Origin of the sequence: Symbiobacterium terraclitae, from assembly GCF_017874315.1 — a bacterium.
In the GTDB taxonomy this organism is placed as follows: domain Bacteria; phylum Bacillota; class Sulfobacillia; order Symbiobacteriales; family Symbiobacteriaceae; genus Symbiobacterium; species Symbiobacterium terraclitae.
This window is the reverse complement of sequence record NZ_JAGGLG010000036.1, coordinates 1-44,064: the sequence shown is the minus strand read 5'-3', so window position 1 is coordinate 44,064 and position 44,064 is coordinate 1. Positions and strand designations below refer to the sequence as shown.

Here is a 44,064-nt window from a genome sequence, read left to right as displayed (position 1 = left end):
ATCGACTCGGAGTGCTTGACGAAACGCCGGATGCGTGACCCGCATGTCCGGTGTTGTGAGAGGCCGTAGGGCGACCCTACGGTCTACTCGATCGCTTCTCGCGGCATCGTATCCCGCACGAAGGGCTCCCCGGGCAGATCGGCTGGCAGTGCGAACAGCGCATCGTCGAGCGGCACGGTCTCGATCTCCAGCACCACCATGGTGACCTGCGGCTCTCCGCCGGCCGCCTGGCGGACCCGCAGCGGGAAGCGCGTCTCGTCGTCGATCCAGTAGATGGTGGTCGCGAGTCCCTCGGTGAGTGCGTAGACGGTGGCCCTGCGATTGTCCACCGAAGTCTTCCCGGACACCTTCCCTCGCTGGATGACGCGCTGGGTGTGCAGTTCGGCGATGAACGGGGCGGGCGCGCAGGTGAGTGCGGGGTCCAGAGGCCCAACGGTCTCAAGGCCCTGATGTCTCGGATGTGCCAGGGTATGGTCAGCTTGATAATGAGAACCGTTCGCAAGTATAATCGATGAAGTGACACCCTGCGAGGGGAGATCAGCATGCGAGATGGCACCGGTCACGCCGGCCTGCAGTACCGGGGCGAGGAGCGGGTCCGGGTGGGCGCCCGGCGGGTCGTGGAGGTCCCTGCGTCCCGGCACGGCCGGCTCGTGTGGTCGGGCGGCGGCCTGGTCCTGATGGGCGAGGGGCTGCGCGGGCGGTGGGTCTGCCGGCTCGGCCTGGCGGAGATGCTCCTCATCTGCCCGGGTGAGCGGGTGCGGGTGCGGAGCGCAGGCGACCACGGGTGTGAGCTGCGCCTCGTGGAGTTCGCGGTGCACGGCGCGGGGCTCAGGCAGTGGATGTACGGCACGGGCGCGCCGGTGGCGGTGCGCGTTCCGGGGGCAGCGCGCATGCTCGACGCACTCTCCGGGGCCGAACCCGCACCGGGCTGGGCCCAACCGGCGTGGGCGGCGGCACTTGGCGAGGCCGACCTGGCGGAGGCTGCGGTGCACTTCCGCGCCCAGGCGCTGCTCTACGAGCTGATGGCCGCCTACCTGAGCGGCGTGCGCGCGCAGAAGACAGCCAGCCCGCTCCTGGCCTACGCGGAGCAGGTGCGCAGCCAGATGGCCGCACGCTGCGAGCAGGAGTACAACGTCGAGGAGATCGCCCGTGGGTCCGGCGTCAGCCCGCACCGGTTCTACCAGGTCTTCCGGGAGATGACCGGCCTGACGCCCCACAAGTACCTGACCGCGCTGCGGCTGCGGCGGGCGCTCCGCCTCCTGGCCGGCGAGCACCGTTCGGTGGCGGACGTGGCCCACGCGGTGGGGTACCAGGACGAGCTGTACTTCAGCCGGGTGTTCAAGCGGGAGCTGGGCGTGGCCCCCAGCGCCTTTGCACAGCTCGCCCGAACCCTGGACGTGGCCGGGGTGTCCGACGGCGACCTCGCCATCTTCGGCCTCGCCGCCCGTCCGGGCCGAGCCGGGACGAGGCAGGGTGGCGGCGTGAAGCAAGCAGACGTCAGCGAGGGCGACCTCACCTGGCGGCAGCGGGTGGAGCGGCTGGGGCGGCGGCTCGGCCTCGAGGGCGTGGCCGCCCACTGGCTCGGGCTCATGGAGCGGCGGCTGTGCCACCTCAGGGGCCTCGTGCGCAGCCGCCTGGGCGAGGCGCCGCTGATCGTGGCGGCGGTGGAAGAGGAGGGCCTCCTGGTCTTCGGGGGAAGGCATCCTGGCCTGGGCGACCTGCTCTACGGCTCCGCCGGATTCACGCCGAGCGCGGCGGTGCGCGGGCTGCGCGAGACGCGCCTCGCGTCGCCGGGCGACCTGGCGGCGCTCGGCTGCCGGTGGGCGCTTTTCCTGCTGCGGGAGGGCCGCCGGGCCGGCGACGCGGAGGAGGCCTGGCTGGCGACGACGGGCGGGGAGCCCGGCGTGCAGTTCCTCACGGTGCCCTGGACGGGAGGGGACGACGCGGACGCCTGTGAGCGGTTGGTGGAGCAGCTGACCCTGCGCCTCCTCGCGCAGGAAGCGGCAGACCATACGCGACAGCAAGGATGTTCCATACGCATCTGAGGAAAGTCCATTTCTCCCCACCGGCGGGTGCGATAGAATCAAGTTGATGAGAATGATTATCGCTCGCAGAACAGAGAGGACGACGCAGTGATGGGTGTGCGGCCGCAGTGAAGAGATCGCTCGTGATACCGGTACTCGCCGTTCTCCTCGTGCTCCTCACGGCTGTCTCGCTGTTCGTCGGGGTCTCCGACATCCGGCCGGCCGATCTCTTCCGCCTCAGCGAGGACCAGTGGACCGTGCTCGTGACCAGCCGGTTTCCCCGCACCGCGGCGATCGCCCTGGCCGGGATCGGCATGGGGGTCTCGGGGCTGATCATGCAGCAGCTCTCCCGCAACAAGTTCGTCTCACCCACCACGGCGGGGACGGACGACTCGGCCCGGCTCGGCATCCTGGTGGCGATGATCCTGTTCGGCTCGGCCTCGATGATGCAGAAGATGATGCTGGCGCTGGTCTTCGCCCTGGCCGGCACGCACCTGTTCATGCTGATTCTGGACCGGGTGAAGCTCAAGGACGCGATCTTTATCCCGCTCGTCGGCTTAATGTTCGGCAATATCGTGAGTTCAATCACAACGTTCTACGCCTATCGGTACGACCTGCTGCAGGCTGTCACCACCTGGCTTCAGGGCAACTTCGCCCTGGTGATCAAGGGGCGCTATGAGCTGCTCTACCTGGCGGTGCCCGCGGTGATCGCCGCCTATGTCTACGCAAACCGGTTCACCATCGCCGGCATGGGCGAGGACTTCGCCACCAACCTGGGGCTGAACTACCGGCGGGTCGTGAACGTGGGGCTCTCGCTGGTGGCGCTCATCTCGTCGCTGGTGATCCTCACCGTCGGCCTGCTGCCCTTCCTGGGGCTGATCATCCCCAACCTGGTCTCGCTCTTCCAGGGCGACCACCTGCGGCGGAACCTGCCGCTCACCGCGCTGGTGGGTGCGGTCTTCCTGCTGGCCTGCGACATCGTCGGGCGGGTGATCATCTACCCCTATGAGGTGCCCATCGGCCTGACGGTCGGCGTGATCGGAAGCGGGATGTTCCTCTACTTGCTATGGAAGGGACAGCGGACCAGTGAAGCATGAGCGTAAGACCTTCGTCATCCTGGGCATCGTCACGCTGCTGGCGCTCACCGTCGTCTGCCTCTACCTGTTCGTCCCGCTGAAGGGCAACATCCAGTACATCCTGCGGCTCCGCATGTTGAAGGTGCTGGCCATCACGCTGACCGGGGCCGCCATCGCCTACTCCACGATCATCTTCCAGACGATCACCAACAACCGGATCCTGACCCCGTCCATCATCGGCATGGACGCGGTCTACCAGCTCTTCCAGACCGCGCTGGTCTTCCTCTGGGGCACCACGACGCTCCAGTTCGTCGACCAGCAGGTGAACTTCGCCCTCACGCTGGCCCTGATGATCGGGTTCGCCCTGCTGCTGTACCAGGCGCTCTTCCGCAGGGACGGCACCAACCTCCACTTCCTGCTGCTGGTGGGCATCGTCATGGGCACGCTGTTCGGGAGCCTCACGACCTTCCTGCAGGTGCTGATCGACCCCAACGAGTACAGCGGCCTCCAGTCCCGGCTCTTCGCCACCGTGAGCAGGGTGAACACCAACCTGCTGGCCCTCGGCGCCGCCGTGATGATCCCCGTGATGCTGTACGGCCTGCGCCACGTGCGGGTGCTGGACGCCATCGCCCTGGGCCGGGACCACGCCATCAACCTCGGCGTGGACTACGGGCCGGTGGTCAGACGGATGCTGATCATCGTCGCCGTCCTGATGGCTGCCTCCACGGCGCTGGTGGGGCCCATCACCTTCCTGGGGCTGCTGGTGGCCAACGTCACCTACCACCTGGTGGACACCTACCGGCGGGGACCGATCATCGCAGCCGCCGTCGCCGTGAGCGTGATTTTCCTGGTCGGTGCACAGCTGATCATGGAGCGCGTGTTCGTCTACTCCACGCCGGTCAGCGTGATCGTCAACTTCGTCGGCGGCGTCTACTTCCTCTACTTGGTTCTGAAGGAGAGAGCGGCATGGTAAGGGTGAAGGGCGTCTCCAAGTCCTTCGGGTCAAAGCGGGTGCTGAGCAACGTCTCGCTGGATGTCAGAAAGGGAGCGGTCACCACGCTGATCGGCCCCAACGGCGCGGGCAAGAGCACCCTGCTCTCGCTGATGAGCCGTCTGCTCCCCAAGGACGAGGGGCAGATCCTGATTGACGGCCGGGAGATCGGCAGCTACCGCTCCGAGGAGCTGGCCCGGCGCCTCGCGATCCTGAAGCAGACGCACCACCTGAACATCCGCCTCACCGTGCGGGAGTTGGTCGAGTTCGGACGGTTCCCGTACTCCAAGGGGCGCCTCACCCGGGAGGACCGGGAGAAGGTCGACGCCGCCCTGGCCTGGATGGAGCTGGGCGACATCCAGCACAAGTACGTGGACCACCTGAGCGGCGGCCAGCGGCAGCGGGCGTTCATTGCCATGGTGCTGGCGCAGGACACCGAGTACGTCCTCCTGGACGAGCCGCTCAACAACCTCGACATGAAACACGCGGTGCAGATCATGCGGATCATGCGCCGCATGGTCGACGACCTGGGGAAGACGGTGGTGCTGGTGCTGCACGACGTCAACTTCGCCTCGGCCTACTCCGACTACATCGTCGCCCTGAAGGACGGCCAGGTGGCCGCCGCCGGGACGCCCGACCAGCTGATTCGCTCCGACGTGCTGGGCGAGATCTACGAGATGGAGATACCCATCGAGACCGTGAGTGGCTGCAGGGTCTGCATCTACTTCACCGGCCAGCAGGTCGCTGCCCTCTGAGGTATGCATGACCCAAATCTGAACCATGAGGTGGTTTCCGATGAAGCGCAAGGTTTCCCTGGTCAGCATGCTGCTCCTTCTGGCTCTCCTCGTCGCCGGCTGTGGCGGCGCCGCCTCCGGCCCGCAGTCCGGTTCCAGCACCGTCCCTGCCTCCAGCGGCAGCGAGTCAACCGGCCAGCAGCGTGCACAGGGGGCCTCGGAACAGGCTCCGGCCCCTGCGTCCCAGCAGCCGACTGAGATCATCGTGACCCATCAGCTCGGTGAGACCGTCGTCCCGGTGAACCCGGAGAAGGTCGTCGTCTTCGACTTCGGCATCCTGGATACCCTCGATCTGCTCGGCGTGGAGGTGGCGGCCGTTCCCAGGGCGAACCTGCCGCCGTACCTCTCCAAGTACGACGACGGCAAGTACGTCAACGCCGGCACCCTCTTCGAGCCCGACTTCGAGGCGCTGAGCGCCCTGGATCCCGACCTGATCATCATCTCGACCCGCACCGCACCGCAGTACGACGCCCTGAAGGAGCTGGCCCCCACGATCCACCTGGCCGTGGACACGGCCGACTACATGGGCTCCTTCAGGAAGAACATGGAGTACATCGGCGCCATCTTCCAGAAGGAAGAGCAGGTCGCGGCCGAGCTCAAGAAGATCGACGACATGGTGGCCGAGGTGAAGCGCAAGGTCGAGGGCTCCACTGAGAAGGCCCTGATCCTGCTCTCCAACGACAAGGCGATCAGCGCCTACGGCCCCGGCTCCCGCTTCGGCCTGATCCACGATGTGCTGGGCTTCCCGGCCGCCGATGACTCGATCCAGGCCAGCACCCATGGCGACAGCGTCTCCTTCGAGTATGTGAAGGAGAAGAACCCCGACTACATCTTCGTCATCGACCGGGCCGCGGTGGTCTCGGGCGGCGGCCAGCTGGCCAAGGACACCCTGGACAACGACCTGATCAAGCAGACCAACGCCTACAAGAACGGCAAGATCATCTACCTCGACCCGAACTACTGGTACCTCTCGGGCGGCGGGCTGGTATCGGTGGGCGAGATGGTGAAGGAGATCGCGGCGAGCGTAGACTAGCGCCTGGCGCGTCCGGCGGCCCCGCCATTCACGGCGGGGCCGCAGCGCGTGTGGCACCACTCGGCGCAGGCGCGCATAGGCTGGGCCGCCACGTAACAGGCTGAAGCCGAGAGGAGTGCCGAGCGCATGAGCCAGCGAGGGGCCACGAGCCACTTCTTCGCGGGGGCCAACACCCCGCAGGGTTTCTACTCACGCTACGATCAGATCGCCCCGTCCGCCCGGACCAAGGTGATCATCCTCAAGGGCGGACCCGGGACCGGCAAGTCCACGTTCCTGAAGGCGATCGCGGAGGCCGTGCTGGAGCGGGGCCACGACGTGGAGTACTTCCACTGCTCCGCCGACAACGCGGCCATCGACGCCATCTACATCCCCGCGGCGGACGCCGCCCTGATGGACGGCACCGCACCCCATGTGGTCGACCCCCAGTTCCCCGGGGCGGTGGACGAGATCATCAACCTGGGGCAGTACTGGGAGGAGCCGGCGCTGCGGGCGAAGGAGGTCCGGGAGCGGATCGTCCGGCTGACCCGCGGCTACAAGTTCTGGTTCAGGCGGGCGAACGACGCCCGCCGGGCCGCGCTGGCCTGGCTGGAGGAGTGGGCGGCCTACCACCGGGAGTGCCTGGACACGGCGCGGGTCTACGCCGCCAGCGAGGCGGTCATCGAGGCGGTGGCGCCGGCAGGCGGCCCGGGCCGCGCAGGCGACATTCCTGACGGGCAGCCGTTCGGGGGTCCGGCACCGGGCGCCCAGGAGCGGCCGTCCGCCGGGCGGGTGCGGCGGCTGTTCGCCTCGGCCATCACCTACGACGGCGAGCGCAGCTGGCTGGACTCGCTCTTCGACCGCCTCGACCGGCGCGTCGTGCTGGTGGGGCCGCCCGGGACGGGCAAGAAGACGATCCTCGGGCGGGTTGCGGACGCCGCCCTGGCCCGGGGCTACCGCCTGGACGCCTTCCACTGCACGATGTACCCGGAGCGGGTGGACCACGTGCGGGTGCACGACACGGCGGCAGGGGTGCTCACGTCGTTCTGGCCCCACGAGTACACACCGAAGCCGGGCGACGAGGTGATCGACACGGGCGAGTTCGTCGACCGGGACAGGCTGTCGGCCTTCGCGACGGAGATCGCCGCGGCCGAGGCGGCCTACCGGACCGCCATCCAGCGTGAGATGCACCACCTGGGCCAGGCCAAGGCGCTGCACGACGAGCTGGAGCGCTGCTACATCCCCCACATGGACTTCGCCGCCATCGCGCGGGTGAGGGAGGAGACCCTGGAGCGGATCCTGGCCATGATTGCAGAGCGGGAGAGGGAGTAGTGACCCCAAGCTGAACGAACGGGCGCAACGTTCCCTGGTTGACCGGGCTGTGGGTCCGGCAATCAGGGAACGTTGTACGTCAAAGTGCGAGAGTCTGCTCTCGCCATTGCACACAATTGCATAGCAAAATGAATTGTACGTCTTCGGGCTAGACGGTAACATGCAACTAGATAGTCGATAAGGACGTTACGTGAGTGGATCAACAAGCAACGCCTGGGTTTTCGGGCATACGTGCATGGATGGGGAGCCGTACTTCGACCAGCATGGGTCTGCGATTGGAGTTGGACCGACATGACATCCGTAGCCTGGAAGCAAGGGCCGTGTAGGGAGTGATCCAGTTGGGTTCGCCTCGCAAGCTCCTGGGCCTGCTGGCGCTGCTGCCCGCGCTCGGCGGGTGTGCCGCCCTGAGCCAGCCAAGCAGCCCTGAAGCGGTTGTGGACGCCTACTTTGCGGCAGTGAAGGACCTGGACTTCGAGCGCGCCCGGCAGTATGTGGCGGAGGACGCTCGAGTAGGCGACCTCCCGTCGCCGTGGCCGCAGGATGTCCCGGTGGAACCGCAGGTTGTCTGGATCGAGTGGGAAGCGGGCGAAGCGCTCGCCCGACTCGGGGAAGCCCAGTTTGCGCGGCTGGAAATCGCGCTCGATGGGTCGACCATCACGGGTGATGCAGCCACTGTAAACTACCACATCACCCAGAGAGTGCCTCACCCAAGCGAAGAGGACATGGCAGACCTGACACGGGCCCTCGCGGCCGCGGATCCCGCACGCTACCCCGAGGTCATCGTTGACTGGTAAATTGACCTGCTCGACGCTGCGGAGGCTGTGACCAGGAGTTACGACGGGGTGGCCCGCCTGATCAGGGTTGACGGGAAGTGGCGGATAGAGTCGACGTCTGTGTCGCTGAACGATGTTCTCCGTAACCCGGATGGGGGCTAGAATGCGGTGGATATGCCCCGGCCCCGGCTGCGCGGGTTCGATCGCGCACCAGCGCGCTCCGGCTCCCTCAGGGCGGCAGAGATTGGGGTCCCTCTGCGTCTGACCCACCGCCGGCCGCATCTTGCAGATGGCGCACCAGCGTGCGCTCCAGTTCCCTCAGGGCGCTGACCATCTCCTCCCGCAGCCAGTAGCGGGTGCGGGAGTGGGCAAAGTAGCGCAGCGCCAGCAGGACGGCCCGCGCCTGGGGGAGCGCCAGGTGCAGGTCCGCCGGCCGGACCGTGTGGGGGAGCGTCACCAGCAGGTCCCGGACGGCCTCGACCTCGGCGACGGCCAGGTCCATACGGGCGACCTCCAGCGCCACCTCCAGGGAGCCTTTGAGCAGGAACGGGTTCGCGACCCTGACGGAAAGCGTGGACATAGGACATACCCTCCTCTCGTCAGGAGGGTATGTCCACGCGTTTGGGCAACATACCAGGCGCCTGGCAGCAGGTTTCGACCGGGGAGACCGTGAAACTCCTTACACCTGGTGGCCACCGGCCTGGCCATCCAGACGGCGCAGCCCACTCGCCCGGGCTGCGTGGCGCAGCAGGTTGGTGAGGGCCGTGGCCTCCTCGCTGCGGGGCACCGCCCGCAGCAGCAGGGCGCGCAGTCTGGCCGCCGCCTGGGCGCGGCGGGTCTCGCTGCCGCCCGGGTAAAGGGCCTGCAGCAGCGCGTCGACGGAGGCGAAGAGCGCCTGGAGCTCCGCACCGGACGCCGGCGGGGACGCCTCGGCCCCCGCAGGCGCAGCGTCACGGGCATCGGCGGAGCCCGCCGCCATCCAGAGCTCGTAGGCGACCACCAGCGCCGCCTGGGCCAGGTTAAGCGAGCGGTTGAACGGGTGCGTCGGGATGCAGATGATCCCGTGGCAGCGGTCCAGGGCGGCGTTGGGCAGCCCGTCCTGCTCCGGGCCAAAGAGGATGGCCACCCGCCGCTGCCGGGCGCCCGCCAGCACCGCCGGCGCGGCATCGCGGGGTGCGTAGACCGGCCGGGCGACCTCCCGGGGGCGGCCCGTGGTGCCCAGCACCAGGCCGCAGTCGGCCAGCGCCGCGTCCAGCGTGGGGAAGCGGCGGGTGCGCTCGATGAGCGGCTCGGTGTGGTGCGCGATGCCCGCGATGCGGTACGGGTCGAAGGCCGCCGGCTCCACCAGGCGCAGGTCGGACAGCCCGAAGTTGGACATGGCGCGGATGATGGCCGCCACGTTCACCACGTCCTGCGGCTGGTAGAGCACCAGGGCCACCGCGTCGAGAGGGTGCGTGCCGTGTTCCATGTGTCCATCCCTTTCCTGCTTCGTCCTCTAGCATTGCCCATGTTCGCCGGGCTGCGCTCCCGGGCCTGCCGAACCTTTCAGCCTGCGGGAGAATCTATTCGAGTGGAGTGAAGCATAATGAACTACCTGGTCGTCATTGTGTTGGCAGTAACCGCAATCGTGGCCGTCCTCGTCATCCGTACCCGGCACGACCGGGCGCTGCTCACCGACGAGGTGCGGCGGCGGGGCGGGGAGGTGCTCCGCCTCCAGCGGGTCCGCAGGGGCAGCCCCTTCCCGGACACCGGACGCGGCTGGTGGGCCTGGAAGGTGGAGTGGCGCGACGCCGGGGGGGAGCGTGTCTCCTGGGCGCTGACGACCAGGGACGGCCTGGGGGAGTGGAGGGATTAGCTTGCTGCGGGCGACGGCGGTGACCCTGACCCTGAGCGTGACCGACCTCGAGGAGGCCCTGACCGGCTTCGCGGCGGGGTCGGTGCAGGACCTGCGGATCGAGTTGGAGACCGGTGCGCTGATCCTTCGGCTGCGGGTGCCGGTGGAGGCCGTCCGCATGGCGGTTCCGGTCGAGCTGCGCTTCAGCGTCCTCGCTGCGGCCGGCAGCCTGATCAAGCTGGGGGTGACGTGGACGAACATGGGCCTCCTGCCGGGGTTCGTGAAGGAGAAGGCCCTGCAGAAGGCCTTCGAGGCGCTGCCCGGCGAGTACCAGGACGGGGTCTGGCGGCTCGACCTGACCGAGGTGCTGGAGCACGTGCCGGTGAGCTTCCGGCTCAGGGGCGTGCAGATCGACCGCTCGGCCGTCACCGTGGAACTGGCCGACGTGATGGCCTTTCCCATCGACCCCTCCGGACTGGGCACCGTGGAGCCCGGAGCCCTGGTGCCGGTCCCCAGCCAGGAGGAGCAGTCGATTCCCGAACATCAGGGCTTCTACCAGAACCTGCGGGAGCAGGTTCGCCGCTACGCAAGCAGCATGGCGCCGAAGTGGGCGCAGCCGCTGATCCCGTGGCTCCTGGCGGTCCCGGACTTCTTCGTCATGCTGGTGCGGCTGGCCCGGGATCCGCGTGTGCCAGCGGGTGCCAAGGTAATCGCCGGGGCGACGGTGGCCTACTTCATCTCACCGATCGACCTCATCCCCGACCCGCTGCCGCTGATCGGCGAGATCGACGACCTGGGCCTGGCGCTGCTGGCGGTGGACCAGATGGCCAAACTGGTGCCGCGCGAGGTGCTGCAGGAGGCCTGGCCGGGCGAGGGCGACGTGCTGGAGCTTGTGCGCGAGGGCCTTGGCCTGATCACCCGGGTCCTGCCCAACCGGGTTCTGACCTCGCTGCAGAAGGTGCTGAACCGGTCGGCCTAGCTTGGTGGAGAGCCCTTGCGCCCATCCCTGCCGCACCAGCGTCACGGGGGTTACGCCGCAGCCGGGGCAGGGAATCGGTGGGTAGGATGTCGAAGAGGAACCCCGCCCCGAAGCGGGCAGAACCTGAAGCGGACGGCACGCAGATCGGGCACAACCTGAAGCGGAAGACACATAGATCGGGCAGAACCTGAAGCGGACGACGCGCAGACCGGGCACAACCTGCATCGGCACAAGTCAGAGCAGCAGCCATCGAGGTCAAGGAGCAGCAGCGCTCGATCCCTCGATGGCTGTTCTGTGTCTGCCCCACGACCGTGCCGCCGCTGTGGCTGTGGAGGTGGCACCCGTGCTCAGGCAAGTGTTCCTGCGACTCTTGCTTACCGCCTACGGCGTGACGGTACTGGGCTTCGCCGTGTTCGCCCTGACCACCGCTGCGCAGGGGCGGGAAAACCTTGGCGGAGTCTGGCTCGGCATCGGCGCCATGGCCCTCAGGGCCCTGCCTCCCGCCCTGGCCGGGGCAGCGGTCTTCACGCTGCTCCACCGGTTGGGTTCCCGCCTGTGGCGGCAGCCGGGCGGGCGGTTCCTTTTCACGTTCCTCTGCGCGGCCATCGGATACGCGTACGCGATGTACGTAGCCCTGCGCTGGCTGATGTTCTGGCCGATCGTCGTCATCGCCGTCGGCATTGCAGCCTGGACGGCCGCCCGCTCAAGCCGGGACGGGCGGCTGTGGCCGGCGGTCTGCCTCGCGGCGGGCTCGGCCGTTGCGGCTGGCCTGATTGAGGCCTACCTCATCAGCCTGCTCTGAACGCAGGGATCGCCAAATCACCCGGGTGCCCGCTTTTCAGCGCGGCCGTGGCAGGGAATCATTGGGCAAGAGGTCGAAGTAGAGTCCCAGGATTTGGCCCCCGAAGGAGGACATACATCACATGAACGCTCCACAGCGCGACCAGCTGCTCGCAGAAGGCGTCGTTGCCAAGTTCCTGCGCTATGTGCAGGTCGATTCCCCCTCGGGGCAGGGCGAGGGTGTCCCCAGCACCGAGGAGCAGTGGGCCATGGCCCGGCTGTTGGAGGCCGAACTGAAGGCCATGGGCCTCAGCGACGTCAAGGTGGATGATCACGCCATCGTGACCGCCAGGCTGCCCGGGAACCGGGAGGGCGCACCGACCATCGGGCTCCTGGCGCACTTCGACACGTTCCCCGGCACGCCGGGCCACGGCGTGAAGCCGCTGGTGCACCGGGCCTACGACGGCGGCGAGATCCGGCTGCCCGCCGGTCCCGTGCTGCGGCCCGAGGAACTCCCGGGCCTCCGGCGGTGCGTCGGCCACGACATCATCACCTCCGACGGCTCCACCCTGCTGGGCGCAGACGACAAGGCCGGTGTGGCAGAGATCATGGAGATCCTCTGCCGCCTGATCCGCCAGCCGGAGATCCCCCACGGGCCGATCCTGGTGGGGTTCACGCCCGACGAGGAGACCGGCAGGGGTGTGCGCAAGTTCGACGTGGCCTCCTTCCCGGCGGTGGCGGCCTACACCTTCGACGGCAGCGCCGCGGGCGAGGTGGAGAGTGAGAACTTCAACGCCCGTAACCTCAAGGTGACGATTGCGGGCCGGAGCGCCCACACCGGCACCGCCAGGGGCGTGATGATCAACGCCGTTCAGCTGGCGGCGGAGTTCATCTCCTCCATTCCGGCCACGATGCGGCCCGAGACCACCGACGGGTACGAGGGCTTCATCCACGCCGACGCGGTCTCCGGCAACGTGGAGGAAGTCACCGTGAAGCTGCTGCTCAGGGACTTCAGCGAGGAGGGCATCGCACGTCAGCAGGCGATCGTCGAGAGCCTGCTGGCCGGGCTCGAGCAGCGGTACCCCGGCGCCCGCACCAGCTGGGAGCAGACGGGCGGCTACAAGAACATGAAAGCGGGGGTCTCCCGTGACCCCCGGGTGGTGGAGCTTGCCCTCAAGGCGGTGCGGGAGGCCGGGCTGGAGCCGGTGCAGAAGCCGATCCGCGGCGGCACCGACGGTTCGGTGCTCACGGAGATGGGTCTGCCCTGCCCCAACCTCTTCACCGGCGGCATGAACTACCACAGCCGCACCGAGTGGGCCTCGGCCCAGTGGATGGAGAAGGCGGTGGAGGTCGGTCTGAACCTGGTGCAGCTCTGGGCGGCCGAACGGGCCTGAACGGCGGAGAAGGGGGCTCACGCCCCCTTCTTCTTCGGCTTCTCCCCGCCCACCAGCTGGGACGGGATGGACGCACCCGAGGCCAGGCGCAGGGTGACCTCCTCGCCCGGCACGATCTCGCCCCGGATGCCGAGCCACTGCAGCGCCTCGCGCACGGCCTGCTGGTCCTCGTCGCTCTCCACGTAGAAGGAGAGGACCTGGCCGGTGGCCTTGCTGGCGGCGAGCAGGAGGGTCCAGCCGTTGCCGGCGCGGCGCGCCAGCCGGTAGGTCTGCGGAGGGGCGTCCTGGTTGGGGTGGCGGAAGGCCCAGTAGCGGCCCTTGGGGCTCGACCCGGCGAACTGGGCGGCCTCCAGGGCCTTGCGGACGAGCGATGCCATCGGCGCATTCCTCCCATCGGGTTGGGTCCTGAGAGAACACATTGACATTCCCACTTTAACAAAAGAGGTCGGACAGGTGAAGACCTGGCCGGCGCGAAGGAGATGACCAGCTTGGGCGTTTACGAGCACAAACACGAGGCCGAGACCCATGTCCAGCAGCTGGCCGCAGGCGTCATAACAGTGAGCGACACCCGCACCGAGGCCACGGATGAGTCCGGCCGGCTCCTGCGGGAGCTGGTCGAGGCGGCCGGGCACCGGGTCGCGCGCTACCGCATCGTGCCGGATGAAATGGGGGCCATCCGGGGCGCCGTGGTGGAGTTCGCCCGGGCGGTGGACTTCGTCATCCTCACCGGGGGGACGGGCATGACCCCGCGCGACGTGACCATCGAGGCGTGCCGGCCGCTCTTCACCAAGGAGCTGGAGGGGTTCGGGGAGCTCTTCCGGCTGCTCTCCTTCCAGGAGATCGGCTCGGCGGCCGTCATGTCGCGGGCGGCCGCCGGGGCGATGGGCCGGGTGATGCTTTTCTGCCTGCCGGGCTCGAAGGCGGCGGTGCGCCTGGCGACGGAGCGGCTGATCCTGCCGGAGATCAAGCACCTGATCAGCCACATCCGCAAGGCCTGAGTCTTCGCTGGGTGCGCGCAAGAGGGGGAGGCAAGGAACATGGCAGAGGCTCCTGGTACCCTGGAGGGCTGGTTCGTCCTCCACGACTTCCGCCGCATCGACTGGGCCGCGTGGAACCGGCTCAGCGAAGGCCAGAAGGAGGAAGCCATCGCCGAGGCGGAGGCGTTCCTCAAGGCTGCGGAGGCGGTGAGCGACGCCCCGGAGGGCAGCAGCGCCGCCTACGCGATCATCGGCCACAAGTCGGACCTGCTGCTGCTGCACCTGCGCCCTGACCTGGAGGCGCTGCAGGCGCTGGAGAGCGGGTTCAGCCGGACCGCACTGGGGAGTCTGACGAACCAGCCCTACTCCTACTTCTCGGTCACCGAGCTCTCGCTGTACGAGGCGAGCGCCCGCGGCGGCTCCACCGACCCGGAGGAGCTGCTGAAGAACCCCGCCATCGTGCGGCGCCTCAAGCTGCAGGTCCCCGACCACCCGTACATCTGCTTCTACCCGATGAACAAGCGGCGGGGCGAGACGGTGAACTGGTACACCGCCCCCATCGAGGCGAGGCGGGCCATGATGCGGCAGCACGGCGAGACGGGCCGCAAGTACGCCGAGCAGATCACCCAGATGGTCACCGGTTCCACGGGGCTGGACGACTGGGAGTGGGGGGTGACCCTGTTCGCCCGGGAGGTGCTGCCCATCAAGAAGCTGGTCTACGAGATGCGGTTCGACGAGGTCTCGGCCAGGTACGCGGAGTTCGGCCCCTTCCAGGTCGGGCGGCGGGTCGCACCGGGCGATCTCGCCGGCGTGCTGCTGGGGCGGTAGGCGGAGCGGACGAACACGGGAAGCGCAACGCACCGGAGCCGATCACGGCCTCCGGTGCGTTCCGCTGTGTGCAGGTCCGTACCGCTGCGCCATCTCCTCCAGCCGCGCCACGGCGGCCCGGGCGCACGCCTCCAGCTCCCGCGTCTTCGAGAGCCACCGGTACGTCGAGCGGAAGATGTCGGGCTCGCCCGGTGGCACGCTGTCGATGGCGGCGTGCGGGTCGGCGGCGTGGTCCGCCTCGAGCTGCCGGAACATGTGGAGGATGGTCATCACGTTGTACCCGGCCCGCCTGAGGGCCCGGATCACCGCCAGGCGGCGCAGCTCGGCCGGGCCGTAGACGCGGTACCCGCTGGATGGGTGGCGGGGAACCGTCAGGAGCCGGTTGCGGTCCCAGTTGCGCAGGGTGTGGGGGGTGACGTTCAGGAAGGCGGCGGCCTCGCGGATGGTCATGCCGTCGGGTGGTTCGGCGCCGGGTGCTGGGTCTTCCCGGTCGCGGGAGGCCGCGCACCCCGGGGGGGTTCGGGCCGTTTCGCCAGGGTCGGTCTGGGAGGCTCCGCCTGCCGTGGCCCACTCGGCCAGCAGGTCGGCCGCACGCTCCGCCCGGCGTCGCTCCTCGGCGATGCGCGCCAGCATGTCCGCGGCGCACCGGCGGGCGGCCGGGAAGTCGCCCCGGGCCGCATGGCGTGCTGTATCCAGCGCGGCCTGGCGGATGACGCCCCCCGTCCACGAGCAGCGCATCAGCTCGACCACGAGCACGGCCTGGTCCACGTGCCGGGGGGTAAAGGCGCGGTAGCCGTTGGGCAGGCGGTCCGCCGGCGGCAGCAGCCCGTGTTCCTCGTACAGGCGCACGGTGTTCGGGTGAATCCCCGCTGCCCTGGCGACATCCGATGTGCGAAGCGGCTTCATGGGCATCCTCCATGTGCATGCCCCCAAACCCTCCACTTGGGCACGAAGGTTGGGGTGCAGTGGTAGAATCAGCGGTAGCCGATTCGAGAGGAGCGGAGACCAGATGCCAGGCGAGATCGTGATCCACGGCGCCCGAACCCACAACCTGAAGAACGTCACCGTGCGCATCCCGAAGGAGAAGCTGGTGGTGATCACCGGGCCTTCCGGGTCGGGCAAGTCCGCCCTGGTGCTCGACACCCTGGACAAGGAGGGGCAGCGCCAGTACATGGAGGCCCTGGGCTGGTTCTCCTACGGCCTGGCACGCCCCCCGGTCGACCGCATCGAGGGGCTGGCACCCACCGTCAGCGTCGACCAGCACCTCACCAACCGCACGCCGCGCTCCACGGTGGGCACCGAGACCGACATCTACACCTACCTGCGGGTACTGTTCGCCAAGATCGGGCACCGTCCCTGTCCCGGCTGCGGCCGGGACGTCGCGCCGCCCCACTGGACGGTCGTGGACGTGACCCACGACGCCGAAGACCCCGACGCGCCGGGCACGTTCCCCTGCCCGCACTGCGGCGCCGCGCTCCCCGAGCTGAGCATGGCCCACTTCTCCTTCAACAAGGTGGCGGGCGCATGCCCCACCTGTACGGGCCTGGGTGTGATCAACCAGGTGGACGTGAGCCACCTGATCGACGAGAGCCGGTCCGTCCGTGAAGGGGCGGTCCGCGGCTGGGTGCCGGCGATGGTCGAGTACCAGATCCCGAACCTGTTGCAGGCCGCCGCGCACTACGGCTTCACCTTTGACCCCGACCAGCCGGTGGCCGAGTTCGGCCCGGTGCAGCGCGACCTGCTGCTCCACGGCGTGCTGAGCCCCCAGTTCCGCCGCCACTTCCCCGGGGTGGAGCCGCCGGCCACCGCCAGGGCCGGCCGCTTCGAGGGCGTGGTCACCAACTTCATGCGCCGGTACGCCGAGCGCATCGGGGATGCCAGGTACCGCGAGAAGATGGAGCGGCACATGCACAGCGAGCCCTGCCCCGACTGCGGCGGGAGCAGGCTGCGCGCAGAGAGCCGCGCCGTCACGGTGGCCGGCCGCACCATCGTGGAGCTGGCGCACGAGCCGCTCACCGACCTCGCCGACTGGGTGGACGGGCTCACCGAGGCCCTGGAGCCCGCCGAGTGGCGGATGGCGCAGACGCTGGTAAACGAGCTGCGGGTGCGGATCCGGCGGGTCCTCAACGTGGGCGTGGGCTACCTCACCCTGGACCGGGCGGTTCCTTCACTCTCCGGCGGGGAGGCGCAGCGGCTCCGCCTGGCCGCGCTGCTGGGCTCCGAGCTCTCCGGCGTCATCTACGTGCTGGACGAGCCCACGGTGGGCCTGCACCAGCGGGACACGCACATGCTCGTAGAGATCCTGCGCCACCTGCGGGACCTGGGCAACACCGTGGTGGTGATCGAGCACGACCTGGACGTGATCCGCGCCGCCGACCACGTGATCGACATCGGGCCGGCGGCCGGGCGGGGCGGCGGCTCGGTGGTGGCCGCAGGGACGCCGGAGGAGGTGGCCCGGGTGGAGGGGTCGCCCACCGGCCGCTTCCTGGCCGGGGTGGACGAGGTCCCGCTGCCGCCGTCCAGGCGGACGGCCGGCGGGCCGGCCCTGCTGATCCGGGGCGCCCGGGCCCACAACCTGAAGGACGTGGCGGTGCGCCTGCCGCTGGGGGCCCTGGTGGCCGTCACCGGTGTCTCGGGCTCGGGCAAGTCGACGCTGGTCTTCGACGTTCTGGGTCGGGCGGCCCGGCGGCGGTTCACCGGCGCCGGAGACCCGCCGGGGCGGCACGATGGCATCGACGGGTGGGAGCACCTGGACCGGGTCGTCACCGTGGACCAGGAGCCCATCGCGCGGCGTGCGGGCTCCAACGTGGCCACCTACACGGACGTCTTCGCCGCCATCCGCAAGGTCTACGCCGGCCTGCCCTACGCGCGGGAGCATGGCCTCACCGAGAGGCACTTCTCCTTCAACGTGCCCGGCGGCCGGTGCGAGAAGTGCCAGGGGGCCGGCGTGCTGACGGTCTCCATGCACTTCCTGCCCGCCGCCGAGGTGCGCTGCCCGGCCTGCCGCGGGCGGCGGTTCAAGGAGGAGGTGCTGGGGGCCCAGTATCGGGGCTGCAGCATCGCCGACGTGCTGGAGATGACCGTGGCGGAGGCCCTCGAGGTGTTCGCCCGGGTGGCGCCTGTGCGCGACCGGCTGACCCTGCTGGCGGAGTGCGGTCTCGGCTACCTGACGCTGGGGCAGCCCGCCACGACCCTCTCGGGCGGCGAGGCGCAGCGGGTGAAGCTGGCCCGGGAGCTGGGCCGGCGTGGGGTGGGACGGACGCTCTTCCTGCTGGACGAGCCCTCGCAGGGGCTCCATCCCGCCGACACAGCCCGCCTGCTCGCCCTGCTGCAGCGCCTCGTGGACGCCGGACACAGCGTGGTGGTGGTGGAGCACAACCTGGACGTCGTGAAGGCGGCCGACTGGGTGATCGACTTGGGGCCGGAGGGCGGCGCGGCCGGCGGCCGCCTGGTGGCCGAGGGAACGCCGGAGCAGGTGGCGGCATGCGAGGACTCGCACACCGGCCGGCTCCTGCGCCCGCTGCTGACGCCGTGATGGTCTACGCCCGCCCGGCTGGGAGACCGGCGGGCCTCTGGCTGCACCCCGCACGCCCTTCGGGCTGCAACGCGGGCTGCCCGTTTTGCCAAGGCACTGACAACTCAGTCAGGCGGTGTGGGTTGTGGGATGAGTGACAGTCTAAACGAAATCCAGTAGAATATAGTGGTGTAGAATACCCCGGAGGCCAGAATCGGGGACCAACCCCGCGGTTGGTTGCTACAGAGGAGGATGGGAATGAACCACGGAGACTGGCTGATCGAGGAGCAGACTCCCAGTTACCGGACCCAGTGGCGCGTGCGGCGCGTGCTGCACGAGGAGCAGACCCCGTTCCAGCACCTTCAGCTGGTGGAGCTGGAGGACTTCGGGCGCGCCCTGGTGCTGGACGGCGCCGTGCAGACCACGGTGGGCGATGAGTACATCTACCACGAGATGATCGCCCACGTGCCGCTCTTCACCCACCCGAACCCTGAGCGGGTGCTGGTGATCGGCGGCGGGGACGGCGGCACCGCGCGCGAGGTGGCCCGCCATCCGTCGGTGAAGGGCATCGATATGGTGGAGATCGACCGGGCCGTCGTCGACGCGTGCCGGCGCCACCTGCCCGAGACGGCCTGCGGCCTTGATCATCCCAAGGTCAACCTCGTGATCGGCGACGGCCTGGCCTGGGTGGCCGGGCGGTCGGATGCGTACGATGTGATCCTCGTCGACTCCTCGGACCCTGTCGGGCCCGCGGAGGGGCTGTTCAACCGGACGTTCTACGAGAACGTCTACCGCGCACTCAAGCCCGGCGGCATCTTCGTCGCCCAGGTGCTGTCGCCGTTCTTCCACCAGAAGCTGATCCGCGACGTCTATCAGGTCGTCGCTTCCATCTTCCCCATCACGATGCCCTACCTGGCGGTGGTGCCCACCTATCCCAGCGGCCTGCACTGCTTTATGCTGGGCTCCAAGGAGCACAGCCCCCTGCGGCCGGGGATCGGGGCGCCCACCTGGCGCACCCGCTGGTACACGCCGGAGGTGCACCGGGCTGCGTTCCAGCTGCCGCCGGTGGTGGCAGAGCTACTGCAGCCGGCGGCCGCGCCGGAGGGCGCGCAGAGGCCCGTCCAGGCGGCGTCGACTCCCTGATGGAAACAACACACCCCCGCGCCGGCGGGGGTGTTGCTGTTGCCTGGCCTCCTTACCGTGCGGCGCGGAGGCGGGGGAAGAGGACGTTGTTCTCCAGGTGGACGTGCTGGAACATGTCGGCCTCCAGCTCCTGCAGCTTCTGGAACGTGAGGGCGTACGTGGTGCAGGCGTCGGCCGGAAGGGCGTAGCCCCCGGTGGTCTCCCGCATGGCGAGGAGCAGGTCGCCTGCGCCCTGGTGCTCCTGCTCGAGCTCGTCGAGGCAGGCCACGGCCGCCTCCAGGTCGGCTCGGGAGCCGCTCTGCGCGTAGGCCAGCACCAGCGGGAAGACCCGTGCCTCCTCGTCGTGCAGGTGCTGCTCCAGCTCCAGCTTCAGCTGGTGGAACTGCCGGTGAAGGGCCGCCAGTTCGGCGTGGTTCTGGCCGTGGACGTAGTAGATCTTGGTGACGTAGCCGCTGATCACGGGCAGCTCGGACTTGAGGTACTGGTGGTGAACGCCGACGATCTGGTCGATGATCTCGGCGTAGCTGGCCGTCCGCCAGTCGGTTCCGCGCTCCTGCCGCGCCTGCGCTGCGGCGTGAGCCGCCTGCAGCTCGGCGAGGAACGCCTCGGCGGCGATCCCCTTCTGCGCCAGGGCGTCCTTCAGCGGCCGGCTGCCCCCGCAGCAGAAGTCGACGCCGTGGCGCTGGAAGAGCTGGGCCGCCTCCGGAAACTCGGCGACGATCTCGCCGACCTTCTGGTCTATCCGAAACGTCATCATGCACCGCCTCCTTCCGCATCTGATCGTAGCCCCATGCGTGCCGGCCTGCGGTGATGCCAGTCACACAGGCTGCGCCGCCGCAGATGCGGCCCAGGCCCACGTTTGGCGGCGTCTGCGAACCGTTCTGCGATAGCCCCTTCGGGCTATCGCAAATCGGTCCGGTGGCGGGTGCGATTCCCACACTTTAGCCATTAGAATATGTGTATCGGGCACGATGGAGGGGTGTATGCATGACGGGACATCCGGGCGCAGGCTCGTGCGTTGCTCCGGCGAAGGATGCGGTGCGCCACCATGCGCACGGCGGCGGCGTGCCGCGGCTGATCTTCTGGGAGCTGACCCAGGGATGCAATCTCGCCTGTCAGCACTGCCGGGCCGAGGCCCAGGCCGTGCGGGCGGAGGATGAGCTCTCGACTGGGCAGATTTTCAAGGTCATCGACGACATCACCAGCGCTTACCGTCCGGTGCTGATTCTGACAGGCGGTGAGCCGCTCTACCGGCCCGACCTGTTTGAGATCGCCGAGTACGCCACCCGCAAGGGGGCGCGGATCTCGCTGGCCACCAACGCGACCCTGATCACGCCGGAGATCGCCCGGCGCATCCGGGACGTGGGCGTGCAGCGCGTGGCCGTCTCCATCGACGGCGCCACGCCCGAGATCCACGACACCTTCCGCGGCATCCCCGGCGCCTGGGAGGCCGCGTGGCGGGGGATCGAGAACCTGAAGGAGGTCGGCCTGCCCTACCAGCTGAACATCACCGTCGCGCGCCACAACAAGGAGCAGGTGCCGGCCATCGTCCGGTTGGCGGAGGAGCGGGGCGCGGCGGCTGCGCACCTGTTCGTCCTCGTGCCGGTGGGCTGCGGCGTCCAGATCGCCGAGCGCGAGATGCTGCCGGCCGAGGAGGTCGAGTCGCTGCTGGAGTGGCTCTACGAGACCTCCGAGCGGACCACGATCGAGGTGCGGGCGACGTGCGCACCCCAGTACCACCGCATCCTGCGGCAGCAGGGCGGGGCAGGCGCGGTGGCGCGGGCAAGGGCATCTGCCCAGATGGCGCTGGGTGAGCGTCCGGCGAACGGCCATCCCGTCATGCCGGGCAACCGCGCCGCGGGCTCCAAGGGCTGCCTGGCGGGGAGCGGCGTCTGCTTCATCTCCCACAAGGGCGTCGTGCAGCCGTGCGGGTACCTGCCGGTGGCGGCCGGGAACGTGCTCCAGACGCCGTTCCCCGAGATCTGGGAGAACTCGCAGCTGTTCCGCGAGCTGCGCGACCCCGACCTGCTGGGCGGCAAGTGCGGCGAGTGCGAGTACCGGGTGAGCTGCGGCGGCTGCCGGGCCCGGGCGTACTACACCCACGGGCACGTCCTGGCCGAGGAGCCGTACTGCGCCTACGTGCCGGGCAGCTTCTAGGGACGCGAGTGGTGAAACCGGAAGACCGCACCCTGGCCGGTGCGGTCTTTCTGCTGTTCTTGCCGTATGCAGGGAGTAGTCCGGCGGCAGCGTACGTCTAAGTAGTTGGCATGATCCTGCCAGAAGGGGGATCCGAATGCGCAATCTCGTCGGGATTCTGCTGGTCGGACTGGCGCTCTTCCTCCTGGTGACCGTTGTGCTCCCCGTATTGGGGTTCCTGCTGGCGGCCGTCGTGGCCCTGCTGGCCATCGGCGCCGTCGCCTACTTCGCCGCGCCGCTGCTGGCCCGGCTGCCCTGGTTCCGGGACCGCATCAAGGTGGAGGAGCACGGCGGGGCACGCACGGTGCGGTTCGGCCGGACGCAGTTCAGCTCGTTCGGCGACTGGTCGGCCGCGCCCCGGGCGGCCCGCGAGCCGGCCGATGACGTGATCGACGTGGAGGGCCGGACGGTGGGCACCGAAGAAGATGCGGCCGAGGTGCCGCCCGACCTGCTGCCGGACCCGGGACGCCGGGAGTGAAAGGTACGGCGCGGCTCCCGGTCCACGTGCGGCGACGGACCTCTGTGCAGCGTCAGCCGTCGTCGATGGGCACCAGGTCGGAGAGGCGCACCACCTTGAAACCGCGCCGCTCCAGACCCTCGATGATGCGCGGCAGCGCCTTCGCCGTCTCCGGGGCGAAGTCGGAGGCCGTCAGGCGGATGATGTCCCCGCGGCTTGCGCCCCTGACCACCCGGCGGACGATCTGGTCGGCGGTGAGCCCCAGGTGGTCCTGGCTGTCGAGGGCGTAGGTCACGGTCACCAGCCGCGCATGGCGTGCCGCCCGCAGGACCTCGGGCGCGGCCTGGCCGGTGGGCGGGCGGAAGTAGCGCACGGGCCCGCCCAGCGTCTTGGTGAGGGCGGACTGGCTGCCCAGGAGGTTGGCGACGATCTCGTTCTCGGGCATGCCGGCCAGGTCCCGGATCTGCTGGCCCAGCGTCCCCACCTCATGGCCGCGGCGGGCGATCTCCTTCACTGTGTCGGGGTAGAGCTGCAGGAACGTGCCCCCCACGAAGAAGGTCGCCTTCACCCCCGCCGCGTCCAGCACGTCGAGGATCTTGGTGAGCTCTGTCTTCTGCCAGGTGACGTCGAACGTGAGGGCCACCCGGTCGTCCGGCGAGTCTGCGCGGGTGAGCGGCCCCTCGATCGCCTGGCTTCCTGGTCCGGTGGAGGCCGGCTGAAGTGCGGGGCTGCGCAGGAAGTTGATCGTGAAGAGCGCAAGGCAGAGCGTCACGACCACCACGCCCCTGCGCACCAGCCAGGCCCTGTCGATGAACAGCATGGTACAACCCCCCGGGCAAGAGTATGTCCGGGGGGCCTGGCTTATACGGAGGACCGCTGCCGCTTACGGCGCAGGCGCTCGAGCCGGTGGAGCACCTCCCGGTACTCCGCCTGCCCGCCGGCGGCGGTCAGCGACCGGCGCTGCTCGGCGACGGCCAGCGCCCGGGCGGTGAGGGCCTCGGCGAGGTCGTAGCGGCGGGTGACGTGCTCGTGGTACTTGGCCAGCTCGATATACGGGAAGAGCGCCAGCCCGCCGGATTCGACCATCTGCTCCCAGATGGCCACCGCCTGCCGCTGCTCCCGTGCCCGCTTGTAGGCGAAGGAGAGCCGGCGCAGGAGCGCCGCCTCGGTGACGGAGGCGGCGCCGCGCACCCGCGCCTCCTGGTAACAGGCGAGGGCGTCGGCGAGCAGCCCCCGGGCCTCGAAGAGCCGGCCCAGCTGGTAGAGGTCGTCGCCGCAGAGCAGCTCACCGTCCGGCGTCGGACCCAGCGGGTCGGCCACCATCTGCCCCATCCGCCCGGCCAGGGCGGCCAGCGAAAGGATGTCCAGCCGGTTGTGCTCGACCACGCCCGCGAGCGGCGAGGCGTCGCCGGTGCGCAGGTACTCGAAATAGAGGGCCGGGATCTGGGATCCGGGGACGTCGCCCACCCGGTACTCCCCGAGGACGTTCCGCTCCAGGTCCTGCAGGCTGCAGCTGCCCAGCCGGTCCCGCCAGAGCCGCCGGGCGGGGTGGAGCAGGTCGAGGTGCGGCGCCCCGGCGAGGGGCGGACGGCGGCGGGCCATGCGGAACCGGGTCTCCAGCAGCGGCCAGTCGAAGGACTTGCCGTTGAAGGTGACCAGGCAGGTGAACGGGGCGACGTCCGCCTCGATGGCGGCCAGCATGGCCTCTTCCTCGGGATAGTCCCGGAGGAAGTACTGCCGCACCACGAAGTGGTCGCCCTCGAAGAAGCCGAGCCCCACCAGGAAGGCGTACGTGCCGGTGCCGCCGGCGAGGCTCGTGGTCTCCGTGTCGAGGAAGACCGCCCGGCGGATGTCGAACTCCGGCGCCACGCGGCCCAGCCGCGGCCAGACGGCGGCGGGCAGGTCCAGCGGCCAGCCCAGGGGCAGCGGTCCCCGGTGCTCGGTCAGCGGGTGGCGGCTCTCGAGGCGGAAGGCGCTGCCGGCCCCGGTGGGCACCAGCTCGCCCTCCAGCCCGTCGCAGAGGCGGAAGGGGAGGGGTTCGCCCGCCGGCCCGGTCTGCGGGCGTGCACGGTCGAACGGCAGGGGCGCAGCCGCACGCGGCGCCCCGTCCGCAGCGGCTCGGGCGGCCCCGGCCGCTTTCAGTAACCGCAGGCGCTCGCGCAGGTCCACGCCCCATCCCTCCGTGTCACAACGATCCGATCTGGTGTCCGACCTCGCCCGGTTCCGGGAAGCGCCCAAGGGCCTTCTTGGAGAAGACCAGCCGGCCGTCAGCCGTTACCTCGAACACGCCGCCGGACGAGGGTATCAGCTCCACGTCCACGCCCGGATAGGCAGCCTGCAGCTCCGCCGCCAGACTGGCGGCCTTCTTGTCGTAACCTCAGGCGGTGCAGTACTCGATCGTGACGCGCTTGATCCCCATGATACACCCTCCTCTGAACTGTGGACATGGTATGGTCAGGAAGGGCGGATCTCCCCCACGAAACCCGCCTTCCGTTCTTCCGTGCAGCTACTTGCCGATCAGCCCCGCGATCTCCCCGGGTTCCGGAAAGCGCCGGAGCGCCTTCTTGGAGAAGATCAGCCTGCCGTCGGCAGAGACCTCGAACACGCCGCCCCTCGAGGGCACCAGCTCCACGCCAGCGCCCGGACAGGCGGCCCGGAGCTCCGCCGCCAGACTGGCGGCCCGCTCGTCGAACCCTCAGACGGTGCAGTACTCGATCGTGACGTGCCGGACTGCCATCAGGCACTCGCCCCCGCCCTACTGCAGATTGCGCCTGGCCAGGGCCCGCTCCAGGATGCGGACGACGCCGGCCTTGGCGCCGGTCAGGTTGCCGGTCTCAGCCGCCGGGCCCACGCAGCCGGGGCAGCCCTGCTCGCAGCCGCAGGCCCGCACGCGCTGGTAGGCGGTGGCCAGGAGGTCGGAATGCAGGTCGTAGCACTTCTCGCCCAGGCCGATGCCGGCCGGGTAGGCGTCGTAAAGGTAGATGGTGGGCGCCTCCTCGAAGGGAGAGCGCACCTGCACCACGGAGCGCAGGTCGGCGGGGTCGCACATCAGGAAGAGCGGGGCCAGCCCCTTGAGCAGGTGGCCGAGGCCGGCCAGGGCCGACTGCAGCTCGTCCTGGGAGAAACCCTCGCACATGGCGTCCGGCAGCGAGAGCCAGTATGCCGCGGTGTGCATCTGGTATTCGGGCAGGTGGATCTCGCCCCAGCCCAGGTTCTCGTGGGTGTGGAGCCGGATCTTCTTGAAGATGGTGGCCTTGGCGGAGGTCATGACCTCGCCGAAGCGGACCCTGAGGCCCAGTTCTTCCTTCTCCTTCAGCACGTCCAGCGGCTTCAGGGTCACGGCCAGGTTGGCGTCGGTGTAGTACTCCACGTCCACCCGGTGGACGTAGGCCTTTTTCTCGTCCCAGTCCAGCCGGTCCACATGGTACTGCTCGGCCTGGTGCAGGTAGATGGCGTTGGTGTGGACCATCGTCATCGCACCCAGCTGGTCGATCTCGCCGAGGACCCGGGTGTTGCCGGGTTCGGTCTGGTCGATGATCACGACGTTTTCGGCATCGACGCTGCGCAGGCTGATGTTCTCGGCCGGGAAGTTCTCGGCCGACCAGTGGTACTTGCCGCCGACCTTCCGCAGGATGTGTTCCTCTTCGAGGTAGTCGAGGATCTCGCCGGTGGTCTCCACGCCGAACCGCTCGCCTTCCGTGAAGGGCAGCTCGAAGGCCGCACACTTCAGGTGGCTGACGAGGATCAGCAGGTTGTCCGGGTTGATCAGGGCCTGTTCGGGGGCACGCTCGAAGAAGAACTCCGGGTGCTCCATGATGTACTGGTCCAGCGGCGAGGCGGAGCCCACCAGCACGGTGAGGGAGGTGGTCGACCGGCGCCCCGCCCGTCCGGCCTGCTGCCAGGCCGAGGCGATGGAGCCCGGGTAGCCGGTCATCACGCAGGCCTCCAGCTGCCCGATGTCGATGCCCAGTTCCAGGGCGTTGGTGGAGACCACGCCGAGGATCTTCCCCTCCCGGAGGCCGGCCTCGATCTGGCGCCGCTCCAGGGGGCGGTAGCCGCCCCGGTAGCCCATCACCCGGCCCGCCTTGTCGTGGCCCACCCGCTCCTTGAGGTAGGTGGTGAGTACCTCCACGTTCTGCCGGCTCCGGGCGAAGACGATGGTCTGGATGTTGTTCTTCAGGAGCTCGCCGGCCACCCGGGCCGAGGCCTTCACCACGGGCTCCCGGAGGCCGTCCCGGGTCACCACCGGCGGGTTGACGAAGAGGAAGTGCTTCTCGCCCCTGGGGGCGCCGTTGCGGTCAACCAGCCGGACGGGCTGGTCGATCAGCCGCTCGGCCAGCTCCTGCGGGTTGGCGATGGTGGCGGAGGAACAGAGGAAGACGGGGCGGCTGCCGTAGAAATCACAGATGCGGCGGAGGCGCCGGAGCAGGTTGGCCAGGTGCGAGCCGAACACCCCGCGGTACTGGTGCAGCTCGTCGATCACCACGTACCTGAGGTTCTCGAACAGCTTCACCCACTTGGTATGATGCGGCAGCACGCCGGTGTGGAGCATGTCGGGGTTCGTGATGACGATGTGACCCGCCTGTCGGCAGACCTGCCGCACCTGCGGCGGCGTGTCGCCGTCGTATACGTAGGACTTGATCTCGGCGCCCAGGCGGTCGGCCAGCGACTTGACCTCGGCCACCTGGTCCTGCGCCAGGGCCTTGGTGGGAAAGAGGTAGAGGGCCCGGGCGGCCGGCTCCTGCAGGATGGTGTGCAGCACCGGCAGGTTGTAGCACATCGACTTGCCGGAGGCGGTGGGGGTGACCACCACGGTGTTCTCGCCGGCCAGGGCCGCCTCGATGGCCTCAGCCTGGTGCGTGTAGAGCTGCTGGATCCCCCGTTCCTTCAGTGCCGCGATGAGCCGCGCGTCGAGCGCGGAAGGCCACTCGGCGTACCGCGCGGCCACGGGGGGCAGCGTATGCCAGTGCACGATGTTCGGCCCGATGGCCGGGTCGCGCCGGAGGTGGTCGAGAAACTGTTCCAGGTTCATGCGCAAGACCTCCCGGAAAGGATCCGCGGAGACGTTCGCCTACATATTCCGCAGCGTGCCCGCCAAACCCTGCAGCCCTTCACCCGGGTAGAGATCGGAGGCATGGAACGTGCGAATCGGCATCGTCTGTTACCCCAGCGTCGGCGGCAGCGGCATCGTGGCCACGGAACTGGCAGCCCAGCTGGCCCGGCGGGGGCATGAGATCCACATCGTCTCCTCCGACGTCCCCTTCCGGCTGAGCCAGTTCGAGGAGCGGATCCGCTTCCACCAGGTGGAGACGCCCACGTACCCGCTCTTCCGGGAGTCCCCGTACGTGCTGGCCCTGGCCAACAAGCTGGTGGAGGTCCACCGCCTGGCCGGGCTTGACGTGATCCACGCGCACTACGCGGTGCCCCACGCCACCGCGGCCTTCCTGGCGCGGGAGATCATCGGACCTGGCGCACCCGGGGTCGTCACCACGCTGCACGGCACCGACATCACGCTGATGGGGAGCGACCCCTCGTTCACCGAGATCATCGCCTTCTCCATCAACCGGTCGGACGCCGTCACCGCCGTGTCGGAGTCGCTGCGCACGGACACGGTCACCCTCCTGCCCGTGCAGCGGGAGGTGCGGGTGATCCCGAACTTCCTTGACTGCGCCCGCTGGCGCCGGAGCGAGCCCGCCGGGCTCTGCGGTCGCCTGGCGTGCGGCGGTGAGCGGGTGCTGATGCACATGTCCAACTTCCGGCGGGTGAAGCGGCCGTGGGACGTGGTGGAGATCTTCTCCCGGGTCTGCCGCGCCGTGGAGAGCCGGCTGATCCTGGTGGGAGACGGCCCGGAGCTGGCGCCGGCGCTGGCTCTGGCCGAGCGGTTGGGGGTGCGGGAGCGCATCCTGGTGCTGGGCAACCAGGAGCAGGTGGTGCCGCTGCTCTCCGCAGCCGACGTCTTCCTGCTGCCCAGCGAGCAGGAGTCGTTCGGGCTGGCGGCGCTGGAGGCGATGGCCTGCGGCGTGCCGGTGGTCGTCAGCCGCACCGGCGGGTTGCCGGAGGTCGTGGTGGAGGGGGAGACCGGCTTCCTCTGCCAGGTGGGCGACGTGGACGCCATGGCCGCACGGGTCGTGCAGATCCTGCAGGACGACGGCCTGCGCCGGCGCATGGGCGCGGCGGCGATGGAGCGGGTGCGGCGCCACTTCTGCGCCGACCGGGTCGTGCCGCAGTACGAGGCGCTCTACCGGGAGGTCGTGGGGTAGGGCGGGCCAGAGGCACCGATAGCGCTGGCGTTCCTGGGCGGCGCCGGGCTGGACGACCCGGCTGGGCTGCTGGGGGGCACGGGGCGTGCGGTTCGGCACGTGAAACGGCGGGATGTCATCCGGGCCTCGGCGAGGCTGCGGCACGGATGGACGAGACCGGGCGGTACCGTACAGGTCCATCAGTGCAGAGCTGATCTCAGGGAACAGGAACGCAAAGCCCTCCTCGTGGAGCCGTCGGGAGACGCAGTACCGCCCGTAGAGGGCGAGTTCCGGGTCCGTGCGCATCAGCGGGGCCCCGAGCCGGATCAGCCAGCCCGGAGAGGGCAGGCCGAAGGGAACGCGCAGCGCCTGGCCGAGAACCAAGGTGGACTCGACCCGTGAGCGCAGGATCTCGTCACAGGGATCGGGGGTCTTCACGCAGTCGACCGACCGCCCGGCGAAATTCACCAGCGCGGCCGCACCATCCAGCTCCGCCACCCAGTCGCCCAGCGTGCGGGCATCCCAGAAGACGAAGCGCCCGGCCGTCGCGCGGCTGGGCTGGCGGCGGCCCAGCAGCACCACATCGCAACCCAGCTCGACGAGGTATCGGGCCAGGTTGGTTCCCAGGAAGCCCGTGCCGCCGGCCGTTCCGCCCTGGTACCGGAGATGGACGGGGGCACCTTTCGGCAAGAAGAAGAGCCTGCACCCCTCCAGCAGGGGGGTGCAGGCTTCGTTGCTCGGTCGGACGGTTACGCGGCCTCCAGCTTGGGCAGGCGTGTGCGCAGCACCCGGGTGGCGTTCAGAACCGCCAGCAGCGACACGCCCACGTCGGCGAACACCGCCTCCCACAGGTCCGCCATGCCAGCGGTTCCCATGACCATGAACAGGATCTTCACGATCAGGGCGAAGGCGATGTTCTGGGCCACGATCCGCTTGGTGCGCCGGGCCAGGGAGACGCCTACGGCCAGCCTGGCCGGGTTGTCGTCCATGATCACCACGTCTGCCGCCTCGATGGCCGCATCGGAGCCCAGGCCGCCCATCGCCACGCCCACGTCAGCCCGGGTGAGCACCGGCGCGTCGTTGATGCCGTCCCCGACGAATGCGAGGGCTCCGGCCCGGCCTGCCGCCCGACGCTCCCGGTCGATCTCCTCCACCGCGGTCACCTTGTCCTCGGGGAGCAGGTCCGCCCGCACGCCGTCGAGCGCGAGCCGCTGCGCGATGGCCTCCGCCACGTGGTGTGCATCGCCGGTCAGCATCACCTGCCGGCGCACGCCGAGGGCGCGCAGCTGGCGCACGGCGTCGGCCGAGGCGGGCTTGGGCTGGTCGGCGATCAGAATCCGGCCCGCCCAGGCGCCGTCCACCGCCACGTGGACCACTGTGCCTGCATGCGTACCGCCGGCGGCCGGCGAGCGGTCGGGCAGTGCGACCCCCTCGCGGGCGAGCAGCCGTTCGTTGCCCGCCAGCACGAACACGCCGTCCACCCGGGCCCGCACGCCGTGGCCGGCGATCTCCTCGTAGTCGGTGACCGCACCCAGATCGACGGGCCGTCCGTATGCCTCAAGGATGGAGGCGGCGATGGGGTGGGAGGTGTGCGCCTCGGCGTGGGCAGCCAGGCGCAGCACCTCGTCTCGCTCACGGCTTGCTCCCGTTTCCACTGTGACGACCTGGAAGCGTCCCTCGGTCAGGGTGCCGGTCTTGTCCCAGACCACCGTGTCCAACCTGGCCAGGGCGTCCAGGTAGTTGCCGCCCTTCACGAGGATGCCCACGCGCGACGCGGCACCGATGCCGCCGAAGTAGCTCAGGGGCACGGAGACGACCAGCGCGCAGGGGCAGGAGATGACGAGCAGCACCAGCGCCCGGCGGAGCCACTCGGCGAACGTCGCACCCGAAAGCACGAGCGGCGGCACGAGTGCGATGAGCGCCGCCAGGCCGACCACAGCCGGCGTGTACCAGCGGGCGAAGGACGTGATGGCACGCTCGGTCGGGGCCTTCCGCGCCGCGGCCTGCTCCACGAGCTGCAGAACCCGGGCGATGGAGGAGTCGCCGAAGGGCCTGGTCACCCGAACGGCGATCAGCCCGCGGGTGTTCACCGTCCCGGCCAGCACGGTGTCCCCCACGGAGGCGGCCCGGGGCATCGACTCACCGGTGAGCGCGGAGGTGTCGATATAGGTGGACCCCTCGATCACCTCGCCGTCCAGCGGGATGCGCTCGCCGGGCCGGACGATGATCTCATCGCCCACGGCGACCACCTCCGGCGCCACCGGCACGACCTCGCCGCCTTTCCGCAGGTTGGCACGGTCGGGGCGCACCGCGACCAGCGCCCGGATGGAGCGCCGGGAGCCGGCAACGGCCTTGTCCTGGTAGTACTCGCCCACGGCGTAGAAGAGCATCACGGCCACCGCCTCGGGCAGCTCGTGGATCGCAAAGGCGCCCAGGGTGGCTATCGTCATCAGGAAGTTCTCGTCGAAGAGTTGCCCGCGCCCGATGTTGCGCAATGCGGCCAGCACGACCCCCCGACCTACCAGGAGGTAGGCCGAGAGGAAGAGGGGCCATTCCACCCAGGGCCAGGCGTGGAGGGCTTCGTGATACAGCCACCCCGCGAGCACAACCGCCGCGGCGGGCACCATCTCGGCGACGCGGCGCCATCCAGGTTCCCCAGCCGCATCGTGTTCTTCCCCGTGCGGGGCCGGGGCAGCCTGGGCGGCAGCACCCGCAGCCGGCACGATGGTGATGCCCGGTTCGATCTTCCGGATCACCGCCTCGGCCTGGGCGAGCTGGTCGGGCGCCACGAGGAGCTGCCCGGTGGCGAAGCTGACCACGGCATCGGGCATCCCGTTGCGGTGCAGGGCATCTTCGATCTTGGCTGCGCAGTTGGCACAGTCGAGTCCCTTGAGGGTGTAGTTGACCTGATTTGCCATAAGGCTTACTCCTCTTGATAGTGTTCCTGCGCCGTCTGGATGAGCTGGAGCACGTGGTCGTCAGAGAGGGAGTAGTAAACGTGCTTGCCCTCGCGCCGGCTCTTCACCAGGCGCATCAGCTTCATGAGCCGCAGGTGATGGGAGATGGTGGGCAGGGTGAGATCGAGGATCTGCGCCAGGTGGTGTACGCAGAGCTCCTCGGTGGACAGCAGGTAGAGGATCTTGGTGCGGGTCTCGTCGGCCAGGACCCGGAAGAGTTCGGAGAGACCCGCCACTTCCACGAGGCGCTGGCGGTGCGCGGCGAGGCGAACCTCGTCCGGCTCGGACGTGGTGCAGATGTCGCGCACCGTGCCGTTCGGCTGATGTTCCACTGTATGCCGCCTCCCAGGGTGAGACAATTAGATAACCGTCTAAGTGTAGAGTACCCCCAGGGGGTTTCCATGTCAATAGGCAACCAGGGCATTTTCTCTGTTAGCGACGTGATTGTAGATTTGGAGGCGGGTTCGAGGGCGATCGTCCGCGGTTGCAGGATCCCGCCGTTGTGCCTGCGACGGTCTGAGACCGTGCGCAAGGCGCTCCCCACGTGGGTTTGCCACTGGGCCCTTGTGGCAGAAGCGCAGGAGGTGCGCTCAAACCGTCGGCACTTCAGGCTGCAGCATTTCCGTGCTGGTCACGCGTTGCAGGTATCCCCGACCTGGTGACGCGCGGCAGGCATCGGACCTGGTGACGCGCGGCAGGCATCCCCGACCCGCTCACGCGGTTCAAGCACCGCCATGGCGGCGCGTCGATGAGCCCCGCCGGGGTGAATCTCCGACGATTTGAGACCGTGCCGAAGGCGCACGCCACGTGGGAATGCGGCCGGGCCCTTGTGGCAGAAGCGCAGGGGCAGTTCTCAGACCGTCGGAACTTCGGGTCTCAACCATCAGCGGGAGTGCAACCGGCGTCCAAGGCGGAGCGTGCCCCGCCGCACGCACCTGCCGCCAACTCCAGGACGCCGTCCAACCCCCCGTCTCCTCCCACGAGCACCGAGTCCAGGAATGAACACCATGCCAAGAGGTCATCCCGGTCCCTGTTGAACTACTACAGCCGTCGTATATACTGGAATCAGAGGGGTGACGACAATGTCTGACGCCACGGGGTTCGACCTGGGCCCGCTGGAAGCCGACGTGATGCGGCTGGTCTGGGAGAAGGGAGAGGTGCAGGTGGATGACGTCCACCAGGCGCTGCTCGCCGACCGGGAGATCGCCTACACCACGGTCATGACCGTGATGACCCGCCTGACGCGCAAGGGGCTGCTCACCCGGCGCAAGCACGGCAGGGCGTACCTCTACCGGGCCGCCAGGCGGCGGGAGGAGATGGCGGAGTCCACCCTGCATGAGTGGTCGCAGCGATTCTTCGGCGGGCGCGTGCTGCCCGCGGTCAGCTTCCTGCTGGGCCGCGACAGGCTCACGCCAGATGAGATCGCCGAGCTGCGCCGGCTGCTCGAGCGGCTGGAGGAAGGGGAGGAGCGGTGATGGCAGACGCGTGGCTCATGGCGGCCTGGCTTTTCATCATCAGCCTGTTTCTGCTCGACACGCACCTCACGCTCCGGATCATCAGCCAGCACCTGGACCCTGCCGCGCGGCTGGGGTGGGCATCGGTCCTCCTGCTGGTTCCGATCGTCACGCTCGTGCTGTCGCCGGCGGGGGGCTGGGCGGCCCTGGCGGTCGCCGGCGTGGCCCTGCTGCGCCTGGCGTTCCACATTGTGGGCTGCCGCACCATGATGGCCGGGCTGGTGCCCGCGCCTGCGGACGCGGCGGCCCGCATCCGCCGCCTGGCAGCCGAGTTCGGGGTGCACCGCCCGCTGACGGTGCTGTTCGACCCCAGCGACCAGATGGAGCCCGCCACCACGGGGCTGCTGCGGCCCGTCCTCATCACCACGCCATCCGTGCTGGCGCTGCCGGAGGCGGAGTTCCGGGCGGTCATCGCCCACGAGCTGGCCCATGTGGTGAGGCGCGACCCCCTGCGGATCTGGGCCTGCGGCGTCGCCCGCACGCTCCTTGGCTGGCATCCGCTGGCACGCATGGCCGCCGACCTGTTCGCCCTCGAGGTGGAGATGGCGGCCGATCAGCAGGCCGCGCGCTGGACGGGCGACCGCCGCCGTTACGCCCTCGCCCTGGGCCGCTGGGGACTCCGGCAGGCCGGGCGGGCGGCCTTGGCGGGGGCGGTGCTGGCCGGAGCGTCGTCCCAGCTCGTGCACCGCATCACCTGCCTGACGGACGAGGATGATCCGGCGCCGCACCTCCGTGCACCGGCGTGGTTGGTTGTCGGCCGCTCCCGGAGGCGCTGGCCGGGCAGGCTGGGCTGGTATCACCTTCCAATGGGCGCCGCTTATACCCTGCTGTATCTTGCGGTGACCCGCCTCGCCTGATGGCGTCGACCGCATCCGGCGCCGCTGGCCGGGCCGGATCGGCTGGTTTCACCTGCCGCTGGGCGCTGGGTATACGTTGCTGTACTTCCTGGTCACCCGCCCCGCCCGACGGTGGGTACCTTGTTGAGCGAAGTACGACGAGTGTAGTAGAAAGGGGTGCGACCATGGAGCGGTTCACGTATACCCGGACCGGCCAGGCCCTCAAGAACCGCCTGTTCGGGCTGATGCTGCTGGCCGCGGTGGACCTCGTGTCGTGGGTGATCCCGGTTGCGGTTCTGCCGAAGCCGTGGGGTCCCTTGATCGGGCTGGGCGGGCTGGCGGTCACCGGCCTGGTCTACTGGTTCGTTGCGGCCCCTCTGCGCACAGCCCACGTGCTGAACGGTGAGCGGCTGCTGCTGCAGATGGGGCGGCACCGCCTGGCGCTGCGGCGGGAGGACATCTGCGGGGCGGCGCCCTGGAAGGCGCCGCTGCCCAGAGGTGTGGAGGCCTCGGGCATCAGCTACCGCACGGACACCGACACGCTCTACGTGCTGGCCGACCGCCGCCGTCTGGTGGCGCTCACCCTGGCTCGTCCCTACGAGACGAAGGTCCCGGACCGGGGACTCTGCCAGTTCACCCGGGTGGTGCTGAGCCTCGACGAACCCGACCGCTTCTGCGCCGCGCTGGCCGCGCCGCAGGTTCCGGGACGTGAACCCCGGGAACCGACCCCAGTCCCGTCCGCCACGGCGGCAGCGGTCCCGTCGGCCACGGCCACAGAGGCCCGCGAATCGTCGGGTTACCGAACGTCTGGACCTTCGCCCGGTGTCTCAACAACAGAAGATCCGTCGACGCCGCCCGAGGCGCCACCGGTGACCGCGGGGCCGAACCCGGAGGTCCCGGACCGCGCGACGCACGCCGCTCCAACGCCCGCAGGACTGCAACGCCCAACGCCACCCCTGACCGGCGTAACACCACCGGCTGCGGTACCGGCTGCCGCGCCTCGTGCCGCCCACGAATGCCACCGCGAGGAAGCGCTGTGCCCCATCGGAATGGTGAAGCGCAACGACGACGAGGCCCTGCGCCTTGTCGGGTTGGTGAAGCGCTACGGCGACTTCACTGCCGTGGCCGGCATCGACCTCTCGGTGCGCCGCGGCGAGGTGCTGGCCTTCCTCGGCTCCAACGGGGCCGGCAAGTCCACGACGATCCGCATGGCCACGGGCCTCCTGCGGCCGACCGCCGGCCGGGTGCTGGTGGAGGGGCGGGACCTCTGGGCCGAGGGAGGCCCGGTCCGCCGGCTGTTGGGCTACGTGCCCGACGTGCCGCTGCTGCACGAGTCCCTCACCGCCCGTGAGTTCCTCTGGATGATGGCCGGGCTCTACGGCCTGCCGGAGACAGAGGGGCGGCGGCGGGCGGAGGAGCTGCTGGCCCAGGTGGGGCTGACGCGCTGGGGCGACCACCAGATCAGATCCTTCTCCCTGGGCATGAAGCGCAAGATGGCCATCGCGGCGGCCCTGGTGCACCGGCCCCGGGTGCTGCTGCTGGACGAGGTGACCAACGGGCTCGACCCGCGGGCCGCCCGCGAGGTGAAGGACTTCATCAAGGCGGCGGCCCGGGAGGGCGTGGCAGTGCTCCTCACCACGCACGTCCTCGAGGTGGCCGAGGAGCTGGCGCACCGCATCGCCATCATCCATGCCGGGGAGCTCCGGGCCGTCGGCGACCTGGAAGCGCTGCGGGCCAAGGCGGGGCTGCCCGCGGCGGGCCTGGAGGAACTCTTCCTGGCGCTCACCGCAGACCGGGAAGTGGGGGTGCCGGCATGAGCGGTCTCGGCCTGCCCCTGAAGGCGCTGCTCCTCGCTGCATGGCGGGCGGCGTTCAACGACGCCTGGCGCTTCAGCCGGCTCCGGACGGGCCTGTGGCGGGCCCTAATCCACCTGTTCCTGGCAGGCCTGGCGCTCTGGCGCCTGAGCAGCGATCCGCCCGCCCTTCCCGCCGGAACGCTGTTCCTGTTGGGCTTCGCGGAGGCGTGGCTGTTCGCTCTCGTGCTGCTGCTGCTGCGGGGGAGCGAGCGGCTCTTCACCGGCCCGGTCGTGCGCCTTGTCCACCTGTCGCCCGCGCCGGCGCAGGCGGCGGTGCTGGCCGACGTCGTCGGCTCTCTGCCGCAGCGGGCGTGGTCGGCGCTGGTCTTCACCCTGGCGCTCTACCCCGCCGCCCGCCCGGCAGGCCTGTGGGCAGTGGCCGCGCTGCTAGCGGCGACCCTGGCCGGGGGGATGCTGGGCCACCTGACGGGGCTGGTGGCCGTGCTCAGCATGGTTCGGCGTTGGCCCGGGACACTGGTCGCCCTGCCTGCGGCGGGGATGGCCCTGGCGCTGTCCACGGTCCTCGCCGTCTCCTACCTGCTTGCCGGCGGGCTGTGGGAGCCTGGACTGGCAGGGCTGGGGGCGCCTGCACCGGAAGGCGGCCGGGCGCTCTCAGGCGAACTGATCCTCATGGCGGTGCTCTCCCTGCCCGGCCTTCTCTGGGTGGCCGGTGCGATCCGGAGCCGGGGCGCGGACGCGCACCGCGAGGGCTGGCTGGCCGTGCTGGAGATGGCAGACCGCCGGAGCCGCCCCCTGCGGTCCCGCTGGCCAGCCTTGCTGCCTGGACCGGCGGGGGCGCTCCAGGCCCAGGCCTGGCTGGCGGCCCGGCGCAACTGGTTCAGCCTGATCCGGCTGGCCTTCGCTGTCGCAGGACTGGTACTGCCGTTCTTCCTGGAGGTGGATATCGCGAGGCCCCGGGTCGCCACGTACTGCATCGGCGCCGGGTTGCTCTTCGCCATCTTCAACTACGGCGAGCAGGTGGCCGGGCTCTTCTCCGCCGACGGGGAGCAGGCTGCACTGCCGGTGCTGGCGGGGACGCGGCCCCACCAGGTTCTGCTGGGGAAGTGGACGGCGGGGCTGCCCCTGCCCCTGGTGGCCTGGGCGACGACGCTGGTCTGGGCCTGGTCCGGCGGCGCTGCCCCGGCGCAGGCCCTCGGCCTGGCCGCGACGGCCCTGGCCATCGCGCTCGGCTGCCTGACGTGGATGATCGGCGCGGGGGCGTTCGACGCCGCTCCTGGCCAGGCGGTGTTCCGGGTCGAGGGCGAGCTGGCCGTGGCGTTCGAGCAGGTGCCCACCAGGCCGGGGGGCATGGTTGGTCTGGCGGGGGCGGCCCTCCTCGCAGGGGCCGGGCTCTGGCTGCACGCGAGTGCACCTGTGTGGTTGCCCGCGCTGGCCCCGCTGCCGGTGCTGGCCTTCCTGGCCGGCGCGTGGCGGGTGCGGCGCCTGATGCGGATGGGAGCGGAGGGATAGCGATGGCAGCAAGCGACGGGGTCCGGATGGTTGTGGAGCAGGCTGCAGCACCGTACCTGTCCCGGAAGAAGCGGATGTGCGTCGCGGTCGGGGTGATCCGGCCGGATGGTCAGCGCATGTTTCACCTCGGGGCCTGCACAGGCGGCGACGGCGGGGGTGAGGACCCGATCTTCGAGATCGGCTCCGTGACGAAGACCTTCACGACCGCGCTGCTGGCCGACCTCGTCGCAGACGGCGTCCTCGCGCTGGAGGATCCCGTGCGCAAGTTCCTGCCCGGTGTGGCCCTGCGGCCGGCCAGGGACGGCTCCGAGGTGACCCTGGCGCACCTGGCCACGCACACGTCGGGCCTCCCGCGCCTGCCCCGCAACCTGAAGGTCACCCGGGCGACCCGCCACAACCCGTACGCCCAGTTCACGACTGCAGAACTGCTGGACGGGCTTTCCCGTTGCCGCCCCCCGGCTCGCCTGCCGGCGCCCTTCGAGTACTCCAACCTGGGGATGGGCCTCCTGGGGCACATCCTGGCCGACGTGCTGGGGACGGACTACGAGGCGGCGGTCCGGCAGCGGATCTGCGGGCCGCTGGGGATAGGGGACACGGGCATCGCCCTGGATGCCGTCCGGCGGCGGCGGCTCGTCCCGGGGCACACGTGGGGCGGCAGGCCGGCGTCCAACTGGGACCTGCCCGCCATTCCGGGGGCGGGGGCGCTCCGCTCCACCGCTGCGGACCTGCTGCGGTTCGTCGCGGCCAACCTCGGAATCGCCGGCGGCGTCTTGGCGCAGCGCCTGGCGCGCTGCCACACCCCGCGCGCTGAGGTTGGCGGCGGTGCGCAGATTGGCCTGGGCTGGGTCATCGTCCCGTTCGCCGGGGACCACCTCGTCTGGCACAACGGGGCCACCGGCGGCTACAACAGCTTCGTGGGCTTCGTCCGCGGCCGGGGCGTGGGCGTCTGCGTGCTTGTCAACCACACGGTGCCCCCCACGTCCGCGGTGGGGATCGGGGGACCCGCAGCGGACCGGATCGGGGTCAGCGTGCTGAAGGGACTGCTGGCCGAACCGGCCGCAGGATGACGGGCAAGGCGTCGCCGGCCGGGCGGGTCCGGCGCATCGGGGGTTGGGTTCGGCGGCGTACGGCGTTCGAGTCCGGTGGCGCAACAGGGTCGGGTCCGGTGGCGCAGCGGGGTTCTGCGACGAAGCAGGGTCGGGTCCGGTGGCGCAGCGGGGTTCGACGACGAAGCAGGGTCGGGTCCGACGGCGCAGCAGGGTTCGGCCGCGGCAGTGCAGAAGGGAGAGGGGCGACTCGCTGACGGGCCCGGAGCGGCGCCCCGTGAATGCGGCGGGCGGTCCGGGCCACGGGAGGAGGTTCCGCACGTGAGGATGCGTGCGCGCACCGGCGCGCTGCTGGCCGCGCTGCTGATCCTGGGCGGCACGGCGGCGGCGAGCTTCGGCAACCCCGAGACCATCCGCGTTCTTCGCAACGGCTTCACCTTCACGGTGAACGGCCAGGAGGTCCAGGCAGACAACTTCCTCTTCGAGGACCGGGCCTACGTGCGCCTGGCGGACGCGGCAGCCGCCATGGGGATGACCGTGACGTGGGATCCCGCCACGCGCACCGCGGCGGCCGTTCCCCGCAGGGCGTCGATCCGCCTCACCGCGCCGGTCGACCCCTTCGCCCCGGTCATCGACCTGGCCAGCCTGGGGGTGCGCGCCAGCGACGTGGAGGCGGTGGGGCTGGAGGGGGCCGGGGAGACCTTCCTCTCCCGGCGGTTCACCCTCGCCTGGGACCAGCTGATCATCGCCGACGAGGAGGCCGTCGCCTCGGGCCGGCCCGTCCTCGCCCTGAACGCGCAGTACACCCTGAAGCTCTTCACCCGCAGCGGGGGCATGCTCCGGGCGGAGTTCACCACGGCCGGGCTGCCCGAGCTGACCGCAAGCGGAGAGCGCCGCTTCGTCATGGTGCCGGCGATGCCCGAGCGGGGCTTCCACTGGCCCTACTTCCTCGTGCTGCCCAGCGATGCACACCGGGAGGCGAACGCGGGGCACAGGCGGTACCTCGTCGTGGATATCAACAACACGGGACCCGGGGGCAGCGTGCCCGAGACGATCGCCCGCACCCGCGCCGAGGTGGCGCTGGGGGAGCAGGTCTCCATGAAGCTGGCCGAGGAACTCTGGTCGCCGCTCCTGATCCCGGCGATCCCCCGGCCGGTGATCACCTACCGGTACGGCGGCGAGGAGAACACGCTCTTCACCCACGCCCTGGACCGGGACGCGGCCACGCTGCACCTGAAGATGCAGGACCCGGAGCTCGCCCGGCTGCTGGAGCGGCAGTTCAGCCAGGCGGGGTATACCGTGGAGAGCCTGGCGCACCTGGACCGGCAGGTGGTGGCCATGATCGAGCACGCCGTCGGGTACCTGAACCGGTACGGCCAGGGCGTGGAGGAGCAGGTCTTCCTGGTGGGCTTCTCCGCCTCGGGCACCTTCACCGACCGGCTGGCGGCGCTGCACCCGGAGAGGGTGAAGGCCCTGGTCTCGGGGGCCACGCTGGACAACATGCTGCTGCCCCTCTCCGAGTACGGCGGCGAGAAGCTGATCTACCCCATCGGCACGGCCGACTACGCCGAGATCGCCGGCCGTCCCTTCGACCTGGCGGCGCACAACCGGGTGGCGCGGCTGATCTACATGGGCGAGGACGACCCTAACAACACGGTTCTCTACCGCGACTCCTACGGCGGCGAGGAGCGGCGGATCATCACGAAGCTGTGGGGCGAGGCGGTCCTGCCCCGCGCCGAGGCGCTGACGAAGCTCTACGGCGAGGCCGGCGGCCACGGCATCTTCATCCTGGACCGCGGCGTGGGGCACGACTACTCGGAGGCGATGTACCGGTACATGAAGGCCTTCCTGGAGGCCAACCGGGACGGTGATGAGCCTGTATACCCGCTTCCCGCGGACGCGGAGCAGCTCAGGTTCACGGTCTACCGCTGAGATGCCGAAGGAGCCTGCAGCCCTCGGGTGAGGGCGCGGCAGGCTCCTTTCGTGTCCGCCGGGGGATCCGTGGTTACTTCTCGGGCGGCAGGCTGTAGACGACCTCGCCCGCCTCGTTCAGGAACTCCAGCCGCGGCACGTCGTCCTTGTCCACCAGCATCCGAATCCGAGGGCGGCCCTTGCTGTCGTTCAGCTGCACCGCCACCTCGCCCTCCGGGGTGCGGCCCATGATCATCCGCTCCGTGCCCGACTGCCGTGCCCGGGCGTTCAGCGCCTCGTCCCTCATGGGGCCCTCGGGCAGCTGCATCGCGACGTCCACTTTGGCCGCGAGCTGGGCGATCGGTTCCTCCGGACGGTCGAAGATCGTCACCCCGTAGAAGCGGCGACCTTCGATTTCGTGGTAGCCCACGGTCACCACGTCCTGCTGGTTATACCGGTCGAACGCCAGGATGCTGCCCGCGTTGCAGCCGCCGTCCTCCGCCCTGCCGCCGTAGCAAAGGCCTCCGCACTCGAACCCCTCGTTGTTGAAGAAGAGGAGGCCCACCATGGGCACGGTGTGCACGCGCGGCCCGGGCGGCCTGGCCGCCGGGCTGCACACCGGAGACGCCGAGCGCATCCTCGACCGGGTGAAGCGCGCCGGACTCCGCCTCATGGAGACCCGCGAGTTCACGGATGTGGAGATCCTCCCGACCCGGGAGGACCTGGCGCTGTATCTGTCGCGGATCCCCGGCTTCCCCGACTACACGCAGCTCCCGAACTCGGGCGAATCGCGGCGGAACGCCGGTGCGACCGGGGCTCCGCGGTCGACCGGTGGTGGTTCAGGTGGGTGGCAAGAAGGGAGTGAGCCGGGCGAGGCAGCCCGGCTTCTCTAGCGGTGTACACCTGCGGCCTGCCTCGAGTCGTCGTCGGACTCCTTCACGCGTGCGAGCAGAAAGCCATCGTACCCCTCCGCCCCCACGGTCTGGATGGCCGTGGCCTCGATCCTCGGCTCCTTGGACAGGTATTCCATCATCCGCCTGATGCCCTGCACGCGTGGGTCGGTGGAGTTCGCATACAGCACCTGTCCGCCGCGGATGACGTTATCAAAGAGGATGACGGTGCCCGGACGGGAGTACTGGAGCGCCCACATCGCGTAGTAGAGGCTGTTTTCCTTGTCGGCGTCGATGAAGATCAGGTCAAACGGGGGATACCCCTGCCCCTCCAGCAGCGGCAGCCTGTCCAGCGCACGCCCGGCCAGGACCTTGACCCGATCGGCGAGGCCCGCACGGGCGATGTTGCGCCTGGCCACTTCCGCGTACCGGGGCACCAGTTCGAGCGAGACCAGCAGGCCGTCCGGCGGCAGGGCACGACCGAGCCAGATGGTGCTGTACCCACCCAGCGTGCCGATTTCGAGAATGCGTCTGGCCCCCTGCATCTTCGCGAGCAAGTAGAGCAGCTTGCCCTGGTTCGGCGCAACGCCGATGGCAGGCAGCTTATGCTGCGCGTTCGTCTGCAGGACCTCCTCCAAAACCGGGTCGCTGAACCCGAGGTGCGCCGCGAAGTACGCATCCAGGGCCCTCCACGTGGCGTCCATATCACCCCTCCTGGATACGGAGAATGCCCCTGCCCGCTGGGCGGAGGGAATCAGCGCGCTCGCAGGTCGGGCCGTCTGAACCAGGCGTCAGACGTATGCAGGTCCCTTTCGGTGCTCACGACCGGTGGCCGTTACCGTGCACGACTGCAATCTCCGGATGACCCTCCCTGTGAACTGGACGCTGCTTGCGCTGCGCGAGTTCGCCGCATAGGATGGCCTCCACCGGCACACTGCAGTGCCCACGCCCGTGTGGTACACAGCCCTCCGCTCTCCCGGCGGGGAAGCGTCCGCCCAGGTAGACAACCCCTGCTTGCAACTGTAAAATAGGAACGCCAGACGGACTACTCAGCGAGGCCACCGACCGGCGGCCTCTTTCTCTTAGGAGGCGACAAGCGTTGACCGACCGCCCCACGACCGCCCTGCCCGGCGCCCAGGTCGCCGGCCGCCCGGTGAAGGTGGGCTTCATCTCCCTCGGCTGCGCCAAGAACCTGGTGGACACCGAGTCGATGATCGGCCTGCTGCAGAACACCGGCTACCAGATCACCAACCGGGAAGAGGAGGCCGACGTCCTGGTCGTCAACACCTGCGGCTTCATCGAGGAGGCCAAGCGGGAGTCGATCGAGGCCATCCTCGAGGCGGCGCAGCAGAAGACGGCGGGCCGGTGCCAGGCCCTGGTGGTGGCGGGATGCATGGTGCCCCGTTACGGCGAGGAGCTGGCCCGGGAGATCCCCGAGATCGACGCCCTGGTAGGCACGGCCGACTACCCGCGCATCGGCGAGGTGGTGGCCGGCATCCTGGCGGGCCAGCGGGTGCAGCAGATCTCCGACCCCGACGCCATCACGGACTGGAACTTCGAGCGGGTGCTGGCCACGCCGGGCTACACCGCCTACATCAAGATCGCCGAGGGCTGCGACTGCGCCTGCGCCTTCTGCTCCATCCCGCTCATGCGTGGGCGCCACCGGTCGCGGCCCATGGAGTCGATCCTCGACGAGGCCCGGCGCCTGGCCCAGATGGGCGTGCGGGAGCTGGTCGTCATCTCGCAGGACACGACCTACTACGGCATCGACCTGTACAAGAAGCCCATGCTGGCCAGCCTGCTCCGGGAGCTGGCGCGGGTGGAGTCCATTCGCTGGATCCGCATCCACTACTCCTACCCGACCCGCATCACCGACGAACTGATCGAGGTCATCGCCACCGAGCCCAAGGTGCTCAACTACCTGGACCTGCCGCTGCAGCACGGCTCGAACCGCCTGCTGCGCATCATGAACCGCCCCGCCAACGCAGAGGGCTACCTGAAGCTCGTGCAGAAGCTGCGGGAGCGGATTCCCGACATCTGCCTGCGCTCCACCTTCATCGCCGGCCACCCGGGCGAGACCGAGGCGGACTTCCAGATGCTGCTGGACTTCCTCAAGGCTTGCGAGTTCGACCACGTCGGCGTCTTTGCCTACTCCCAGGAGGAGGACACGAAGTCGGGCAAGATGGAGCAGCTTCCGGAGGAACTCCGCATCGCCCGGCGGGACCAGGCGATGGCCGTCCAGCAGGAGATCGCCCGAAAGCGGAACCAGGCGCAGGTGGGCCGGGAGCTGGAGGTGCTGGTGGAGGGCCGCTCCCCCCGGGGCCGCGGCTGGTTCGTGGGCCGCTGCTACCGGCAGTCGCCGGGCATCGACGGGGTCGTGCTCTTCCAGGCGCCGGTCCACGCCCAGCTGAAACCGGGCGACATGGTGCAGGTGGCCATCACCGGCGTGCAGGACTACGACCTGCTGGGCCGCACCACCGAGCCGCTGACGGTGGACGGCGCCGTGATGGAGGAGGACCTGTCGCTGCCGGTGTTCACGCCCGGGCGGCACCAGTAGCGAGGCGCAGACAGCGATGCCCGGCACGCCGCTCGCATGCCGGGCTTTCCTGCCGCCCGAAAGGAGTCGGTAGCCATGAAGACGATTGCCGCCCGCATCCTCGACCAGCTGAAGATCCCCTACGAGCTCCGGGAGTACGAGTGGAGCGAGGAGGAGATGGACGCCGTCTCCGTCGCCCGCAAGATCGGCCTGCCGCCGGAGCAGGTCTTCAAGACACTGGTCGTACGGGGCGACCGGACCGGCGTGCTGGTTGCCTCCATCCCCGGCAGCGCCGAGCTGGACCTGAAGCGGCTGGCGGCCGTCAGCGGCAACAAGAAGGTCGAGATGGTGCCCGTGAAGGAGATTCAGGGCTTGACCGGCTACATCCGGGGCGGCGTCTCGCCCCTCGGCATGAAGAAGCAGTACCCCTACTACCTGGATGAGACCGCCGAGATCATCGACCAGCTGGCGGTGAGCGCCGGCCAGCGGGGGCTGCAGCTGGTGCTCAGCGGCCCCGACCTGATCCGGGCGACGGGGGCGACGCTCGCGGACCTCAGCCGGTGAGCGGCTGGAGATATGCAGAGGCCACGGCAGCGCAGCCGTGGCCTCTGTCCTGGTACGCCTCGCAGTCTACGTGACTAGGGGGTTCAAGTCCCCCCTGTGCCTTTGCTCGTTTCACTTGGCACTGTAGCCTAAGAACAGTCCGCAT

41 protein-coding genes and 2 pseudogenes are annotated in these 44,064 nt (G+C 69.6%); 27 read left to right on the top strand and 16 right to left on the bottom strand.

The annotated features are described in order from the left end of the window. Positions 1–83 precede the first annotated feature (83 nt). Positions 84–329 (bottom strand): hypothetical protein, encoded by a 246-nt coding sequence (locus J2Z79_RS16225; protein ID WP_209467951.1) that lies wholly within the window; start codon positions 327–329, stop codon positions 84–86. Positions 330–542: 213 nt separating this feature from the next. On the opposite strand from J2Z79_RS16225, the gene J2Z79_RS16220 reads away from it, so the two are divergent. The 7 genes from J2Z79_RS16220 (at position 543) to J2Z79_RS16190 (ending at position 8,020) form a co-directional block, all read left to right on the top strand. Next, positions 543–2,045 (top strand): helix-turn-helix domain-containing protein, encoded by a 1,503-nt coding sequence (locus J2Z79_RS16220; protein ID WP_209467950.1) that lies wholly within the window; start codon positions 543–545, stop codon positions 2,043–2,045. 107 nt (positions 2,046–2,152) lie between these two features. Next, on the top strand, positions 2,153–3,121 hold the full coding sequence (locus J2Z79_RS16215) for an ABC transporter permease (protein WP_209467949.1): 969 nt from the start codon (positions 2,153–2,155) through the stop codon (positions 3,119–3,121). Then, a complete protein-coding gene (locus J2Z79_RS16210) occupies positions 3,111–4,073 on the top strand; it encodes an iron chelate uptake ABC transporter family permease subunit (RefSeq protein ID WP_209467948.1) in 963 nt (320 codons plus the stop codon). The genes J2Z79_RS16215 and J2Z79_RS16210 overlap by 11 nt, the downstream gene beginning before the upstream one ends. Further along, positions 4,067–4,846, top strand: a complete 780-nt coding sequence (locus tag J2Z79_RS16205) for an iron ABC transporter ATP-binding protein (RefSeq protein WP_209467947.1) — start codon at positions 4,067–4,069, stop codon at positions 4,844–4,846. Before J2Z79_RS16210 ends, J2Z79_RS16205 begins: the two co-directional genes overlap by 7 nt. A gap of 40 nt (positions 4,847–4,886) precedes the next feature. After that, positions 4,887–5,918: a siderophore ABC transporter substrate-binding protein gene (locus tag J2Z79_RS16200; protein WP_209467946.1), complete on the top strand. Its 1,032-nt coding sequence runs from the start codon at positions 4,887–4,889 to the stop codon at positions 5,916–5,918. Positions 5,919–6,044: 126 nt separating this feature from the next. Next, complete coding sequence (locus J2Z79_RS16195) at positions 6,045–7,226, top strand: PRK06851 family protein (protein WP_209467945.1); 1,182 nt, start codon at positions 6,045–6,047, stop codon at positions 7,224–7,226. A gap of 329 nt (positions 7,227–7,555) precedes the next feature. Next, positions 7,556–8,020 carry a hypothetical protein gene (locus J2Z79_RS16190; protein WP_209467944.1) on the top strand — a complete coding sequence of 155 codons (465 nt, stop codon included), beginning with the start codon at positions 7,556–7,558 and terminating at the stop codon, positions 8,018–8,020. A gap of 208 nt (positions 8,021–8,228) precedes the next feature. On the opposite strand, the gene J2Z79_RS16185 is transcribed toward J2Z79_RS16190, so the two are convergent. Both J2Z79_RS16185 and J2Z79_RS16180 read right to left on the bottom strand, forming a co-directional pair. Continuing rightward, complete coding sequence (locus tag J2Z79_RS16185; protein WP_209467943.1) at positions 8,229–8,579, bottom strand: hypothetical protein; 351 nt, start codon at positions 8,577–8,579, stop codon at positions 8,229–8,231. A gap of 99 nt (positions 8,580–8,678) precedes the next feature. Further along, a complete protein-coding gene (locus J2Z79_RS16180) occupies positions 8,679–9,467 on the bottom strand; it encodes an RNA methyltransferase (protein WP_209467942.1) in 789 nt (262 codons plus the stop codon). A 117-nt stretch (positions 9,468–9,584) separates the two neighbouring features. Between J2Z79_RS16180 and J2Z79_RS16175 the strand changes: the two genes are divergently transcribed. The 4 genes from J2Z79_RS16175 to pepT all read left to right on the top strand — a co-directional run bounded on the left by J2Z79_RS16175 (position 9,585) and on the right by pepT (position 12,986). Next, on the top strand, positions 9,585–9,854 hold the full coding sequence (locus J2Z79_RS16175) for a hypothetical protein (protein ID WP_209467941.1): 270 nt from the start codon (positions 9,585–9,587) through the stop codon (positions 9,852–9,854). Between the two features lies 1 nt (position 9,855). Further along, positions 9,856–10,812 (top strand): YkvA family protein, encoded by a 957-nt coding sequence (locus J2Z79_RS16170; RefSeq protein ID WP_209467940.1) that lies wholly within the window; start codon positions 9,856–9,858, stop codon positions 10,810–10,812. 343 nt (positions 10,813–11,155) lie between these two features. Further along, a complete protein-coding gene (locus J2Z79_RS16165) occupies positions 11,156–11,614 on the top strand; it encodes a hypothetical protein (RefSeq protein ID WP_209467939.1) in 459 nt (152 codons plus the stop codon). Positions 11,615–11,735: 121 nt separating this feature from the next. After that, positions 11,736–12,986 carry a peptidase T gene (pepT, locus tag J2Z79_RS16160; protein ID WP_209467938.1) on the top strand — a complete coding sequence of 417 codons (1,251 nt, stop codon included), beginning with the start codon at positions 11,736–11,738 and terminating at the stop codon, positions 12,984–12,986. Positions 12,987–13,003: 17 nt separating this feature from the next. On the opposite strand, the gene J2Z79_RS16155 is transcribed toward pepT, so the two are convergent. Further along, complete coding sequence (locus J2Z79_RS16155) at positions 13,004–13,363, bottom strand: hypothetical protein (RefSeq protein ID WP_209467937.1); 360 nt, start codon at positions 13,361–13,363, stop codon at positions 13,004–13,006. Positions 13,364–13,474: 111 nt separating this feature from the next. On the opposite strand from J2Z79_RS16155, the gene J2Z79_RS16150 reads away from it, so the two are divergent. Next, entirely contained in the window at positions 13,475–13,984 is a 510-nt protein-coding gene (locus J2Z79_RS16150) for a MogA/MoaB family molybdenum cofactor biosynthesis protein (RefSeq protein WP_209467936.1), read from the top strand. 39 nt (positions 13,985–14,023) lie between these two features. Further along, complete coding sequence (hemQ, locus tag J2Z79_RS16145; protein WP_209467935.1) at positions 14,024–14,791, top strand: hydrogen peroxide-dependent heme synthase; 768 nt, start codon at positions 14,024–14,026, stop codon at positions 14,789–14,791. Between the two features lie 42 nt (positions 14,792–14,833). Here the strand turns inward: hemQ and J2Z79_RS16140 are convergent, their stop codons facing one another. Beyond that, the gene (locus tag J2Z79_RS16140; protein WP_209467934.1) at positions 14,834–15,697 is read right to left on the bottom strand and encodes a MerR family transcriptional regulator; all 864 of its coding nucleotides are present in this window, start codon (positions 15,695–15,697) and stop codon (positions 14,834–14,836) included. 103 nt (positions 15,698–15,800) lie between these two features. Between J2Z79_RS16140 and uvrA the strand changes: the two genes are divergently transcribed. Both uvrA and speE read left to right on the top strand, forming a co-directional pair. After that, complete coding sequence (uvrA, locus tag J2Z79_RS16135; protein WP_209467933.1) at positions 15,801–18,326, top strand: excinuclease ABC subunit UvrA; 2,526 nt, start codon at positions 15,801–15,803, stop codon at positions 18,324–18,326. A 237-nt stretch (positions 18,327–18,563) separates the two neighbouring features. After that, complete coding sequence (speE, locus tag J2Z79_RS16130; protein WP_209467932.1) at positions 18,564–19,448, top strand: polyamine aminopropyltransferase; 885 nt, start codon at positions 18,564–18,566, stop codon at positions 19,446–19,448. Positions 19,449–19,500: 52 nt separating this feature from the next. Here speE and ric read toward each other — a convergent pair whose 3' ends face one another. Next, the gene (gene ric, locus J2Z79_RS16125) at positions 19,501–20,202 is read right to left on the bottom strand and encodes an iron-sulfur cluster repair di-iron protein (protein ID WP_209467931.1); all 702 of its coding nucleotides are present in this window, start codon (positions 20,200–20,202) and stop codon (positions 19,501–19,503) included. Between the two features lie 233 nt (positions 20,203–20,435). On the opposite strand from ric, the gene J2Z79_RS16120 reads away from it, so the two are divergent. After that, positions 20,436–21,605, top strand: a complete 1,170-nt coding sequence (locus J2Z79_RS16120; protein WP_209467930.1) for a radical SAM/SPASM domain-containing protein — start codon at positions 20,436–20,438, stop codon at positions 21,603–21,605. Positions 21,606–21,741: 136 nt separating this feature from the next. After that, on the top strand, positions 21,742–22,122 hold the full coding sequence (locus J2Z79_RS16115) for a hypothetical protein (protein WP_209467929.1): 381 nt from the start codon (positions 21,742–21,744) through the stop codon (positions 22,120–22,122). A gap of 52 nt (positions 22,123–22,174) precedes the next feature. On the opposite strand, the gene J2Z79_RS16110 is transcribed toward J2Z79_RS16115, so the two are convergent. The 5 genes and pseudogenes from J2Z79_RS16110 to J2Z79_RS16090 all read right to left on the bottom strand — a co-directional run bounded on the left by J2Z79_RS16110 (position 22,175) and on the right by J2Z79_RS16090 (position 27,133). Further along, positions 22,175–22,921, bottom strand: coding sequence for a polysaccharide deacetylase family protein (locus J2Z79_RS16110; RefSeq protein WP_209467928.1), 747 nt, complete (start codon positions 22,919–22,921; stop codon positions 22,175–22,177). A 41-nt stretch (positions 22,922–22,962) separates the two neighbouring features. After that, positions 22,963–24,270, bottom strand: a complete 1,308-nt coding sequence (locus tag J2Z79_RS16105; RefSeq protein ID WP_209467927.1) for a ribonuclease H-like domain-containing protein — start codon at positions 24,268–24,270, stop codon at positions 22,963–22,965. Between the two features lie 16 nt (positions 24,271–24,286). Next, the gene (locus tag J2Z79_RS16100; RefSeq protein ID WP_209467926.1) at positions 24,287–24,520 is read right to left on the bottom strand and encodes a SelT/SelW/SelH family (seleno)protein; all 234 of its coding nucleotides are present in this window, start codon (positions 24,518–24,520) and stop codon (positions 24,287–24,289) included. Between the two features lie 87 nt (positions 24,521–24,607). Further along, positions 24,608–24,784 (bottom strand): annotated as a pseudogene (locus tag J2Z79_RS16095) (SelT/SelW/SelH family protein); the annotation flags it as partial. A gap of 72 nt (positions 24,785–24,856) precedes the next feature. Further along, positions 24,857–27,133, bottom strand: a complete 2,277-nt coding sequence (locus J2Z79_RS16090; protein WP_209467924.1) for a DEAD/DEAH box helicase — start codon at positions 27,131–27,133, stop codon at positions 24,857–24,859. 109 nt (positions 27,134–27,242) lie between these two features. On the opposite strand from J2Z79_RS16090, the gene bshA reads away from it, so the two are divergent. Next, positions 27,243–28,361, top strand: a complete 1,119-nt coding sequence (bshA, locus tag J2Z79_RS16085) for an N-acetyl-alpha-D-glucosaminyl L-malate synthase BshA (protein ID WP_209467923.1) — start codon at positions 27,243–27,245, stop codon at positions 28,359–28,361. Positions 28,362–28,544: 183 nt separating this feature from the next. Here bshA and J2Z79_RS19310 read toward each other — a convergent pair. The 3 genes and pseudogenes from J2Z79_RS19310 to J2Z79_RS16070 form a co-directional block, all read right to left on the bottom strand. Continuing rightward, a pseudogene (locus J2Z79_RS19310) lies at positions 28,545–29,189 on the bottom strand (DUF1731 domain-containing protein); the annotation flags it as partial. Further along, positions 29,090–31,258, bottom strand: coding sequence for a heavy metal translocating P-type ATPase (locus J2Z79_RS16075; protein ID WP_209467922.1), 2,169 nt, complete (start codon positions 31,256–31,258; stop codon positions 29,090–29,092). The gene J2Z79_RS16075 and the pseudogene J2Z79_RS19310, both read right to left, overlap by 100 nt. A gap of 5 nt (positions 31,259–31,263) precedes the next feature. Continuing rightward, positions 31,264–31,629, bottom strand: coding sequence for an ArsR/SmtB family transcription factor (locus J2Z79_RS16070; protein WP_342589518.1), 366 nt, complete (start codon positions 31,627–31,629; stop codon positions 31,264–31,266). Between the two features lie 750 nt (positions 31,630–32,379). Here J2Z79_RS16070 and J2Z79_RS16065 point away from each other — a divergent pair. From J2Z79_RS16065 to J2Z79_RS16040, 6 genes are all read left to right on the top strand, one after another. Beyond that, on the top strand, positions 32,380–32,772 hold the full coding sequence (locus tag J2Z79_RS16065; RefSeq protein ID WP_209467921.1) for a BlaI/MecI/CopY family transcriptional regulator: 393 nt from the start codon (positions 32,380–32,382) through the stop codon (positions 32,770–32,772). Beyond that, positions 32,772–33,668: a M56 family metallopeptidase gene (locus J2Z79_RS16060; protein WP_209467920.1), complete on the top strand. Its 897-nt coding sequence runs from the start codon at positions 32,772–32,774 to the stop codon at positions 33,666–33,668. The genes J2Z79_RS16065 and J2Z79_RS16060 overlap by 1 nt, the downstream gene beginning before the upstream one ends. 164 nt (positions 33,669–33,832) lie before the next feature. Beyond that, positions 33,833–35,464: an ABC transporter ATP-binding protein gene (locus J2Z79_RS16055; RefSeq protein WP_209467919.1), complete on the top strand. Its 1,632-nt coding sequence runs from the start codon at positions 33,833–33,835 to the stop codon at positions 35,462–35,464. Further along, positions 35,461–36,972 (top strand): hypothetical protein, encoded by a 1,512-nt coding sequence (locus tag J2Z79_RS16050; RefSeq protein WP_209467918.1) that lies wholly within the window; start codon positions 35,461–35,463, stop codon positions 36,970–36,972. The genes J2Z79_RS16055 and J2Z79_RS16050 overlap by 4 nt, the downstream gene beginning before the upstream one ends. A gap of 2 nt (positions 36,973–36,974) precedes the next feature. After that, positions 36,975–38,039: a serine hydrolase domain-containing protein gene (locus J2Z79_RS16045; RefSeq protein ID WP_209467917.1), complete on the top strand. Its 1,065-nt coding sequence runs from the start codon at positions 36,975–36,977 to the stop codon at positions 38,037–38,039. Between the two features lie 300 nt (positions 38,040–38,339). Further along, positions 38,340–39,950, top strand: a complete 1,611-nt coding sequence (locus J2Z79_RS16040) for an alpha/beta hydrolase family protein (protein WP_209467916.1) — start codon at positions 38,340–38,342, stop codon at positions 39,948–39,950. 73 nt (positions 39,951–40,023) lie between these two features. Here J2Z79_RS16040 and J2Z79_RS16035 read toward each other — a convergent pair whose 3' ends face one another. Beyond that, a complete protein-coding gene (locus tag J2Z79_RS16035) occupies positions 40,024–40,512 on the bottom strand; it encodes a hypothetical protein (RefSeq protein WP_209467915.1) in 489 nt (162 codons plus the stop codon). On the opposite strand from J2Z79_RS16035, the gene J2Z79_RS16030 reads away from it, so the two are divergent. Then, a complete protein-coding gene (locus tag J2Z79_RS16030) occupies positions 40,496–40,822 on the top strand; it encodes a hypothetical protein (RefSeq protein WP_209467914.1) in 327 nt (108 codons plus the stop codon). The two genes, J2Z79_RS16035 and J2Z79_RS16030, sit on opposite strands and share 17 nt — an antisense overlap. On the opposite strand, the gene J2Z79_RS16025 is transcribed toward J2Z79_RS16030, so the two are convergent. Next, entirely contained in the window at positions 40,819–41,523 is a 705-nt protein-coding gene (locus tag J2Z79_RS16025) for an O-methyltransferase (RefSeq protein ID WP_209467913.1), read from the bottom strand. The genes J2Z79_RS16030 and J2Z79_RS16025 overlap by 4 nt on opposite strands. 395 nt (positions 41,524–41,918) lie before the next feature. Here J2Z79_RS16025 and rimO point away from each other — a divergent pair, with 395 nt between their 5' ends. Both rimO and ybaK read left to right on the top strand, forming a co-directional pair. Beyond that, on the top strand, positions 41,919–43,376 hold the full coding sequence (rimO, locus tag J2Z79_RS16020; protein WP_209467912.1) for a 30S ribosomal protein S12 methylthiotransferase RimO: 1,458 nt from the start codon (positions 41,919–41,921) through the stop codon (positions 43,374–43,376). 75 nt (positions 43,377–43,451) lie between these two features. Further along, complete coding sequence (ybaK, locus tag J2Z79_RS16015; RefSeq protein WP_209467911.1) at positions 43,452–43,919, top strand: Cys-tRNA(Pro) deacylase; 468 nt, start codon at positions 43,452–43,454, stop codon at positions 43,917–43,919. The last annotated feature ends 145 nt before the right edge of the window (positions 43,920–44,064 follow it).

Excerpts from the sequence above, each read along its gene's own strand:
- J2Z79_RS16220 (WP_209467950.1), top strand. The coding sequence starts at position 543 with ATGCGAGATGGCACCGGTCACGCCGGCCTGCAGTACCGGGGCGAGGAG.
- J2Z79_RS16205 (WP_209467947.1), top strand. The coding sequence starts at position 4,067 with ATGGTAAGGGTGAAGGGCGTCTCCAAGTCCTTCGGGTCAAAGCGGGTG.
- J2Z79_RS16200 (WP_209467946.1), top strand. The coding sequence starts at position 4,887 with ATGAAGCGCAAGGTTTCCCTGGTCAGCATGCTGCTCCTTCTGGCTCTC.
- J2Z79_RS16195 (WP_209467945.1), top strand. The coding sequence starts at position 6,045 with ATGAGCCAGCGAGGGGCCACGAGCCACTTCTTCGCGGGGGCCAACACC.
- J2Z79_RS16185 (WP_209467943.1), bottom strand. The coding sequence starts at position 8,579 with ATGTCCACGCTTTCCGTCAGGGTCGCGAACCCGTTCCTGCTCAAAGGC.
- J2Z79_RS16180 (WP_209467942.1), bottom strand. The coding sequence starts at position 9,467 with ATGGAACACGGCACGCACCCTCTCGACGCGGTGGCCCTGGTGCTCTAC.
- J2Z79_RS16175 (WP_209467941.1), top strand. The coding sequence starts at position 9,585 with ATGAACTACCTGGTCGTCATTGTGTTGGCAGTAACCGCAATCGTGGCC.
- pepT (WP_209467938.1), top strand. The coding sequence starts at position 11,736 with ATGAACGCTCCACAGCGCGACCAGCTGCTCGCAGAAGGCGTCGTTGCC.
- J2Z79_RS16155 (WP_209467937.1), bottom strand. The coding sequence starts at position 13,363 with ATGGCATCGCTCGTCCGCAAGGCCCTGGAGGCCGCCCAGTTCGCCGGG.
- hemQ (WP_209467935.1), top strand. The coding sequence starts at position 14,024 with ATGGCAGAGGCTCCTGGTACCCTGGAGGGCTGGTTCGTCCTCCACGAC.
- J2Z79_RS16140 (WP_209467934.1), bottom strand. The coding sequence starts at position 15,697 with ATGAAGCCGCTTCGCACATCGGATGTCGCCAGGGCAGCGGGGATTCAC.
- uvrA (WP_209467933.1), top strand. The coding sequence starts at position 15,801 with ATGCCAGGCGAGATCGTGATCCACGGCGCCCGAACCCACAACCTGAAG.
- speE (WP_209467932.1), top strand. The coding sequence starts at position 18,564 with ATGAACCACGGAGACTGGCTGATCGAGGAGCAGACTCCCAGTTACCGG.
- ric (WP_209467931.1), bottom strand. The coding sequence starts at position 20,202 with ATGACGTTTCGGATAGACCAGAAGGTCGGCGAGATCGTCGCCGAGTTT.
- J2Z79_RS16120 (WP_209467930.1), top strand. The coding sequence starts at position 20,436 with ATGACGGGACATCCGGGCGCAGGCTCGTGCGTTGCTCCGGCGAAGGAT.
- J2Z79_RS16115 (WP_209467929.1), top strand. The coding sequence starts at position 21,742 with ATGCGCAATCTCGTCGGGATTCTGCTGGTCGGACTGGCGCTCTTCCTC.
- J2Z79_RS16110 (WP_209467928.1), bottom strand. The coding sequence starts at position 22,921 with ATGCTGTTCATCGACAGGGCCTGGCTGGTGCGCAGGGGCGTGGTGGTC.
- J2Z79_RS16090 (WP_209467924.1), bottom strand. The coding sequence starts at position 27,133 with ATGAACCTGGAACAGTTTCTCGACCACCTCCGGCGCGACCCGGCCATC.
- J2Z79_RS16075 (WP_209467922.1), bottom strand. The coding sequence starts at position 31,258 with ATGGCAAATCAGGTCAACTACACCCTCAAGGGACTCGACTGTGCCAAC.
- J2Z79_RS16065 (WP_209467921.1), top strand. The coding sequence starts at position 32,380 with ATGTCTGACGCCACGGGGTTCGACCTGGGCCCGCTGGAAGCCGACGTG.
- J2Z79_RS16060 (WP_209467920.1), top strand. The coding sequence starts at position 32,772 with ATGGCAGACGCGTGGCTCATGGCGGCCTGGCTTTTCATCATCAGCCTG.
- J2Z79_RS16055 (WP_209467919.1), top strand. The coding sequence starts at position 33,833 with ATGGAGCGGTTCACGTATACCCGGACCGGCCAGGCCCTCAAGAACCGC.
- J2Z79_RS16050 (WP_209467918.1), top strand. The coding sequence starts at position 35,461 with ATGAGCGGTCTCGGCCTGCCCCTGAAGGCGCTGCTCCTCGCTGCATGG.
- J2Z79_RS16045 (WP_209467917.1), top strand. The coding sequence starts at position 36,975 with ATGGCAGCAAGCGACGGGGTCCGGATGGTTGTGGAGCAGGCTGCAGCA.
- J2Z79_RS16030 (WP_209467914.1), top strand. The coding sequence starts at position 40,496 with ATGGGCACGGTGTGCACGCGCGGCCCGGGCGGCCTGGCCGCCGGGCTG.
- J2Z79_RS16025 (WP_209467913.1), bottom strand. The coding sequence starts at position 41,523 with ATGGACGCCACGTGGAGGGCCCTGGATGCGTACTTCGCGGCGCACCTC.
- ybaK (WP_209467911.1), top strand. The coding sequence starts at position 43,452 with ATGAAGACGATTGCCGCCCGCATCCTCGACCAGCTGAAGATCCCCTAC.